Source organism: Shewanella ulleungensis, assembly GCF_014648315.1.
Taxonomy (GTDB): Bacteria; Pseudomonadota; Gammaproteobacteria; order Enterobacterales; family Shewanellaceae; genus Shewanella; species Shewanella ulleungensis.
Map to the genome: position 1 here is coordinate 1 of NZ_BMQW01000010.1, position 57,671 is coordinate 57,671.

The 57,671-nt window shown below is 41.8% G+C and carries 50 protein-coding genes, 1 tRNA gene and 1 pseudogene (1 of these 52 running past the window's edge); 36 read left to right on the top strand and 16 right to left on the bottom strand.

All coding sequences use genetic code 11. The features are described from left to right. The first annotated feature begins 450 nt into the window (after positions 1-450). A tRNA-Asp gene (locus tag IEY40_RS16215) sits at positions 451-527 on the top strand. Positions 528-1,000: 473 nt separating this feature from the next. Here the strand turns inward: IEY40_RS16215 and rbsK are convergent. Continuing rightward, the gene (rbsK, locus tag IEY40_RS16220; protein ID WP_188958011.1) at positions 1,001-1,912 is read right to left on the bottom strand and encodes a ribokinase; all 912 of its coding nucleotides are present in this window, start codon (positions 1,910-1,912) and stop codon (positions 1,001-1,003) included. 51 nt (positions 1,913-1,963) lie between these two features. Continuing rightward, positions 1,964-2,896 carry a pyrimidine-specific ribonucleoside hydrolase RihA gene (gene rihA, locus IEY40_RS16225; protein WP_188958013.1) on the bottom strand — a complete coding sequence of 311 codons (933 nt, stop codon included), beginning with the start codon at positions 2,894-2,896 and terminating at the stop codon, positions 1,964-1,966. Positions 2,897-3,139: 243 nt separating this feature from the next. Between rihA and IEY40_RS16230 the strand changes: the two genes are divergently transcribed. Both IEY40_RS16230 and IEY40_RS16235 read left to right on the top strand, forming a co-directional pair. Further along, positions 3,140-3,391, top strand: a complete 252-nt coding sequence (locus IEY40_RS16230) for a YkgJ family cysteine cluster protein (protein WP_188958015.1) — start codon at positions 3,140-3,142, stop codon at positions 3,389-3,391. A gap of 35 nt (positions 3,392-3,426) precedes the next feature. Next, the gene (locus IEY40_RS16235) at positions 3,427-3,882 is read left to right on the top strand and encodes an Rrf2 family transcriptional regulator (protein WP_188958017.1); all 456 of its coding nucleotides are present in this window, start codon (positions 3,427-3,429) and stop codon (positions 3,880-3,882) included. Here the strand turns inward: IEY40_RS16235 and IEY40_RS16240 are convergent. From IEY40_RS16240 to gpmM, 3 genes are all read right to left on the bottom strand, one after another. Further along, the gene (locus tag IEY40_RS16240; RefSeq protein ID WP_188958019.1) at positions 3,857-4,615 is read right to left on the bottom strand and encodes a divergent polysaccharide deacetylase family protein; all 759 of its coding nucleotides are present in this window, start codon (positions 4,613-4,615) and stop codon (positions 3,857-3,859) included. The two genes, IEY40_RS16235 and IEY40_RS16240, sit on opposite strands and share 26 nt — an antisense overlap. A gap of 133 nt (positions 4,616-4,748) precedes the next feature. Next, positions 4,749-5,882: a murein hydrolase activator EnvC family protein gene (locus tag IEY40_RS16245; RefSeq protein WP_188958021.1), complete on the bottom strand. Its 1,134-nt coding sequence runs from the start codon at positions 5,880-5,882 to the stop codon at positions 4,749-4,751. 10 nt (positions 5,883-5,892) lie between these two features. Then, the gene (gene gpmM / locus IEY40_RS16250) at positions 5,893-7,434 is read right to left on the bottom strand and encodes a 2,3-bisphosphoglycerate-independent phosphoglycerate mutase (RefSeq protein WP_188958023.1); all 1,542 of its coding nucleotides are present in this window, start codon (positions 7,432-7,434) and stop codon (positions 5,893-5,895) included. 240 nt (positions 7,435-7,674) lie between these two features. Here gpmM and IEY40_RS16255 point away from each other — a divergent pair, with 240 nt between their 5' ends. The 4 genes from IEY40_RS16255 (at position 7,675) to IEY40_RS16270 (ending at position 11,112) form a co-directional block, all read left to right on the top strand. Continuing rightward, entirely contained in the window at positions 7,675-8,109 is a 435-nt protein-coding gene (locus IEY40_RS16255) for a rhodanese-like domain-containing protein (RefSeq protein ID WP_188958025.1), read from the top strand. Positions 8,110-8,311: 202 nt separating this feature from the next. Next, positions 8,312-8,785 carry a protein-export chaperone SecB gene (gene secB, locus IEY40_RS16260; protein ID WP_188958027.1) on the top strand — a complete coding sequence of 158 codons (474 nt, stop codon included), beginning with the start codon at positions 8,312-8,314 and terminating at the stop codon, positions 8,783-8,785. A gap of 3 nt (positions 8,786-8,788) precedes the next feature. After that, on the top strand, positions 8,789-9,805 hold the full coding sequence (gene gpsA / locus IEY40_RS16265; protein ID WP_188958029.1) for an NAD(P)H-dependent glycerol-3-phosphate dehydrogenase: 1,017 nt from the start codon (positions 8,789-8,791) through the stop codon (positions 9,803-9,805). Between the two features lie 125 nt (positions 9,806-9,930). Beyond that, on the top strand, positions 9,931-11,112 hold the full coding sequence (locus tag IEY40_RS16270) for a BaiN/RdsA family NAD(P)/FAD-dependent oxidoreductase (protein WP_188958031.1): 1,182 nt from the start codon (positions 9,931-9,933) through the stop codon (positions 11,110-11,112). Positions 11,113-11,249: 137 nt separating this feature from the next. Here IEY40_RS16270 and IEY40_RS16275 read toward each other — a convergent pair whose 3' ends face one another. Next, positions 11,250-13,067, bottom strand: coding sequence for a hypothetical protein (locus IEY40_RS16275; protein ID WP_188958033.1), 1,818 nt, complete (start codon positions 13,065-13,067; stop codon positions 11,250-11,252). 692 nt (positions 13,068-13,759) lie between these two features. On the opposite strand from IEY40_RS16275, the gene IEY40_RS16280 reads away from it, so the two are divergent. From IEY40_RS16280 to IEY40_RS16335, 12 genes and pseudogenes are all read left to right on the top strand, one after another. Next, on the top strand, positions 13,760-15,796 hold the full coding sequence (locus tag IEY40_RS16280) for a TonB-dependent receptor plug domain-containing protein (RefSeq protein ID WP_188958035.1): 2,037 nt from the start codon (positions 13,760-13,762) through the stop codon (positions 15,794-15,796). Positions 15,797-15,805: 9 nt separating this feature from the next. After that, positions 15,806-16,342, top strand: a complete 537-nt coding sequence (locus tag IEY40_RS16285; RefSeq protein WP_188958037.1) for a YfiR family protein — start codon at positions 15,806-15,808, stop codon at positions 16,340-16,342. A gap of 50 nt (positions 16,343-16,392) precedes the next feature. After that, positions 16,393-16,623, top strand: a complete 231-nt coding sequence (locus IEY40_RS16290; RefSeq protein ID WP_229777139.1) for a YfiR family protein — start codon at positions 16,393-16,395, stop codon at positions 16,621-16,623. Between the two features lie 148 nt (positions 16,624-16,771). Beyond that, a complete protein-coding gene (locus IEY40_RS16295) occupies positions 16,772-18,862 on the top strand; it encodes a two-component system response regulator (protein WP_188958039.1) in 2,091 nt (696 codons plus the stop codon). 494 nt (positions 18,863-19,356) lie between these two features. Beyond that, positions 19,357-20,137: pseudogene (locus tag IEY40_RS16300) on the top strand (alpha/beta hydrolase family protein). A gap of 120 nt (positions 20,138-20,257) precedes the next feature. Beyond that, positions 20,258-21,064, top strand: a complete 807-nt coding sequence (locus IEY40_RS16305) for a metalloregulator ArsR/SmtB family transcription factor (protein ID WP_188958041.1) — start codon at positions 20,258-20,260, stop codon at positions 21,062-21,064. A 58-nt stretch (positions 21,065-21,122) separates the two neighbouring features. Further along, the gene (locus tag IEY40_RS16310; protein ID WP_188958044.1) at positions 21,123-21,629 is read left to right on the top strand and encodes a phosphatase domain-containing putative toxin; all 507 of its coding nucleotides are present in this window, start codon (positions 21,123-21,125) and stop codon (positions 21,627-21,629) included. A gap of 86 nt (positions 21,630-21,715) precedes the next feature. Further along, positions 21,716-22,726 carry an ArsJ-associated glyceraldehyde-3-phosphate dehydrogenase gene (locus IEY40_RS16315; RefSeq protein ID WP_188958045.1) on the top strand — a complete coding sequence of 337 codons (1,011 nt, stop codon included), beginning with the start codon at positions 21,716-21,718 and terminating at the stop codon, positions 22,724-22,726. Positions 22,727-22,732: 6 nt separating this feature from the next. Next, positions 22,733-23,950, top strand: a complete 1,218-nt coding sequence (arsJ, locus tag IEY40_RS16320; RefSeq protein WP_188958048.1) for an organoarsenical effux MFS transporter ArsJ — start codon at positions 22,733-22,735, stop codon at positions 23,948-23,950. A 321-nt stretch (positions 23,951-24,271) separates the two neighbouring features. Then, entirely contained in the window at positions 24,272-24,445 is a 174-nt protein-coding gene (locus tag IEY40_RS16325) for a DUF1328 domain-containing protein (RefSeq protein ID WP_188958050.1), read from the top strand. Between the two features lie 110 nt (positions 24,446-24,555). Next, complete coding sequence (locus IEY40_RS16330) at positions 24,556-24,750, top strand: hypothetical protein (RefSeq protein WP_188958052.1); 195 nt, start codon at positions 24,556-24,558, stop codon at positions 24,748-24,750. A 68-nt stretch (positions 24,751-24,818) separates the two neighbouring features. Beyond that, positions 24,819-26,462, top strand: coding sequence for a diacylglycerol kinase family protein (locus IEY40_RS16335; RefSeq protein ID WP_188958054.1), 1,644 nt, complete (start codon positions 24,819-24,821; stop codon positions 26,460-26,462). 918 nt (positions 26,463-27,380) lie between these two features. Here the strand turns inward: IEY40_RS16335 and IEY40_RS16340 are convergent. Continuing rightward, positions 27,381-28,286 (bottom strand): LysR family transcriptional regulator, encoded by a 906-nt coding sequence (locus tag IEY40_RS16340; protein ID WP_188958056.1) that lies wholly within the window; start codon positions 28,284-28,286, stop codon positions 27,381-27,383. A gap of 104 nt (positions 28,287-28,390) precedes the next feature. Between IEY40_RS16340 and dkgB the strand changes: the two genes are divergently transcribed. Together dkgB and IEY40_RS16350 are read left to right on the top strand one after the other, a co-directional pair. Next, a complete protein-coding gene (gene dkgB / locus IEY40_RS16345) occupies positions 28,391-29,191 on the top strand; it encodes a 2,5-didehydrogluconate reductase DkgB (protein ID WP_102484355.1) in 801 nt (266 codons plus the stop codon). Between the two features lies 1 nt (position 29,192). Continuing rightward, positions 29,193-29,777: an NAD(P)H-dependent oxidoreductase gene (locus IEY40_RS16350; RefSeq protein WP_188958057.1), complete on the top strand. Its 585-nt coding sequence runs from the start codon at positions 29,193-29,195 to the stop codon at positions 29,775-29,777. A gap of 672 nt (positions 29,778-30,449) precedes the next feature. On the opposite strand, the gene IEY40_RS16355 is transcribed toward IEY40_RS16350, so the two are convergent. Further along, a complete protein-coding gene (locus IEY40_RS16355; RefSeq protein WP_188958058.1) occupies positions 30,450-31,811 on the bottom strand; it encodes a sigma-54 interaction domain-containing protein in 1,362 nt (453 codons plus the stop codon). A 260-nt stretch (positions 31,812-32,071) separates the two neighbouring features. Between IEY40_RS16355 and IEY40_RS16360 the strand changes: the two genes are divergently transcribed. The 6 genes from IEY40_RS16360 to IEY40_RS16385 all read left to right on the top strand — a co-directional run bounded on the left by IEY40_RS16360 (position 32,072) and on the right by IEY40_RS16385 (position 36,295). After that, positions 32,072-32,566, top strand: coding sequence for a glutamyl-tRNA reductase (locus IEY40_RS16360; protein WP_188958059.1), 495 nt, complete (start codon positions 32,072-32,074; stop codon positions 32,564-32,566). 172 nt (positions 32,567-32,738) lie between these two features. After that, positions 32,739-33,296 (top strand): BON domain-containing protein, encoded by a 558-nt coding sequence (locus tag IEY40_RS16365; protein ID WP_188958060.1) that lies wholly within the window; start codon positions 32,739-32,741, stop codon positions 33,294-33,296. Positions 33,297-33,389: 93 nt separating this feature from the next. Beyond that, entirely contained in the window at positions 33,390-33,629 is a 240-nt protein-coding gene (locus IEY40_RS16370) for a BON domain-containing protein (RefSeq protein WP_188958062.1), read from the top strand. A 223-nt stretch (positions 33,630-33,852) separates the two neighbouring features. Further along, positions 33,853-34,437, top strand: a complete 585-nt coding sequence (locus IEY40_RS16375; RefSeq protein WP_188958063.1) for a TetR/AcrR family transcriptional regulator — start codon at positions 33,853-33,855, stop codon at positions 34,435-34,437. Positions 34,438-34,545: 108 nt separating this feature from the next. Then, positions 34,546-35,109 carry an NlpC/P60 family protein gene (locus IEY40_RS16380; RefSeq protein ID WP_188958064.1) on the top strand — a complete coding sequence of 188 codons (564 nt, stop codon included), beginning with the start codon at positions 34,546-34,548 and terminating at the stop codon, positions 35,107-35,109. Between the two features lie 154 nt (positions 35,110-35,263). Further along, positions 35,264-36,295 carry a LacI family DNA-binding transcriptional regulator gene (locus tag IEY40_RS16385; RefSeq protein ID WP_188958065.1) on the top strand — a complete coding sequence of 344 codons (1,032 nt, stop codon included), beginning with the start codon at positions 35,264-35,266 and terminating at the stop codon, positions 36,293-36,295. A gap of 56 nt (positions 36,296-36,351) precedes the next feature. Here IEY40_RS16385 and gtfA read toward each other — a convergent pair whose 3' ends face one another. Next, on the bottom strand, positions 36,352-37,833 hold the full coding sequence (gtfA, locus tag IEY40_RS16390) for a sucrose phosphorylase (protein ID WP_188958066.1): 1,482 nt from the start codon (positions 37,831-37,833) through the stop codon (positions 36,352-36,354). A gap of 188 nt (positions 37,834-38,021) precedes the next feature. Between gtfA and IEY40_RS16395 the strand changes: the two genes are divergently transcribed. From IEY40_RS16395 to IEY40_RS16405, 3 genes are all read left to right on the top strand, one after another. Then, positions 38,022-39,242, top strand: a complete 1,221-nt coding sequence (locus tag IEY40_RS16395; protein WP_188958068.1) for an MFS transporter — start codon at positions 38,022-38,024, stop codon at positions 39,240-39,242. A gap of 361 nt (positions 39,243-39,603) precedes the next feature. Further along, a complete protein-coding gene (locus IEY40_RS16400; protein WP_188958070.1) occupies positions 39,604-42,000 on the top strand; it encodes a TonB-dependent receptor domain-containing protein in 2,397 nt (798 codons plus the stop codon). A gap of 81 nt (positions 42,001-42,081) precedes the next feature. Continuing rightward, positions 42,082-43,059: a carbohydrate kinase family protein gene (locus IEY40_RS16405; RefSeq protein ID WP_188958072.1), complete on the top strand. Its 978-nt coding sequence runs from the start codon at positions 42,082-42,084 to the stop codon at positions 43,057-43,059. A gap of 90 nt (positions 43,060-43,149) precedes the next feature. Here the strand turns inward: IEY40_RS16405 and IEY40_RS16410 are convergent, their stop codons facing one another. Continuing rightward, entirely contained in the window at positions 43,150-46,287 is a 3,138-nt protein-coding gene (locus tag IEY40_RS16410; protein ID WP_188958074.1) for an efflux RND transporter permease subunit, read from the bottom strand. Between the two features lie 11 nt (positions 46,288-46,298). Continuing rightward, positions 46,299-47,534 (bottom strand): efflux RND transporter periplasmic adaptor subunit, encoded by a 1,236-nt coding sequence (locus tag IEY40_RS16415; RefSeq protein WP_188958076.1) that lies wholly within the window; start codon positions 47,532-47,534, stop codon positions 46,299-46,301. Between the two features lie 400 nt (positions 47,535-47,934). On the opposite strand from IEY40_RS16415, the gene IEY40_RS16420 reads away from it, so the two are divergent. Further along, positions 47,935-48,555 carry a TetR/AcrR family transcriptional regulator gene (locus IEY40_RS16420; protein ID WP_188958078.1) on the top strand — a complete coding sequence of 207 codons (621 nt, stop codon included), beginning with the start codon at positions 47,935-47,937 and terminating at the stop codon, positions 48,553-48,555. Positions 48,556-48,687: 132 nt separating this feature from the next. Here IEY40_RS16420 and IEY40_RS16425 read toward each other — a convergent pair whose 3' ends face one another. Further along, complete coding sequence (locus tag IEY40_RS16425) at positions 48,688-49,182, bottom strand: type II secretion system protein (protein ID WP_188958080.1); 495 nt, start codon at positions 49,180-49,182, stop codon at positions 48,688-48,690. Positions 49,183-49,379: 197 nt separating this feature from the next. Between IEY40_RS16425 and mog the strand changes: the two genes are divergently transcribed. Beyond that, entirely contained in the window at positions 49,380-49,913 is a 534-nt protein-coding gene (gene mog, locus IEY40_RS16430) for a molybdopterin adenylyltransferase (protein WP_188958082.1), read from the top strand. A gap of 149 nt (positions 49,914-50,062) precedes the next feature. Here the strand turns inward: mog and IEY40_RS16435 are convergent, their stop codons facing one another. The 4 genes from IEY40_RS16435 to IEY40_RS16450 form a co-directional block, all read right to left on the bottom strand. Further along, positions 50,063-50,287 carry a hypothetical protein gene (locus IEY40_RS16435; protein WP_188958084.1) on the bottom strand — a complete coding sequence of 75 codons (225 nt, stop codon included), beginning with the start codon at positions 50,285-50,287 and terminating at the stop codon, positions 50,063-50,065. A 105-nt stretch (positions 50,288-50,392) separates the two neighbouring features. Further along, positions 50,393-51,526 carry an ABC transporter permease gene (locus tag IEY40_RS16440; protein ID WP_188958087.1) on the bottom strand — a complete coding sequence of 378 codons (1,134 nt, stop codon included), beginning with the start codon at positions 51,524-51,526 and terminating at the stop codon, positions 50,393-50,395. Continuing rightward, complete coding sequence (locus tag IEY40_RS16445; RefSeq protein ID WP_188958088.1) at positions 51,526-52,260, bottom strand: ABC transporter ATP-binding protein; 735 nt, start codon at positions 52,258-52,260, stop codon at positions 51,526-51,528. Before IEY40_RS16445 ends, IEY40_RS16440 begins: the two co-directional genes overlap by 1 nt. Before the next feature lie 2 nt (positions 52,261-52,262). Continuing rightward, a complete protein-coding gene (locus IEY40_RS16450) occupies positions 52,263-53,900 on the bottom strand; it encodes an alpha/beta hydrolase (protein WP_188958090.1) in 1,638 nt (545 codons plus the stop codon). Positions 53,901-53,994: 94 nt separating this feature from the next. On the opposite strand from IEY40_RS16450, the gene IEY40_RS16455 reads away from it, so the two are divergent. From IEY40_RS16455 to IEY40_RS16470, 4 genes are all read left to right on the top strand, one after another. Next, positions 53,995-54,372: a GntR family transcriptional regulator gene (locus IEY40_RS16455; protein WP_188958092.1), complete on the top strand. Its 378-nt coding sequence runs from the start codon at positions 53,995-53,997 to the stop codon at positions 54,370-54,372. 37 nt (positions 54,373-54,409) lie between these two features. Then, on the top strand, positions 54,410-55,279 hold the full coding sequence (locus IEY40_RS16460; RefSeq protein ID WP_188958094.1) for an ABC transporter ATP-binding protein: 870 nt from the start codon (positions 54,410-54,412) through the stop codon (positions 55,277-55,279). Continuing rightward, the gene (locus IEY40_RS16465) at positions 55,276-56,568 is read left to right on the top strand and encodes an ABC transporter permease (RefSeq protein ID WP_188958096.1); all 1,293 of its coding nucleotides are present in this window, start codon (positions 55,276-55,278) and stop codon (positions 56,566-56,568) included. The genes IEY40_RS16460 and IEY40_RS16465 overlap by 4 nt, the downstream gene beginning before the upstream one ends. Before the next feature lie 140 nt (positions 56,569-56,708). Beyond that, positions 56,709-57,671 carry the 5' portion of an AMP-dependent synthetase/ligase gene (locus tag IEY40_RS16470; protein ID WP_188958098.1) on the top strand. 831 nt of this gene lie beyond the right edge of the window, so 963 of the gene's 1,794 nt are visible here — the first part of the coding sequence; the start codon lies at positions 56,709-56,711; the stop codon falls past the right edge of the window.

Genomic DNA, 57,671 nt, shown 5'->3' on the forward strand with positions numbered 1-57,671 from the left:
CTACGTTGATAGGCAAGGTGTGTAAGCGTTGTGAGGCGTTGAGCTAACTTGTACTAATGACCCGTGAGGCTTAACCATACAACCCAGATGGGTTTTACTGACCTTAGTGGTTAGAATAGAGCACTTAGATAGTGTGAGAATACTCAATAAAATTAGCTTTCCGAATTAACTAAATCTTGGTTATGAAGACGCAGGAAATTGTTAGGCTAACAAAGCCGTAACGAGCGAAGCACGGAGTGTAGTTTACTACATGAGTATTAGAGCGAAGAAACAATGCCGTTAGACGGACAATTAACCAGTATTTAGACAAAATTTGTCTGGAAACCATAGAGCTTCATTTCCAGACGCCTAATTATCTCGTTAAGAGATGCTCGAAAGAGCAAGTCTACTAGTTATGACATACTAGCGACTTAAAAAGCATTTAGCATTCTGCGTAAGCAACGTGCTAAAGGAGCGGTAGTTCAGTTGGTTAGAATACCGGCCTGTCACGCCGGGGGTCGCGGGTTCGAGTCCCGTCCGCTCCGCCAACTAAAGACAAAGGCCTCTGCAGAAATGCAGAGGCCTTTTTCGTATTAAAAATGACAAAAAATTTAAGGTTACGATGACTTGTCTTGAGCCTCAAGGTAGTCGTCGTTCAGCTGAGTAGACCGTCAATAGATTGCGGTGATATGCCATGCATATAGACGCCGGTTCACCCCTATTACAAGCATAATATGCTCTGTTGATATCGAAGCCTCAACTCACGATGAGGCTTTTTTGTATCTGAAATTAATTATATTCCTTTTACGGCAAGACTGAAGGTAAAGCTATATTAAGTTACATCAATAATGTGGCTAATATTAATTGGTATTCATTCAATCTATAGGGATTTTTGCTTTTTTGTATGTAGCATGTGCCTTGTATTTATAATGCAGAGTGCTGTCTATTATTAGCACTTGTTCCACTAATACAAAAGATGGTCGTCATTAATACGACAACCTCTGTTGAGCTTAACATGATATCAGCGATTTAGTTGCTCACGGTAGGGAATGCTACTTTGCGCGCCATGACGAGTTACTGCGATTGAAGATGCTTTATTGGCGAAGATAACCGCATCGATAAGGTTATTTCCTTCATCTAACGCCACCATTAATGCGCCATTAAATGTATCCCCAGCAGCGACAGTATCAACAGCACTAACTATTGGTGCTGGTATGATTTGTCCTGATCCTTGTTCGCTAATATATGCGCCTTTACTGCCGAGAGTAATAATGACCTTATTGATACCTTGCCGATGTAGATATTCAGCAGCTTTCGATGCGCTGCTTTGATCTACAACTTCTACACCTGTTAACGTAAGCGCTTCTGTTTCATTGGGTGTAATGATATCAACCAAGCTCAGTATTTCTTCTGGCAGTGTTGCCGCTGGTGCTGGATTGAGTATCGTTGTGCATTGATGCTGCCTCGCCAGTAATAATGCTTCATGCACGCTGTCAATAGAGGTTTCAAGTTGGATCAGCATGTACTTTGCTTGGATAAATAATGTTTGCTGTTGTTGTATATGCTTAGGTAATAAGTATGCATTTGCACCAGGGACTACCCCAATACTATTTTCGCCTAGCTGATTAACAAAAATCATAGCCGTTCCCGTACTTTGGCCCGGAATCTCGTAACAACCAGTCAGATCTATCCCATCAATAGTCCATGTATCACGCATTTTTTTAGCATTAGAATCATCGCCTAACGCAGAGATAAAACTAACAGTTTGTTTTGAACTCCGTAAGCGTGCTGCCGCTACGGCTTGATTTGCCCCTTTACCTCCAAGTTCTAGGCGATATTCTTGACACATCAAGGTTTCACCAGCTTGAGGAAGATTATCAAATGTCAGAACATGATCGGCATTAGCGCTGCCGACAACTAATAATGTGCTCATGAATATCCTTTATTGTCATGCATATAAAATTATCTGCATGACATTGATAGATTAGTAATCGTTTAGGCGTTCAACAATAAAATCGACAAATCCTTTACGGTCTATATTAAACAATACTTTTGTATTGTGCGGTTTGCCTGTTAATTGATAGCGATCGACGACCGTCATACCTTGAGTGTGTTCACCTTTGGTTTCAACTCCAACCCAACAATCTACAGCGGTAAATAATGACGGATTCAAAAGCCAGGCTATGGTGCATGGATCATGAAGCGGTGCACCGGTAAAGCCCCATTTAGGATCTCGATGATAAATCATAAAGAAGTCGAGTAACTCTGCAACGCATTGTGCAATTGGATTATTAATGACTCTTATGCGCTCGATATCCTCATCCATAATTTGCGCTTCATGAGTCACATCTAAACCGCACATAACGATTGGAATACCTGATTTAAACACCATATCAGCAGCTTCTGGGTCGACAAAAATATTAAACTCAGCAGCCGGAGTCCAATTACCCACTCCTGCAGCACCACCCATCAGTACAATACTGTCGATATTATGATGTAGCTCTGGATGAGCGGATAAAAATAGCGCAATGTTTGTGAGTGGACCTGTAGGAACTAGTGTGACTGGTTGTTTGCTGTTTTTGACTTTTTCGGCTATCAATTCAATTGCTGTTTTGCTGACGGGTGCAAATGCCGGATCTGGTAATTTAGGGCCATCAAGACCACTTTCACCGTGCACATTGTCTGCAATAATCAACTCGCGAGCTAAAGGTTTAGGTGCTCCTGCTGCCACAGGTATATCATGTCGACCAAGTAAGGTGAGCACTCGTAAGGCATTATTTAGGGTCTTATCTGGCGTTTGGTTACCGGCGCTAGTTGTAACCGCAAGGACGTCTAATTTGTCTGAGCTTAATGCTAAAATAAGTGAGATGGCATCATCATGGCCTGGGTCGCAATCGAGAATAACTGGACGTTTCATTGGTAATTTCCTTATTTCTGAAGAGGGTCTACTGTACCACTATGATTGTTACTGGTTTAATGCTTAAAAACTGAAAATGTGATCTAATATACGTCGATATAGTGGTGGTGAAAAAGCATCACAGATAACTTGCCTTAGCTCGGTTGTTGTTTCAATTATTGTGTATACGAATAATGTAATTAAACATGTCTATATGACGTTGTTTTTAAAAATAATATGTAGTTATAATCGACAGGAATACTTATGAATTGCCGTTTGGGTTGTGGTGCTTGCTGCATTGCACCATCAATTACCAGCCCTATTCCTGGGATGCCAAATGGTAAACCTGCTGGTGTGCGATGTATTCAATTGAATGACGACAATCTATGTCTTATTTTCGGTCAACCAGAGCGACCCGATGTCTGTGGAGAGTTTTCTGCAAGTATTGATGTTTGTGGTACCACAAATGAGCAAGCTTTATGGTTGATCACTGATTTAGAATCTTCGACATGCTAACCTTTGATTATTATTTACTTTGGGTAATTTAAATCATGCAACTGACTCGATATACAGACTTTGGTATTCGGATTTTAATGTATCTCGCAGTGCAACCAGAGCGAGAAACCTTGTTTCGAATTGCAGAAGTCACCAGCGTATTTGATTTATCGTCGAACCACGTGGCTAAAATTATTCATCAGTTAGGAAAGTTGGGTTATTTACAGACTATTCGTGGTAAAAGTGGTGGGTTTAAGCTTGCTAAAACCGCTGAACAGCTACACCTGGGCCAATTGGTTCGTGATTTAGAACATTCGCTCGCGCCAATTGATTGCGAGTCACCTTATTGTCGTTTTACACCTATTTGTAAATTAAAAGGGGTATTAGGTCAGGCTGTGGCAGCATATCTTGCTGTACTCGATCAATATACCTTGGCCGATATTGTTGATAATCGGTCTGAAATTTTGGCAACGTTACCAGATTTGTCTATTTCAGTGTTGCAGTTGGAGTAGCTTGATTTGAGGTGGCAAGGTTAATGTCATCAAATAACTGGGATGTTTTTACTAGCACAATACCATTGGCTTCTAAGCGAGCAAGATTTGTACGTAAAAAGCGAATAGTTTCAGGATAAGGGTGCGCAATAGCAACGAGCTTCCCTTGTTGCTTGGTTCTTTGGATCATTATATTAAACTGCTTTTCAAGTCCACGTGGACTAACATCATTATCTAAAAATACATGTCTTCTCAACAATGGCACACCTAGTTTATTCGCCGTATCACTAGCCTTAGTGTATTTGGTCGTCACGCTGTCGACAAAAAACAGCTGTTGTTGCTTGAGGCTTTGCATAACCCATAACATAGGGTCATCCATTTGGGTTAATAAGCTACCCATATGATTATTGGCCCCTTTGGCAAAAGGGATACTATTAAATGCGGCTTGGAGCTGTTGCTTTATTTGTGCTTCATTCATGTCGTTAGTTAATCCACCCGGACCTAATGCTTTACCATTTAAGGCCTGCATAGGCAGATGCAACATGATTTCGTGACCATTATTGTGGCCATCATTAGCCAGTTTTTGGCCTAAAGGTGTGTGAGGTAATACTGATAAGGTAATATTTTGCGGTAGAGTTAATGCTGCTTCGTCAGTGAGTCTATAACCAATATCATCAATGATAATGGCCAATTTGGCAGCGCTTGCGGGCAAAATGTTGCACAAGCAAAGTAAAATAATGCATTGAATTCGCACGTTAGCTTATCTTTTTATGTGTTATGGATATTTGAGTATTCATTCAGCCGATTATAGTCGCAATTAATTACTTAAAACTGCACTAATTAGTTAGTTGTGCGATTGTTTATCAAAATAAAGCATAAGTAAAACCTTAACGGCAGTAATAAGCTGGGTCGACCGCTTTACCCTTGTTACGTATCTCAAAATATAACCCTGGCTCGCTTTGTCCGCCTGAGCTACCGACAAGGGCAATCGAATCACCGCTTTTAACCATGTCGCCGGGTTGTCTTAACAGCGTTTGTGCATGGCCATATAAGCTCATGTAACCTTTGCCGTGGTCAATCACTAACACCATACCAAATCCGCGTAACCAATCCGCGTAAATGACTTTACCTGAGGCAACAGCATAAATATTTTGCCCCTCAGGTGCGGCTAAGACGCTACCTTTCCAAACAATCTGTCCTGAGCGGCTACTGCCAAAGCGTTTGCTCATACGGCCTTTAGTTGGCCATTTTAACTTTCCGCGTTGATTGGCTAATCCGTCCATTGTTGGGTTAGCTTTGGCTGTGACCATAGCTTGCTGAACAATTCGCTTTAAACTGGCTTCTTCTATTTGTAATTGTTCTAGTTCCGCACCTTTACTTGACAAGGTTCGCTGAAGTTGGGTTAGCGTTTGTTTACGCTGCCCTTGTTCTTTCGATAATTGTTGCGCCTGTTTTTTTTGCTCTATCACTAATGCATTGAGTTTTTGTTGCGAAGTTACTTGTTGTTGCTTCACTTTATCTAAGTCAATACTGGTTTGCTTTAGCTGTTTAATCGCTTTAATTCGGGCGTTATTTAAAAATTGATAATAGGCGAGCATACGCTCAACTGTTGCCGGATTCTGCTGATTTAACATCATTTTTGTGTAGTCATGATTACCGGCAAGATATGCGCTAGATAATTGTTTTGATAAGGTTTCTTGCTGACTGCTTTTTACAGTGGCGAGCTCGATTTGTTGTTTGTCTAATTCGCGTAATTTGGTATTAACAGCGGCCAATGAGGCTTGTGATTGATTGACTTTTTGCGCAGCTTTAGCAATGGCTTGCTCATCACTTTTTAATAAAGCGATAAGCTTTTCGCGTTGCTTACTGGTATCTTTTAGTGAATTTTGCTGTTGGTTTATTTGTGCTTGAATAGACTTTAACGCCGATTGACGGGCGGTCAGGTCAGCACTATTTGCCGTAAATGAAAGGATTAGAAAGCCAGCAATAATGCTGGCTTTAACAAATAAACGAGTTATCACGAGTTAATGTTTACTCTTTAAGGTCAATGATACAGCGTCCACTCATTTCTTGCGGGATGCTTTGGCCCATCAAGGTTAACATAGTTGGCGCGATATCGCTCAAGCGTCCACCATCTTTTATTGTGGCGTCACGGCCCACATAAATAAATGGCACTAACTCACTTGTGTGAGCGGTATGAGCCTGACCAGTAGACTTGTCTGTCATTTGTTCAGCGTTACCGTGATCTGCAGTGATAAGGCATTCGCCATCAACTTTAGCTAACGCTTCAACTACACGACCAATACAAGCATCAACCGCTTCACATGCTTTAACTGCCGCATCAAATTTACCAGTATGGCCAACCATGTCACCATTTGGATAGTTACAAATAATCACATCGTATTTGCTCGACTCAATAGCCGCGACGAGTTTGTCGGTAAGTTCTGCTGAACTCATTTCTGGTTGTAAATCGTATGTTGCTACTTTAGGTGACTGAATTAAAATGCGATCTTCACCTTCAAACGGCTCTTCTTTACCACCGTTAAAGAAGAATGTGACGTGTGCATACTTTTCAGTTTCTGAAATTCGCAATTGGGTTTTACCTTGGTTTTGCAAGGTTTCACCTAGTGTGTTCACTAAGTCTTCAGACGGATAAGCAACTGCAGCTTTAATGTCTGCCGCGTATTCAGTTAACATCACAAAATCGATATTTGGGGTTTTATTACGAACAAAACCATCAAAATCAGAGTTAACAAAACTGCGAGAAATTTGACGTGCACGATCGGCGCGGAAATTCATAAAAATTAATGCGTCGTTGTCGTTTAGCTCTGCCGCTTGACCTTGAGCATCAACAATCGTTGATGCTGCAACAAACTCATCATTTTCATCACGAGCATAAGCCGCTTCTAGTGCTTCAGGTGCGCTTGTGTAGCTAAACTTACCCTTGCCTTCAGTAATTAGTTCGTATGCTTGTGAAACTCGATCCCAACGGTTATCTCGGTCCATCGCAAAGTAGCGACCAATAATCGATGCCGTGCGTCCATGGCCTAATGCCGCAAATAGCTCATCAAAATGCACTAAGCTATTTTTGGCACTGCGCGGTGGCGTGTCGCGACCATCTAAAAATGCATGTAAATATACTTTAGTTGCACCACGCTCAACGGCCATGCGACACATGGCTTCAATGTGCTCTTCGTGGCTATGTACGCCACCTGCAGACATTAACCCCATAATATGAACCGCACTATTAGCGGATATGGCTTTATCTACTGCATCACAAAGCGCCTGATTTTTTTCAAACTCATGATCTGCAATAGCTTTACTGATACGAGTCAGTTCTTGATACACAATACGGCCAGAACCGATATTGATATGGCCAACTTCAGAGTTACCCATTTGGCCGTCGGGTAAACCCACATCAATACCAGAACCTGAAATTAAGCTGTGAGGATATTGTGCATTTAGCTTATCTAAAACAGGTGTGTTCGCATGAAAAACCGCATTGTCTTGCGTGTCTTCACGGTAGCCCCAGCCATCAAGGATAAGTAGTGCTAAAGGACGTTTCTTAGTCATTTGCAAGTACCTTTTAAGTTAAAAATGGAAGTGTTATAAAATTTCAATTGTATGAATATTACTACTTATCGATAGCGTGCAAAAGGCATATAGCTTTCAAGATATAACTAAAGCAATCATTAAAGTGGTGCGGGTCACGAATAAACGCGTTATTTAGGCGTTTCACTAATGAAAACTACCTAGCAAAACGATATACTCGATGGCATCTCATCTTAGTCATCGTCAGAGAAATCAGTAATTATGCAAGAGTACATGGAATTTTTTAAAGCTAATCCAATGTTAAGTTTAGCTTGGGTCGGTTTGTTTGTGGCGCTAGTTGTGAGTGTCATTAAGTCGGGTACATCTAAAGTTAAAAACGTCAGTCATCAAGAGCTAACCATCATGGTTAACAAGCAAGATGCCAAGGTTGTTGATGTACGCGGAAAAGAAGAATTTAAGAAAGGTCACATTGTTGATGCGCTAAACGTAACCTTGTCTGAAATTAAAAATAATCAAGTATCAAGCCTTGAAAAGTATAAAACTAGCCCCATTATAATAGTATGTAACTCAGGTATGACATCGTCACAAGCAGCTCAACTCCTTATTAAACAAGGTTTTGAAAACGTGTTTAACCTTAAAGGTGGCATGGGCGAATGGCAGGGTGCAAATTTACCCGTAGTTAAAAGCAAGCGTTAATACGCCGCTTAATATATGCAGTGTTAACAAATTGGGAATGCGCTAACACTGTTTATAAACAAGGTTTTGTTGAAAGCTTTTTAGCAAAATCAACTTTACGGGATAGCACTAACGATAGATCAATAGATCCGTTATTAGTCTTAAAGCCCAACACAATTAGCTTCACAGAAAAGCTAAATAACACATATATAGGTAGGACATTATGGCTGAAGTCGCAAACAACGAAGCACAAGCACCACAATTTAACATTCAGCGTATTTATACAAAGGATTTGTCTTTTGAAACGCCAAACAGCCCAGCTGTTTTCCAAAAAGAATGGAACCCAGAAGTAAAATTAGATCTAGACACTCGTAGTAACAAATTGTCTGATGACACATTTGAAGTGATTTTGTCTCTTACTGTTACTGCTAAAAATGGCGATGAAACAGCATTCCTATGTGAGGTTCAACAAGCAGGTATCTTCTCTATATCTGGTTTAACAGAGCCACAACTTGCTCATTCTTTAGGAGCATACTGCCCTAACGTGTTGTTCCCATATGCACGTGAATTAGTGGGTAACTTAGTTGGCCGTGGTACATTCCCACAACTAAACCTAGCGCCAGTTAATTTTGACGCGCTATTTGCACAGTATGTTCAACAGCGTCAAGCTGCTGCAACTGAAGAAGCAACAGCATAATTTATGAGTAATACTGCCGAAATTACGGTACTAGGGGCGGGGTCTTATGGCACCGCCCTTGCTATTTCTTTGGCAAGCAACGGCCATAAGACTTTGCTTTGGGGTCACGATCCCAAAAGCATGCAAGTATTAGCAGACAGCCGTAGTAACGAGCGGTTTTTGCCAGGTATTCAGTTTCCTGATTGTTTAGCAATCGAACCTGACTTAGGTAAAGCGCTTGCAGCCAGCAAAAATATTTTAGTGGTTGTACCGAGCCATGTTTTTGGTGATGTGCTTAAACAAGCTAAGCCATTATTGCGCGAAGATGCACGAATTGTGTGGGCCACCAAAGGGCTAGAGCCTGAAACCGGCCGCCTACTACAAGACGTTGCACGTGAGCAGTTAGGTGAGCAATATCCATTAGCGGTATTGTCAGGCCCAACATTCGCTAAAGAACTCGCCGCAGGCTTACCTACTGCTATTTCGGTGGCAGGTACTTGTCCTCAGTTTACTCACGACTTAGTTGAATTACTCCACAGTCCAAAACGTTTACGTGTCTATGCTAACGATGACTTTACTGGTATCCAGTTAGGCGGCGCGGTTAAAAACGTTATCGCGATTGGTGCAGGTATGTCAGACGGTATTGGCTTTGGCGCTAATGCACGTACGGCATTAATTACCCGTGGATTAGTCGAGCTGACTCGTTTAGGTGAAGCGCTTGGCGCCGATGCATCTACCTTTATGGGGATGGCAGGTTTAGGTGACTTAGTATTGACTTGTACCGACAATCAGTCGCGTAATCGTCGTTTTGGCTTGGCCCTAGGTCAAGGTAAAGACGTGATGACTGCACAAGATGAAATTGGCCAAGTTGTTGAAGGTTATCGAAACACTAAAGAAGTGTTTACCTTAGCTAAACGCCTTGGAGTAGAAATGCCGATCACCGAACAAATTTATCAAGTGTTATACCAAGGTAAAGCACCTGTTGAAGCTGCAAAAGAGTTACTCAGCCGAGACAAAAAATCTGAAACACGCAAAAAATAGTGCAACATAACGGTTAAGTTAACCGTGAGTAGATATCAAAAAGGATGCTAAAATAGCATCCTTTTTTGCATTTTAAAGTGCATTACCTCATGCAAATAACCAATTTAAACAATGTGGAGTGAAACGTGAAACATCATGACGTAATCATTATCGGTGCCGGCGCGGCAGGGTTAATGTGTGCTGCAACCGCGGGCTATCGAGGTCGTGATGTGTTGGTGATCGACAACGCCAAACAAGCTGGTCGTAAAATTTTGATCAGTGGTGGTGGCCGTTGTAACTTTACTAATCAAAAGGTTGAACCGCATCAATTTATTTGTGGCAATCCGCATTTTGTTAAATCGGCACTTGCACGCTACCGCTCAAGTGATTTTATTGAGTTAGTTGAACGCCATGGCATTGAATATCACGAGCGCGATCATGGTCAGCTATTTTGCAACGACTCAGCCAAAGACATTGTTACCATGTTGATGACCGAGTGCGAATGGGCAGGCGTTAAAGTAAAACTTCGCACCGAAATTTTCTCGGTAAGTAAAACAGATAGTGGTTTCAATTTAAGCACTTCAAATGGCGACTTTAGCTGTACGTCTTTAGTGATCGCCACTGGCGGCTTATCTATGCCTAAATTAGGGGCTACGCCATACGGTTATAAACTTGCCGAACAATTTGGTTTAACCGTATTACCGACCAGTGCTGGATTAGTGCCTTTTACCTGGCATGCTGAGCAAAAAGCGCGCTTTGAAGCATTATCCGGTATCGCGGTTCCTTCAACGATCACCGCACAAGATGGCACTCAATTTAGTGAAGCATTATTGTTTACGCATCGTGGTTTGTCGGGGCCTGCTGTACTGCAAATTTCAAACTATTGGCAGGCAGGCGAAGCGATTTCCATTAATTTATTGCCGGGTGAAAATGCGTTAGAAAAAATCGAACTCGCGCTTAAAAATCATCCTAAACAGAGTCTTCGCAATACCCTTAGCCATTGGTTGCCAAAACGTTTAGTTGAAGCATTATATGAAGAAGCACAATTAGATAAAGCCTTAAACCAACTCGGCCACGGCGAGCGTGAACATCTAGCTCAAAGCTTAAATGACTGGTCAATTGTAATGAATGGTACTGAAGGTTATCGCACTGCTGAAGTCACCTTAGGTGGGGTTGATACCAACGAGTTATCGTCTAAAACCATGGAAGCAAAAAATGTATCTGGATTGTACTTTATTGGTGAAGTAATGGACGTAAGTGGTTGGTTAGGCGGGTTTAATTTTCAATGGGCCTGGTCGTCGGGTGTTGCAGCAGGGTTGGCTGTTTAGTTGTAAGCATGGAATTAAAACGAAGACAATTGGAATTAAACGAAGACAATCTTTTTGTGAAAACTGTTTAATTTGAACCTATGTGGTTGATTCTTAATATTAAAAGATTGTCTTCGCGCTATTGTATATTAAACATGTTATGGTTTATGACGTTTGAACAAAACGGCTGGGTTGTTTCTAAGTAATAGTAATATAAAGAGAAGCAATAACAAGTTAATGCCTACACTGCCACCACTTGAACCACCTTCAGAACCACTGCCATTAACTTCAACTTCGAGAGAAAACTTAAGTACGCCACCCTTACCATCGTTGGCTGTAACGCCTATGGAGTATTTTCCTGTTTTGGCTGAGATGATTTGTAACCCCCCATAATCATCCACTTTAGAGTTTGGGGGAAGATTGGTATATGTATAACTTATAGGGCTATCGTAATCGGGGTCCCATACCAAATCATTTATTAATAATTCGTATGAACCACCTTTTTTCAAATATTCTTTGCTAAGTGGGCTAATTAATTCAGGCGCATCATTGATATTGATAAAATCGATGGCGAAATTGGTGAGCAACTTTGTTCCTGAAAAGACTTGAACCCTAGACCTGTCTATTTTTTCATAGTTACCAGCACTGGATAGAACAAATATGTCTTTTTTCCCTGGCTTTCCTGTTATTTTTTCACCATCAAACGTTAATGGTGCTGGCAGCCCTTTTATTGTCAATAGACTTGGGTTGGTATAATAGTTTTTGAGGTTGATTTCACTGTACTGATCTTGTGTCCATTGAAAACTAAAACTATTTAGAGAGTCTAATTTTGTAATTGGTAATGTGTTAGCCAACTGAAAAGATTGAATTACTTTATCATTCCGACCTATGCTTAATCCATATTCTGCATCGATAAGAATACAGTCATTTATCGTAAGTAAATTTCGGGTCTGATCTGTAAAATGTAACGATAACTTTTCTTTACTGTAAATGATGGCCCTACATTGAGGCCCTAACCCGTAATCCGTATCAGCTACAAATTGCACTGGTAAATTGGCATCCTCTACACCACGCCCTGGAGTGGTACCTGAGTCTAACCACTTATCATTTTCATAAATGTAATGTTTGTCAGGGTATAAACTTGTGTTACCAGAGTAGATAAATAATTCTGATTTAGTACTGAGTGCAGTAATCCCCTTCAATCTAACATTACTTGGTAAACTAATATCATTTAGTAAAAAAATATTACCGAATTCATCGAAGCGGAATATGTATGCCTTAGCTATGCCTGTGTTGCTATCAGATATTTCAAACAGAAATTGATTAAAACCAGCTAGGAAATAAGTTCGGTAAAAAGCTGAGGTTGTGAAATTTGATAAGTCAGGTAATTCACCTTGAACATCTTGGCAAGTGATGTCTGTAACATTCACGGTGCAGTGTGTCGCGATGATGGCATTTTGAGAATATATGAAGCTAAATATAGTGTTTTCAGATGATTGAGTAACATTGATATAACCCCCTATATCAGGGAAAAGCTCTACTTCTTTGACCAGTTTAAACCCATCATTTAAATCAATACTTGAAAGATAATTACTGGAGTCGAGGTTGTCTTGATTACTGATAATTAATTTATCGTCAACCTTTGCGACAATCTTGAAGTTAATGTATTCATTATTCGCGAAATCGAGTACGACTTTTTGATTGAATTCAAGTAAATGCGATGTTGGCTCATATTGCCAAATATAAAGTGTCTGTACAGTGATATCTGAGTCGAGATTATTGCCAATTAAATAAAGAGTATTTGTTGATTTATCAAAGTGATATGTTCTTACGCTGTCAGGGTATAGCTCTTGTTGTTCTTCCCTGTAATCAAGCGTTTGCAAGATGTTAAAGGCATCCTCCGCGGTACTTGAGAAACACATAAAGCTCATGCTGGCTAGGATTAACCCGCGACAAAAAAACACAAACTTATTCATTGAAAATCCGTTATCCAATAGTTAGTGGCCGTAATCTATCCGACATCTATAAATGTTTCAAGTATGTTAATAAGCAAAAGTAGATAAATATCTTAACCATATAATAGGCTATTTTTTTGGATTGACTTTTTAAGCTGACGGTTTTTACATGTAAAAAACGTATGTACAATATTTTTACAAATTCAGTCGAAAGGTGTTTTTCAAGAAAGTTGTCGCCCATATTTGCTCTACATTTCAATTTGTAGTGCTCAAGGTATTTAAAATAGTTCCTTGCCTACAGCTGGTGTATCGAGCCATTCTTGAACTTCTGACGATATAGGAGCTGATTTATCACACTTGGCCAGTAATTTCTCTAAAGTATACTTAGGCTTTGGGTTAAGTATTAGCCGTCCTGTTGTCCCTACCTTTACACTTAGTTCTTCAAGAATTGTCGGAGGAATTGTTAGCATTATGGTGTCACCTTACTAAAAGACTCAATATTCCATACCTGGTTGTTGGTGCAATGGCTAATATGTTAGTCCGCTATAACAAGCTCTATCGCTCAAAAAATAACTTATATCTAATTTTGTAACATACTTATTTAACTTAATCGTGTAAATTTACTTTATGTAAATTAATTGTGAACTCTTGATTTTTTCGTTATTAGACTCTCACAATTTTCGTTAGCTTTAGTGAAGGCGGGGCTGTTGTAAATGTTAAAGTCGAAAATTATATCTTATTTTGTGCTATTGGCTTGTGTTGTTACATCCGCAGCCATCGCCGATGAATCAAACTCTTTCGATCTTAGCCTACAAGAGTTGCTGAATGTTGAGGTGACTTCAGTGTCGAAGCAGAAGCAGCCTTTATCGAGTTCACCAGCCGCAATCTATGTGGTGACAAGCGAACATATTCGTAATTCTGGGGCAACCTCAATTCCTCAAGTCCTTCGCGATGTGCCAGGGTTGCATGTTGCACAGATTGATTCCCAAAAATGGGCTATCAGTAGCCGCGGCTTTAATGGTCGCTACAACAATAAGCTGTTGGTGTTGATGGATGGTCGCACCCTTTATTCTCCTGTTTTTTCAGGTGTTTATTGGGAGGTGCAAGATACACTGATGGCCGATATTGAGCGCATTGAAGTGATTCGTGGACCGAGTGCCGCTATGTGGGGCGCGAATGCAGTAAACGGTGTCATTAATATCATTACTAAACACAGTGCTGATACTTCTGGTGGCTATGCTGAAATAGGGGCTGGCGATTATGAGCAAGGATTTGCAGGTTTTCGTTATGGTTCGACATTATCAGACAATGCAACATCGAGAGTGTATGTAAAAGGTCATAATAAAGACTCTCTTGAACATGATACACAAGATCTCGGTGACTACCTTGTGGGGCCTTCTGCAAGTGTTGATAAGGATAACGGCTGGACTCACCTACAAGTTGGCGGCCGCGTTGATATAGAGCTTGAGACCGGCACAAGCCTTATGTTGAGCAGTGATTGGTATCGCACTCAAATGCAGCAAACGTCCTATTATCCAACATTAGTTGGTCCGTCATATCTTGAATATAATAGTGACGAAGTAAACAGTGATGGCTTTAATCTATTATCAAAGTTAACCAAAGCGCTATCGCCAACCTCACAATATAGTCTGCAAACTTATTACGATTATGCAAAAAGAGACGATGATTGGTATGGTTTTAGTAGTGAAACCCTTGATATTGATTTTCAGCATCAGCTACTTGTAGGGCAAAGCCATAATATTATCTGGGGATTGGGTTACCGTTTTATTCAAGATGACTTCGACCAAAGCACTATTATTGTAAGTAGTGAGTCAGAATCGACTCGAACTAATTTATGGAGCGCATTTGTTCGTGATGAGATTACGTTAATAGATAATGAATTGTGGCTTACGTTAGCAACGCGTGTAGAACACTTTGACTACACAGGCTTTGAGGTCCAACCGAATGTTCGATTAATGTGGCAATTAAATAAAAAAAATAATTTGTGGGCCTCGGTTGCACGTGCAATCAGAACACCATCGCGGGTAGAAAATAATCTCTCTGTTAACGCACAAAACATACCGCCTTCGGTTGAGTCGCCATTGGTCAGTATATGGGTGGCTGGTAACGAGAATTATCAATCTGAAGAAATCATTTCCTATGAATTGGGTTACCGTGTTACTCCGGCAAAAAAATGGTCATTTGATTCAACAATATTTTATAACGACTATGATCAACTGCGCAGCGCTCTCAACAGCACAACAGATTTCAGCACGTTTCCCAATTACATTTCACAATACTTAACATTTGAGAATGATCTTGATGGATATAACTATGGATTCGAGTTCTCTTCTATGTGGGCTGCAACCGATGATCTCCAACTTAAACTGAATTATAGTTTTATTCAAAATGAGTTTGGTGAAAATCAAAGTCAAAATACTGATGCACCAGAGCATATGTTATCGACAATGATGGATTGGAGTATTACTGATGATATTAATCTTAATCTAGTGTGGCGATTTATGGGTGACGCTTATGTCATCAATACCAATGACCTTAGCACTAAGACCATTGATAGCTACCATGGTTTAGATATTGGGTTGCACTGGGCTGTAACTCCTGATGTCTTGTTATCGGCGTTCGGAAAAAATTTACTTCATCCTGCTCACCTTGAGTATGAAGGAGAGAACTACCAGCTCCCTTATCGTGTGGGACCAAGTTATTATATTAAAGCTACTTTGACCTTTTAAGGTAGCAAAATGAAAAGTTTAAATTCAAGTCGACAGTTACTGTATTCATTATTGGTCGTGGGAACAATTTTTTTTCCGCGAGCCTCTATGGCTCAGAACGCATTCGAGTTAAAGGCGGCATTAACCTATAACTTTGCTAAGTTTACTCAGTGGCCTGAAGCGCGTCTTAATCCACCATCTGCTTGGAAAATATGTTTTTTCGGAAATCAATATCATGACAGTTTTCTGGGGCTTTCTGATAAAAAGATAGGAAATCAGTCTGTTATAGCTATTGAGTTATCCGAAATAAGCCAGGTCGGCCAGTGCGATGTTGTATTTGTTGACACTAACTCTAGGGAGTTAACGCATCGATTATTATTGGCTGTCGATAATAAGGCTATTTTAACAGTTTCGGATATCACTGGTTTTGCAATGCAAGGCGGGATGATTGAAATTGTCGAGCAAGATAAACGGTTATTTTTCAAGGTTAATATGCAAGTTTTAGAAAAATCAGGATTAACTATCAGCTCACAGGTATTGAAATTAGCACTTGATGTTAAACGTTAAAACTCCCAATAAATAAGGTCACTGTTTAACATACTGTATCGTAGTGTGATGTGGTAATTATCGATGCAAACTCTAGGGATTTAACCTGTCGTTTGTTTTTGGCTGTTGATAATAAACCTATTTTAACGGTTTCAGATATCTCGGGATTTGCAGTTCAAGGAGGCATGATTCAAATCGTGGAGCAAGATAAGCGATTGTTCTTTAATATTAATACTTTAGAGGCTTCTGGGTTGGATATCAGCTCACAAGTGTTGAAATTGGCACTAGAGGTTAAACGATGAAAATAATGAATATTGCATCAATTCGAACAAAATTAATTTTTCAATACTAGCTATCGCTATTATCTCTGCATCATCTATCAGACACATTATTGCCAGTGTTTTAACAAACTAAAGAGGCAATATTGCTAAAGTTAGAGAGGTTTGTCTAATGTCGTTAAATACGCTTCAAGATGTAGTATTAATCGTTGATGATGATCCCGTCATCCGAGTTTTGATGCGTCGAGCAATAAACCATTCTGTTGGCAATATTATTGAGGCCAGCAGTGGTGAAGAGGCTATACAGCTTTTTTCCGAACACTCACCAGATTTAATATTGCTCGATGTGTCGATGGACAAAATGAATGGCTTTGAATGTTGTTCAGTGATTCGTTCATTACCCGAAGGGGATAATGTCGCTATTATTATGGTGACAGCATTAGATCAACCTCAAGACATTCAAAAAGCCTTCGATGTGGGTGCGACAGACTTTATGACTAAGCCGGTAAAGTGGCCGTTGCTGAGTCACCGCATCCATTATGTATTAAAAGCCAATAAAACAATTAAAGAGTTAACTAAGAGTAAAAATAAACTTGCCAGAGCACAGAGCATCGCCCACTTGGGTTCATGGGAGTGGGACTTTATATCCAACAAGCTAGATTGCTCTGATGAAGTTTATCGTATGTTGGGGATGCAACCTCAAGAGGTAGACATTACATTTTCTAAAATGCTAGAAATCATCCACCCAGATGATCGTGAATTTTTAAAATTAACGGTTAAAACAGCATTAAAGCATCGGAAAGCCTACGATATTGAATATCGTGTGTTACATGACAGTGGTGAGGTTATTACCCTACATGACCGAACTGATATCACTTATGATTTTGGTGAGCCGCGAATTAATGGCACTTTGCATGATATTTCAAGCCGCAAAAAATCAGAGCAAGAAATCGCTTATTATGCCTTTTACGATACGTTAACGGATCTACCTAACAGACGTAAGTTTCTGTTGCAATTAGACTCAGCAATTGCTTTGGCTAAGCGCCATTCAACAAAATTAGCATTACTATTCATTGATTTAGATCATTTCAAAAGAATAAACGATACCTTGGGACACAAAACCGGTGATGAATTGCTATGCGAAACGGCGACACGTATAAAAAGTTCTGTACGTATTTCAGATGAGCTTAGTGTCGGCAGCCGAGTTGAATATGAAAATGAACATCTTGCCCGTTTGGGCGGCGATGAATTCACTTTGCTTTTATGTGAGTTAGAAGCATTTGATAATGTGGCGATTATTGCTCAGCGAGTGCTTGATGCGCTTTCGAAACCTTTTGTTATTCAGGGGCAACAAACATTTATTTCTGCCAGCATCGGTATTTCTTTTTATCCCGATGACGGCGAAACCGGTGATATTTTGCTGCAGCATGCAGATACTGCCATGTATGAGGTGAAACACAACGGCAAAAACAGTTATCAACTTTTTTCTCATGAAATGCATAAATCGTTAATGGATAGGCTCAAAATTGAAGCCGACCTTCGAGAGGCTATAAGATTAGGAGATCAGTTTGTACTTTATTACCAACCACAAATTGACTCAGAAAATGACCACATTGTTGGATACGAAGCATTATTGCGCTGGAACCATCCAACAAGAGGCTTGTTAGCACCGATAGATTTTCTCGCGATTGCCGAAAGCAGCGGCTTGATTATCCCTATTGGAGAATGGGCTTTATATGAAGCTTGTAGCAAAGCGAAACAGATACATATTGCAGATGCCAATTTTCAGCGCATGGCGGTCAATCTATCTGCATTGCAATTCAACCATGCCAATATTTTAGACCACGTTAAAAGCGCTCTGACTGAAACAGGTTTACCACCAAATCTACTTGAGCTTGAAATTACAGAATCGGCCATCATCAGCAACGTTGATGAGGCGATTGCTTTGCTTTTTAAGCTCAAAGAGTTAGGTGTGAAGTTAGCTATTGATGATTTTGGAACTGGCTACTCTTCATTAAACTACTTAAAGAGTTTCCCTATTGATACATTAAAAATTGATAAGTCGTTTATAGACGAAATAGTGAATAATCAAAAAGATGCCGCTATCGCTCGCACAATCGTGCAGTTAGCACTTAATTTAGAGCTCAGTACCATTGCAGAAGGTGTCGAGTACATAGAGCAGCATGATTTACTTAAGGCTATGGGATGTACTAATTTGCAAGGTTATTTGTATAGTAAACCCTTACCTCCGGAAATGGTTTAATTGTGACGTGACTGGATACACTTTAATGCTTTACCCTTCAACTTTATTAGTGAGTTGGTTGATGGGAACTGATGATCCATTTCGCTAATGTGACACTCGTATTGGCGTTAAATAGCCGCTTGAAAAAGCGGTCACTTTCAAAGCCCACATATTATGAAATGGTTTTGATGCTTATGTTGGTAGATATCAGTAATGTATTTGCCATGTCGATCCTTACTTCTTTTGGGATATGCTTGCTGCCAACACTGAGCAACGATTCAAGTTTCGTTCACTAAAGCAAAATTTTTTAGCCACAGAGCTAATGTTCATTGTCATATTAATTTTATGTTAGTTTGGTCTAGATGAACCACTCTATTGCCTGAATTTAGCATGTGAATCACATTTATTTAAATCTAATAGGCTTGGCTGAAACTATGAATCTGCAAAATGTAAAGCAAATAACAATAACGTGCAGCGATGGTGAATCTCTTGCTGCCACAGCTTATTAGCCCACCATTACTGCGAAAGGTGCGGTGATGATTGCGCCTGCTACAGGAATTAAAAGACAGTTTTATGCTAATTTTGCCAACTACCTTGCCAACAATGGTTATGGCGTTATTACGTTTGATAACCGAGGTATTGGTGGCTCATCAATCGGGCCAGTTACCCAAAATTCTGCATCGTTACAGCGTTGGGGCGAAAAAGACATGCCAGCGGTGCTGGATTGTTTACAACAGGAATTTCCGCAAACGAAATACCATTTGGTGGGGCACAGTGCTGGTGGCCAACTAATAGGATTAATGCATAATGCAATGGCCATTAGTTCAATGTTCAATTTTGCATGTTCTTCAGGTCAGTTAACAAATATGAAGTTGTCATATTTGATTCAAGCGCATTTTTTTATGAACTTTTTTATCCCGTTAAGTAATGCGATGTTTGGGCATACTAAGTCTCAGTGGCTGGGTATGGGAGAGCCACTGCCAAAGAGTGTTGCCAAACAATGGCAGCAATGGTGTAACGGCCAAGGTTATGTTAAAACAGCTTTTGGTAAAACTGTGCATCAACATTGTTATAACGAACTGACTTTACCGTCATTGTGGGTGTGCGGTGGATGATGATATAGCCAATAATGCCAACGTAGTCGACATGATGTCGGTGTTCCCTATGCTTAATGGTCAAACCTTAACCATAACGCCAAGTGAACATGGATTATCAGAAATCGGTCATATGAAATTTTTTAGCAGTAAATCACAAATCTTATGGCCTTTAGCTTTAAATTGGTTAGATAAACACTAACGTTAAATACTGGCATAAGCCTATTCAATACCCTGAATAGGCTTTTTTATTACCTTAGTCTTGTATATGTAAATAATCATATATACAATGTTTTTAAGAATTCAGCTGAGCCGATTATCTATGAAAAAGAAAAGTGTATTGTTTTTGTGTACCGGTAACTCTGCCCGTTCACAAATGGCTGAGGCGTTATTGAGAAGTAAAGCCGCCGAGCAATTTGATGTATTTAGTGCGGGTACCCAGCCAGAGGACATAGACGCCAGAGCGATTGACGCAATCCAAAAGTTTGGTGTCGACGCGAGTCATTTAAAGTCTAAAAACGTACAAACTTTTGCAGGGAAAGAGTTCGACTACGTGATTACGCTTTGCGATAAAGCTAATAGCGAATGCCGCAGTTTCCCCGGTGCCGGCAAACAGCTTGCCTGGGATTTCCCCGATCCTAAAACCCGTTCGGGCAACCATCCTTTCTCCAGCACTCTGACAGAGCTTAACAATCGCTTATCGATGTTTTTGCTGGTGGAACTTAAGGCGTTTGCAGCAGCTGTTGAAGCTACAGCCGAAGACGAACAAGCACTCATCAATGTAGACCCCATCGCGTTTTATAAATGCTTAACAGACGATATCCGCTTAAAAACCTTAATGTTGACCCATTATCATGGTGAGCTGTGTGTTTGTGAGTTAATGCAAGCGCTGGATGAAGATAGCCAACCTAAAGTGTCGCGCAATTTAGCCTTACTGAAAAAAGCCAACATACTTAGCGACCGAAAACATGGCCAATGGGTGTTTTACCGCATTAACCCAGCATTACCGTTATGGGTAAAGTCGGTTATTGCGCAAACAACTGAAAATAACATTGCACTCATTTTGCCGTACCTTCAGCGCCTAGACAATATGAAGAATCGCCCTGATAAAGTCAGTTTCTGCCGTTAGGTTTTTACGGATTTTTACCTATATCTGTTAGCCAATTAGCCGATTTTTGGAGTTAATAATGCCACCACATCCGTTTGATATTTTGCCAATAGACCCATTCAATGACAATGGCGCTAAATTGATTTTTACCCCGTGCCCAGGCACGAAAGAGCAAGCATTGGCTGAGTCGCTCAGTACGTTAAAAGTCGCTGGTACTCAAATGTTACTGACCCTGATGTTTGACGAAGAAATGGCCCGTAATAATGCCAGTGATTTAGCCGCGCAATGTGCAGCTCAGCAAATTACCTGGGTGCAATTACCCATTTTGGATGACGCCGCACCGGGCGCCGAATTTGAAGCAAGCTGGCTGAAACATAAAGCGCAAATCTTAAATTTGATGAATAACCAGGGCACGATTGCCGTGCACTGCAAAGGCGGATCAGGGCGCACTGGGTTAGTAATTGGATTAATTCTTGCCAGCTTAGGTTGGCCAAAAGACAAGGTAGTGAGTGCGGTACAAGCACTAAGGCCAAAAGCATTAGCGCACCCTGTACAGCGCGAATATTTTGATGGGTTTACTCTTTGAGCTTGTTAATTAAAGACTACAGATAAAAGACGACTAATTAAAGGCTGCTGGTTAATAAGCCAAATAACACAATTTAGGGCAATATTATGACGATTAAAATAGGTATTAACGGCTTTGGCCGTATGGGACGTTTATCAATGCGCGCAGCGTACGATTGGGAGGACGTGGAAATCGTCCACATTAACGATCCCGCTGGTGATGCGGCAACGTTAGCCCACTTAATGACCTTTGACTCTGTGCATGGGCGCTGGCATCACGAGGCGACCCATCAAGGCGATGCAATTATCATTAACGGCAAAGCCATTCCATGTACGCAAAACAAAGCCACTCAAGATACTGATTGGTCTAAGTGCGATGTGGTGATTGAAGCGTCGGGCAAAATTAAAACCAAGGCTTTGTTGCAAGCTTATTTAGATCAAGGCGTTAAACGCGTAGTGGTCACCGCACCGGTTAAAGAAGAGGGCGTGCTCAATATTGTGATGGGCGTGAACGATGGCCTGTATGATAAAGCGATCCACCCGATTGTGACCGCGGCATCATGTACCACCAACTGTTTAGCGCCAGTGGTAAAAGTGATCCACGAAAAAATCGGCATTAAACATGGTTCGATGACCACAATCCACGACATCACTAACACTCAAACTATTTTAGATGCACCGCACAAAGACTTACGTCGTGCACGTGCTTGTGGCATTAGTTTAATCCCCACCACAACGGGCTCAGCTACCGCCATTACCCATATTTTCCCTGAGCTCAAAGGCAAGTTAAATGGCCATGCGATACGTGTACCGTTAGCCAATGCTTCAATTACCGACTGCGTGTTTGAAGTGGCGCGAGGCACCACAGTAGAAGAGGTGAATCAACTGCTTAAACAAGCCGCAGACACTGAGCTAAAAGGCATTATGGGCTATGAAGAACGTCCGCTTGTGTCAGTGGATTATAAAACTGATCCGCGCTCAAGCATTATTGATGCCTTGTCGACCATGGTGGTTAACGACACTCAAGTGAAGCTATATGTGTGGTACGACAATGAGTGGGGATACGCTAACCGCACCGCTGAGCTTGCCCGCAAAGTTGGCCTAGCAGATAAGGAATAACCCAGCATGGGGCTGTTATCACTGAGCGCATTGCCGCCACAAATTAAACAATACCTGATCATTACCGGTAATTATTGGGCGTTTACCTTAACCGACGGCGCATTGCGGATGCTGGTGGTGTTGTACTTTCATCAGCTTGGTTACAGCCCGCTTAACATTGCCATGTTGTTTTTGTTTTATGAAATCTTTGGCGTGGTAACAAATCTAGTTGGCGGTTGGTTAGGCGCAAGGCTAGGGTTAAATAACACCATGAACATCGGCCTTGGGTTGCAAATTGTTGCCCTTGCCATGCTTACCGTATCCACCGATATGTTGAGCGTGGTTTATGTGATGGCGGCACAGGCCTTGTCGGGTATCGCTAAAGACTTAAATAAAATGAGCGCTAAAAGTGCCATTAAAACTCTAGTGCCAGCAGATGCTGAAGGCAAACTTTATCAATGGGTTGCGTTGTTAACGGGCTCTAAAAATGCCTTAAAAGGGATTGGTTTCTTTTTAGGTGGCGTATTGCTTACAAGCTTAGGATTTAGAGGCGCCATTATATTAATGGCTTCACTATTAGGCATTGTATGGCTATTTAGTTTATTGACCTTAAAAGATGACTTAGGCAAAGCGAAAAATAAACCTAAATTCAAAGATATTTTTTCTAAAAGTCAGGCGATTAATCTACTGTCGGCGGCGCGGATGTTTTTATTTGGTGCCCGCGACGTGTGGTTTGTGGTGGCATTACCGGTCTTTTTAGCCACCACTTTTGGTTGGGATCATTGGTGGGTCGGCGGCTTTATGGCGAGCTGGGTGATTGGCTACGGTATTGTACAATCTTTTGCGCCGTATTTTACCGGCAAAAAACAAGGTAAGGTGCCAACAGGGCGCTCGGCCTTTTTATGGGCAACTTACTTACTACTGACTCCCGCCGCGATAGCTGTGGCATTGCATGCTGATTTCTATGTGTTAGAAAGTGTTGTAGTCGGTTTACTCGTATTTGGTGCGGTATTTGCGATTAACTCATCATTACATAGCTATTTAATTGTTAGTTATGCTGGTCGTGATGGCGTGTCCCTCGATGTGGGCTTTTACTATATGGCCAATGCCATGGGGAGGTTAATCGGTACGGTACTGTCTGGTTGGGTTTATCAGGCTTATGGTTTAGAAGCCTGCTTATGGATATCGTGTTTTTTTATTACCTTAGCAGCATTCATTTCGTTTAAATTGCCCGATAAACAGTAAATGCGAGTGTTCTGTTAGATGCATTATTGTTCACTTATCGATATTTGGCGATCTAATCATGATAGCCTGAAACTCTTACCGAATCGTCGGTAAAAATTGCCTGCTTGTTTGTGGCTTTCTCATCATTAGCTTTCTCACCTTTAATTTAAAAAACTTATAAATCATTGTCTTATTGTACTTTTGAAAAGTTGGCACAATGCTGGCTTTAACTAATACATAGTCGTGATGCGGCAAATTAATGTAAAGGAGCAACATATTGTCATCCTTATCATCATTAATTTAACCGACATCATAAAGTGAAACATGTACCAAGGAGGTTTTATGTTGGGCTGGACATTAATGTTTTTAGTAATAGCCGTTATTGCAGGTCTATTAGGTTTTAGTGGTATTGCTGGTGCAGCAGCAGGTATCGCAAAAATTATTTTCTTTATCTTTGTTGTGTTGTTACTGATTTCGCTAGTGTCGAATGCACTGCGTGGTAAATCGCCTCGATAAAGTTTTCTAAATAATAAACATAGCTAATTTGTTAATTCAGCTTATCTTAATATAGCTGGTTGAAAAATTTATCAGCAATTAAATCTTTACCATCATCAAGGAGATGAATTATGAAATTATTAAAATTAATCACAATGGCGAGTTTTATGGTGTTGTTAACAGCTGGTTTGTCAGCATGTTCAGACAATAAAGCCGAAAATGCTGGTGAGAAGGTCGATGAGATGATTCAAGATGCTGGTAATGCAGTTGAGGATGCTTGTGAAGATGTAAAAGAAGGCATGAAAGCTGAAGATCCAGACTGCTAATAATATAACGGTACTCATGCATTAGGCATGAGTACCGCTTTTGTTATTTCATTTTAGGAGGACAGATTATGCCGACCCAAATCCACATTAAATATTATTACACTTTTGGTACTTTTATCGCGTTGTGCTTATGCATCGCATTACCTTATGTAGTGCTGCAAGTGGTGTTTGGCTGGGTGGCATTGTCATTAGCTTTAGTCAGTTCTGCCTATTGGTTTAATAGCGCAGGGATTTTTCGTAAAAGCCAAGACGGCAGTATTCCTTGGTATATCAGCTGGAGTTTTGTGCCTTTTTTAATGGGCAGTCAGGCGTACAACTCATGGGCTCGAAAGCACGACAAAGTGCCTGCTATCCAACAAATAGACAAGCAACTGTATTTAGCGTGTCGCTTGTTTCCAAGCGATGTTGAGCAACTAAAACGTGAAAAAATAGGTGCTATCTTAGATGTTACCGCTGAGTTTGATGCACTTGAATGGACCTTAGTCGATGAGAATATCGAGTATTTAAATATTCCGGTGTTAGACCATAACGTGCCAACGATTGCCCAAGTAAATCAAGCAGTAAACTGGTTACATAATCAGGTGCGTAAAGGCAACAATGTGGTAGTGCATTGTGCCTTAGGTCGAGGCCGCTCAGTGCTTATGTTGGCCGCGTATTTAGTGTGCCGCGATAAAAACCGTCAGTTTAGCGATGTGCTTAAAAGCATTAACGATATTCGCCAAACTGCTAGGTTAAATAAATGGCAGTTAGCTGGCGTTGAAAAAATGCATCAACAACAGCAAATTAATATCCATAAGCAAGCCTGGTTAATTGTTAATCCGGTATCGGGCGGTGGTAAGTGGCACAACGAAGCTGATCATATTAAACAAACCCTATCGCGTTATTTTCAGCTTAAGGTGTTGTACACCGCCAAAGATAAATCGGCAGTGCAATTGGCCGAACAAGCTAAAGCGCAAGGTGCCGATATCATCATTGCTTGCGGCGGCGACGGCACAGTTAACGAGGTCGCCTCGGTGTTAGTCGACAGCGATATTTATTTAGGCATTATCCCTATGGGCACCACCAATGCATTAAGCCACACCTTATTTGGGGTTAACAGTAAATTGATACCCGTGTCGCAGGCGTTAGATATTTTAATTCAAGGTCATCATCAACGTATTGATACCGCGGTGTGTAACGACAGCATTATGTTACTGCTGATGGGCTTAGGCTTTGAGCATAAAATGATTCAAAAAGCCGACCGTGAAACCAAAAATGACATGGGTCAGTTAGCGTATTTAAATGGTTTATGGGAAGCCATTGATGAAAATCAGTCGTTATCAATACGCTTACAACTTGATGATGGTGAAACCCACACTATCGATACCACCAGTTTGGTTGTTGCTAATGCCGCGCCATTTTCCAGCGTGTTAGCACAGGGTAATGGTGAGCCTATTATTAATGATGGTCTGCTAGACATCACCTGGATTGAGGCAAGTGACACTTCGCCGCAGCAATTACTCAGTATGACCGAGTTATTGTTTGCTGGGTTAACAGGCCGTCGCGATCAACAAGCGGAAACGAGTGCGATTCATCATCAGCAGGCCAAAAAAATCTATTTAACAACGGATACTCAGTTTAAGTACGTGATTGATGGTGAGCTGTTTGAGGCTGATGATATGCGTATTGAGGTTAAACCTAAGTCGTTGTCTGTGATGATTCCACAGGGGTGATTCTTTTTTAAGGGCTCGAATAGTCTGGCCTAATTAGTATTGAGTCAGCTTAATCTATACCAATGATTCATCGGTATTAATTGCCTGCCGCAGGCTCCGTGCAGATGATTAAGCGAGACGCCGCAAGCACATCCATGTGGGCTTAACCAAAACATCCATGTTTTAGATACTCGCTGACTCATCTGCACCTGTCATTATCTCTCTTCGATTTAGCCTCTTTGTTGTCTGAAGGTAAGCTAAAAGCATAGATTAAAAGTCTTTGGTGTCATGGTTTAAATTGTTGAATTTGTTTTAAATGTTAAACTAGTTTGTGTGGTGGTTCTGCTGGGGTAATTTAATTCTGGCCTGCGGCCATTAAGGTCGTGATGCTTCGCCCACGACAGGGTGAATAAACGTTACTTTGATTCAAGTATATCTATATGGGGCGGTTAGTTTAAATTTGTCTTCCCGGCAATGCTTTTGAGCCGGGATCCAGGTGTTTGTTTTTATTTTGCTTATGGCCTGCGGCCACTAACGTCGTGGCGCTTCGCCTACACCAGACCAAGAGGAAACCAACGGCTGTTCCCTCTTGGAACTCCCAGCCGCCACATCAAAATTATCTGAAAAGCGATAATTTCGCGACGTGGTCAGATCCAGCTTTTAACTTCGTTTCGGTGTTCTTCGGCCTTATTCGAAAATGCTAACGCTTCAGATGGGACGTCCCTTCCCCTCTAAAGCTAGCTGGCCGTCCATGGTCAGCTCACGTCATTTTCTTCAACGGCCTCAAGTTCAGAGTTGAATTTAGGTTTTTCAATCGAGGAATCTAACTCATTTATGGACATTTCTGAGTCAGTGATTTTGCTAAATTAGCAATTCATGAATAACTACAAATATGAAAAATAACGTAATCTAATGTGTAGTTTTGGTGCTAAAGAACAGCTATATGAACTCATTATTCTCAATGCTAAGATGCCTTTTGAGAAACTCGATAAATGATGAAATTCGAAGAGATGTTACTGAGTTTTTGTAATAAATAGCATGAATAGGTTGATCAATTCTGAGAGATGCCCCCTTGAACAGTTCTACCAAACTGCCATTTTTTCTATCTCTATATGTCATAAAGTCAGATAAGCATGCTATACCTGCTCCACTTAACGCTAAATGCCGAATTACTTCACCATTATCTGCCAGTAAGCTACTCGTTGCTTTATAGATCTTATCGCTTTCATCTATGAGAGGCCAATTTTTCAGAATTTCAGGCTTACTAAATCCCAATAGTCTATGGCTGGATAGGTCATCGATACGACTTGGTGTGCCAAATTCTTTCAGATACTCAGGACTGGCAAGAATGCGTATTCTGCTGCTACCGATAAATACCGCTCTCAATGATGAATCTTTGAGTTGACCAATGCGGATAGCGATATCCGTATGTTTCCCGACTAAATCGATATTTTCTTCGCTTGTATTGAGTTCGATTTCAACTTCAGGGTAAAGCGCTTGGTAATGGGAAATACAAGAAGTAAGTCCATGAATTGCGAAGGGCGTTGCTGCATTAATTCGTAAAAGACCAGAAGGCTTATCTTTTTGGACTCTCAATTGATCCTCAGCCAAATCAACTTCTTCGAGTATTCTTCGAACTCTTTTTAGGTAAACCCTTCCTTCCGACGTAACACTCATTCTACGTGTAGTTCGGCTCAATAACGTAGTTTCTAGTTTTGTTTCTAGCCTTGAAATAGTTCTGCTCACTGCTGCTGGTGTAATGGAAAGAACTTCTGACGCTCCTCGCACAGTTCCAGTATCTACGACAGCGACTAGCGCCTTCATCTCATCCAACGTCGATTTCATCCGTTACCTTTTGTAAATTCAAAATTGATTAATGTTAACTTTAAAGAATTAGTTATACCAAGTAAAGTTAACAGCAACAGCAACATAAATATTTTGGAGACGTTATGACAGTACCTTCGTTTGGTGTAGGCACTTTTCGCTTAGAGGGCGAAGTGGTAAAAAATTCAGTCTTAAACGCATTAGAAGTTGGCTATCGCGTAATTGATACTGCTCAAATCTATGGTAATGAAGCGAGCATTGGAGAAGCATTAGTGGAGTCAGGCATACCCAGAGAAGAGTTGTACATCACAACCAAAATCTGGGTAGACAATATGTCTAACGCTGAACTCATCCCAAGCCTCAAGGAAAGTCTAGAGAAGCTGAAAACGGACTATGTGGATTTAACACTCATTCACTGGCCCGGTGAGAATGAAAATATAGACGAGTACATGCAGGCTCTGCTAGAGGCAAAATCCCTTGGATTAACTAAAGACATTGGGGTGTCAAATTTCAATATTGAGTTGTTACACAAAGCCTTCGATGCAGTAGGCAAAGAAAATATTGCTACAAACCAAATTGAGCTAAGCCCGTACTTACAAAACCCAAAATTAGTCTCATATATGCAAGAAAACGGTATACAAGTAACCTCTTACATGACATTAGCCTATGGTGAAGTTTTAAAGGAACCTTTGATTATTGATATTGCAGGTAAGTACAAAGCGACACCAGCGCAAGTCGTGTTGGCGTGGGCACTTGCCAAGGAATTTGCCGTGATCCCTTCGTCAACCAAACGCGAAAACCTCATCAGCAACCTGCAAGCACAGCAACTCCGACTAACGCTTGAAGACATGGATTTGATCGATGGCCTTGAACGCAATGGGCGTCAAGTGAACCCTGATGGTCTTGCACCAAAGTGGGACGACTAAAATGAGCAATGTATTGATCGTCAACGGTGGCAAAAAATTTGCTCACTCCGCAGGAGCACTCAACAATAGCTTAGTAGAAGTCGCTGAAAGCTATTTGACCGAGTTGAACCATAACGTCAAAGTTACTGAGATAGACAATGGTTACGACATAGAAACTGAAATCGAGAAATGGTTATGGTCAGATGTCGTTATCCATCAAAATCCAGCATGGTGGATGGGAACACCATGGATTGTTAAAAAGTATATTGATGGTGTTTTTACCCTTGGTCACGGTCGTTTGTATCAAAGTGATGGGAGAACAAGAGGTGATAGAAACAAACATTATGGTTCAGGAGGGTTGATTCAAGGCAAAAAGTATATGCTTTCGGTCACATGGAATGCTCCACAAGATGCGTTTACTGATCCTTCTCAGTTTTTTGAAGGAGTCGGCGTTGATGGTGTGTACTTACCATTACACAAAGCCCATCAATTTTTGGGAATGTCTCCTTTGAGTACCTTTATGTGTAATGATGTCATGAAAAACCCTCAGATCGAAAGCGACTTTGAAAGGTATAAAGCACACTTGAAGGAAGTATTTTCTGGTTAATTTAGCCCGATACTGTCATCTATTGGCTATGCAGGTTTAGCATGGGTTTATAAGCCACCCATCCTCTTATATGTAGAGGGGATGGGTGTGTTGGTAAATCAGCAAATTTGGTCAAATCACTAGATGTATTTTTGATAATAAAAAGTAAGTCAAACTTTAAACAATACTCTGTGACAAATAGCGGTCGAAACACACTTCGGGGCATAAATGAGTTACGTATATTGCTTGCAACAGCCAAAATTCAACTCTGAACTTGAGGCCGTTGAAGAAAATGACGTGAGCTGGCCATGGACGGCCAGCTAGCTTTAGAGGGGAAGGGACGCCCCATCTGAAGCGTTAGCATTTTCGAATAAGGCCGAAGCAGGCTACAAACGCGGTCAAAAGCTGGATAATTTTCCGTCGCAATTTTTTCGCTGCTGTTGTTTGGTTAAAAAAGCGAAAATGTTGCCGGAACGGCAGGGGTGATCCAAGAGGGGATTGCTGTTGATCCCCTCTTGGCCCGTGCAGGGTGGAACCTTGCGATCTTAATCTGGTGTGGGGTGAAGCGCCACGACGTTAGTGGCCGCAGGCAATAAGTACAAAGCTAACACCTGGATCCCGGCTCAAAAGCATTGCCGGGATGGCTAGATTAGTGGATTCCAACTCAGAATCACTTCTGGGATGATGAGTTTCTTAATCTTCTGAGCTGGTTTGATCTTCGTATTTGCTCAGTTTGTTGTACAAGGTTTTGACACTAATACCGAGCTGCTTCGCGGTGTCATTTTTATTGCCGGCGGTTTGGTCTAACGCTTGATAGATTGCCACTTTTTCAAGTTCATCTAAACGCATGCCAGCGGGGATTTGTACATCGTCTTCAACTGACTCGGCCGACTGCTCTAACGGGGTAATATTGATATGGTTTACATCAATAATATTGTCGGCAAGAATGTAAGCGCGCTCGATTGCATGCTTTAACTCTCGCACATTACCAGGCCACTTTTGTTGTTGAATAAGGGCTAAAGCATCATCAGTAAAGGCTTTACTGAGTTTTTCTGCAGCATTGCGGTAGGCCAAAAAGTGTTGTGCGAGTCCGCTGATGTCGTTGCCTCTGTCTCGCAACGGCGGTACGTAAATAGGAAAGTGGGCTAAGCGGAAATACAAATCTTCACGAAAATGACCGTGTTCAATGGCCTTGGCTGGGGCGCGGTTGGTGGCCGCCACAATACGCACATTGGCTTTTTTAACATTAGGACTGCCGACTTGTCGATACTCATTATTTTCGAGTACCCGCAACAATTTAACCTGATGCTCAAGTGGCATTTCAGTGACTTCGTCTAAAAATAGTGTGCCACCTTCAGCTTGTTCAAACACGCCAGAATGATCTCGGTGAGCGCCAGTAAAGGCACCTTTAACGTGGCCAAATAATTCACTGTCAACTAACTCTGGGCTTAATGCGCCGCAGTTAATGGCAATAAAAGGCTCGTTAACTCGGTTACTCGCTAAGTGAATTGTATTTGCGACTAACTCTTTGCCAGCTCCGCTTTCTCCAATAATCAATACGTTACTGTCGGTTACCGCAACCTTACGCGTAGTTCTATACAACTTATGCATAGCTCGCGATGAACCCACTAATAAACCATATTGATCAAGCTCGCTTGAGAAGGGCTGGTGTTTTTTAGCCGACTTAGTCACTAAGTCTTGGGCAAAATCTTCTAAGGTATCGTCAATCAACGTCATATCGTAAGGCTGACGAAAATGATAACCCGCTCCTGTCGCCATTAGCTTGTCTAGGTTGGGGTTTGGTTTGCCTTCACTTAAAAAGATGAATTCGATATCTGCCATTAATTCACTATTGGCAATATCGACATAGTCTTGCTGGCTTAGGTTAGCGAGTTCGATAATGGCCACATCCACGGCATTATCTTCAAGTTGTGCCAACCAAGATTGCTCTATGCTGCTGGCTATCTTATTGAAATGTTTACAACCCGGAACTTGTAAGAGCTGAGTTTGTGTTTGCGGCTGGCGCATATGGTAAAAAAGTACTGGACGACCCATGCCGATATTACTCCCTGTCTATTAATACTCAATGTCAGTCAATGGTGTAAGTTTGACAATCAAAGGTGGTAATTTTTTCCTATTCGGCGTTTGCTCCGAGACTTGTTTATTAGCATAACAATTTAAAATCAGTAGGTTAATTAAACTTTGTCAATGTGCATGAATTATGCAAGACATCATAATGACTCAATTTTACATTTATTAGCAAGTCATCATGCATGTTAACGATAATCATTAACAGTTGATAAGGAGATATGACGTTGAATAGAAAGCGATCTAATGAGGGGATGTATGACGGTGCAGATTTGTGGTTACTCAATGAAGCAATCGATTTATGCCAAGCTGGGCAGCAATTTTATGCTCAGGCCACGAAAGGGGCAGATGATTATAATATCAAGCGTATTTTTGGCCATATGGCAGAGATCAGAAAAGGTATCTTAAACCGACTAACAGCATTGTTTAAGTTAGTTGAGCCGCGATATCCACAAACGATTGAGAGTATCGATACCTTAAGGCCGTCGTTGAGCCCTTTTTATGCAGAAGCAGAAAAAGCCATTGAGCAAAAGCGTTTGGCGAAAGCCATTAATGTACTAGTTACTGCAGAGCAATATGTGTTAAATCGACTGAAACTTGCTGCCAAGCGTGCCAATAGTCAACAAGTGACCCGACAATTAGCTGAGGGTATCGCATCTTTGCAAATAAGCTGTGACAGTATGAAAAATTTGCAGTTTAACGAGTCTAATCAATCGCCCTGAAAATATTACATAAGGTCGGTAAAAAAGTCCGATATGGCTTCACTATTATCAACAGTATTTTAGCAGATAAAATAACAAGTAGTTTTAAAACAGTGGTTTATGATAGTTGGCACAGTTTGCGCATTACCTAATATGTAAAACAGCATTAACACTAACAATGGAGAATATCTTTATGAAAAAGACTACATTATCAGTATTAACAAGCATCGTTCTTGGTTCAATGGCATTCACTGCAAATGCAGCTCAAGATTGGCAGGATGATGCAAAAGACGCATGGATTGATGGTAAGGCTGAAACCACGTTACTGTTAAACACTAACCTTAACTCTTTTGATATTAATACCGACGTAATAGACGGTAATGTAACCTTAACCGGTAAAGTAAACAGCAGTGTTGATAAAGCGCTGGCTGCAGAATTAGTAAAAAGTGTCGATGGTGTTAACGAGGTTAATAATGAATTAACCGTGATGAAGCAGCATCATGATAAAGATCATGACAGCGAAACGTTAGCCGATACCTTAACCGACTCAAAAGTGGCTACCGTGGTGAAAACTCGCTTATTATTTTCAACTGACATATCGGGTACCGAGATTGATGTTGACGTTGAAAATGGCGTAGTGACATTAGAAGGCACGGTATCGAGTGATGCAGAACGCGATTTAGCCTTAACTATTGCTAAAAATACCGACGACGTGAAAAAGGTTGTCGATGAGTTACGCATTACTGGGTAATCGTGATTGATTAGCATATTATTAACCAGCCTTCGGGCTGGTTTTTTCTGAGTGAGCAACAATATTAATGATGAGAAAATAAGGTGGCCGTATTTGGCAACATCACAGATAAATTACCTTGTATTGGTTGTGGCCGTGAGTATGCTGTTAAGCGGTTGCAGTAGCATGCTATGCCAGGCACAAACAGATAAAGCGACTGATCCTTTAAGCCAGCATGACCAACAAAAGCAGTGTGAACGATTAATTAATCAGCATATCGATGATGAACGTCGCCAACAGCGCGTAGACAACCAACAGTTGCTAGACGAATCTATTAAGCAAAATACCCGCTAATTCTTTGCGACTCGTTATTCGCTATGTTGCTAAATACTCGTTGTTTATCTCTACTCAATTCATTAGTTAGCACTCTTAGGTTAATCCTTCTTACGCCATCCCCGCATAGCGCTGCATTTTTAGTGCTATTTATCTGCAGCGAGCTCCAATGTTATCAATAAACTGGAAACAAATAGACGACTGGTCTATTTTTGTTTATTGTAGCGTCAAAATTGGAGAACTTATGAACAAAAATACCACTAGTAAGCAATCAATTTGTGCTGTCGGTGAAAAGCTATTTGCTTTACATGGATATAGCGCCGTGGGGATTAAACTCATTCTGGATGAAGTGGGTATTCCCAAAGGCTCGTTTTATCACTATTTTGCCAGTAAAGAAGCGTTTGCCGCTGAAGTTGCACAATACTATTTTGACCAACGTATTGCGCCGATTGCGATAGACCCTAATGCTAACTTTAAAACTAATGTGACAGCCGTATTAGGCGGCTACCATCAATTAATCGACTTTTTGTTTAGCGACAATCAGCCTCGTGGCTGTTTAATGGGTAACTTATTGGTTGAAGTTAATCCGCAAATGACACTACTGTATCAAACACTTAATCAACTATTTGACCAGTGGTTGAGTATGTTTAACGCACTTATAGAGCAAGGCCAGCTGCAAGGGTTTATTAAAGCAGACATGACAGCTAACGTAATATCGAACATTTTTTGGTCAAATTGGCAGGGGACTATGCTACGCTGTCAAATTAAAGCGGATAAAACAGCAGCAAAACGTTCAATTGTGCAATGTATGCAGCTGATTACCCGTTAGATTAAGTAACTAAATACCGTTATAACATTTGTTATGGCGTATTTTTATTGTGTAATTGTTTAAAGATCTTTATATTTCGGTGATTTTTCGGATCTGGAGTGGGTCGAGTTGGCTAAAAGAATATTATTTGCTTGTTTAGTGGTGTTGTTGTCTGCGTGCGCATCTAACCCTCCTGTGGTGAAAGCCCCTAAACCTGTGGTGGTTCCACCGATGCTTAAGCCTGAGCCGCCTAAGTGGAGTGAGTCAAACTTACTTAGTTTTCATGATCAATGGAAAGGTACACCGTATCGGTTAGGTGGCTTAAGTCGTAACGGTATTGATTGCTCAGGTTTTGTGTATTTAGCTTACCTAGACATTGTGGGGAGTAAATTACCGCGTTCGGTTAACGCACAACGTATTTTGGGAAAAGAAGTCCCAAGAAGTCAGCTTATTATTGGTGACCTCGTATTTTTTAAAACCGGCAGAACCGCACGTCATGTGGGGATTTATATGGGCCAGGATAAGTTTTTACACGCTTCTACTAAAAAAGGCGTGAAAATTTCTAGCTTAAATAATGTGTATTGGAAACCTCGTTATTGGTTTGCTAAGCGCTTAAACAAGCCGATAGAACAGCAAAATATGTCGATAGCCAGCCTGGTTAACTACGCTCAACAATACAATCTACAAGATTAACCCTTAATCTTTGCCTATTTCGTGCCCTGAGTTTTATTTGGGCACGTCTTATCCTCATTGTTACTTTGCTTTGATTGTTTTCGGTGTCTGTCATCGGTATATTCATAGTACTTATTGCTCATAGAGAGCGTCGTAACGACTTGAGTGGACCCGCATGTCAGAGTCTAAGCATTGGACCTTAAAAAGTATTGCTAAACAATTAGGCGTGTCGAATGCGACAGTGTCTAATGCGTTTAATCGCCCAGACCAACTCTCAGAAAAACGTCGCAAAGAGATTTTAGCGGCTTGTAAAGAACTAGGGTATTTTGGCCCAAACAAAGCAGCACAGTCTTTAAGGCGTGGCAAGTTTGATACAGTGGCACTGGTGTTGTCGGACAGTATTGAGTACATTGTGTCTGATCCTGTTGCAAGCCGATTTATGAAAGGCGTTGCCGCTGTTTTTGAGCAACATAAAATTAATCTATTATTGTTTTCAGGCAGTGCCGACAGTGTAAATAGCATTAATGATTTTGTTGATGGTTTTATTTGTTATGGCCGCCCACGCAATCGTTTACTGGCCGAGCAACTTAAGAAAATTCGTAAAAAAGTGGTCACCGTTGACTTTAATATTCACCGCAGCGCATCTGTTAGTATCGACAATAAAGCGGGTGCTTATGATGTGGCAAAGTTGGCGATTAAATCATCACAGGACCATGTTGCAATTCTTGGTCTACGCTTGCTAGACACCCATTTAACCTGTCGTGTTTATGATATTCATTCGATGGAGATAGACACATCTGTTGCGCATCAACGCCTGCAAGGTTATTTGGATGCAATTAGTGATACAGGCGTTAAATTAGGTGATGATCGTATTTGGAATATTCCTGAAAGCAACTCTGATTTTGCCAGTATTGCAGCCAAAGAGGCATTAAATAGTGTTCCTCGGCCTAACGTATTTTTGTGTATGAGTGACTTAATCGCCTTGAGCTTAATGCGCGAAGCGATACAACAAGGAATACGGATCCCTGAAGATATTCGCGTGGTGGGTTTTGATGGCATTGATGAGGCTGCACGAATGTTGCCGGCGCTAACGACGGTTTATCAACATTCTGAACAAAAAGGGCGTAAAGCCGCAGAAATGTTTATTGCCGATGCCCATCATGCAGAATTATTGGGGTATGAGTTGTCGATAGGTGGCAGTTGTTGATGTAATGCGTTGTAAACATAAAAATCAGGCGCTATTGGCGCCTGATTTTTTACAATTTAAGCACTGTGTTTTTTCAGTAAATCAGCAATCACAATGTCGGTTGTTTGTTGTGCTTCCACAATATTGATTCTTGCTTTTTTGGTTGCAAAATCGACAGTAAGCGTGGCTTTGCTGTCGTTTAAACTCCATGTTAGCTCAAGCTGGTTATCATGATTGTGCATACTAAACTCGCCATTAAATGCCTTAATGGTATTGCGAAGCGTAATCAGTTCACACAGGGCTTTTACAACAGGCTTTTGCATAGACTGCTGAATATCGCTCACTTGCAAATAAGGACGATTAATATCGCGACCTACCTTGGTATTGTTGAGTAATTCCATGGCATTGGGTTCTGCAAGTAAGCCTGTGTAGTAAACCTGTGGAATACCCGGGGCAAAAAACTGTACACTGCGTGCAATCAGGTAGTCTATGTCATTTTGTCCTAAAGCATCATAATAAGTGCAGTTGACTTGGTATAAGTCAACGTTGCTTGCTGCCGCCCCTGTTGCCTGCAAGCTTTCGCCGTTGCTGTTGCGGTGGATGCTATTGACTAAATTATCTATTTCAGCTGGCGTTAATAAACCTGCTTTATTGCCAACAGGACCCGCATCGATAATACCAATGCCATCGTGAGTGTCTAATACCGTCACGCAGTTACGCGGGGCAATGGATAGCCAATGGCTTAACGCGCTTGAGTCATGGCTAAACAAGCTGTGTAAAAGTAGCGGTGGTAATGCAAAGTCGTACACCATGTCTACACGTTTAGCGATGTCGATTTGCGTCATATAATGAGAATGAATTTCTGCCAATGTGGTCATGCCAAGGCTATTGGCTTTTTTGGCTAATTCATCTACAAATGCAAAAGATTCATCAATCATAAAGCAACTGGTACCCGGTTTTTTAATCGCGTAGCCTGCGGCATCAAGTCTAATTAGGTTCACTTTACTTTCGTGAAAGCGCATTAATACATTATTGAGGTGGGCTTTTCCTGCCTCGGTGTGAACATTAATGTCTATTTGGTTTGATGTAAATGTTGTCCAAAATTCTGCTTCAGTGCCATCAGCAAGTTGGTATGTTGTGAAGCAACTCCCTGGACGTGGACGATAAATTTTTGCCTGGTCTTCAGCACTTAACCCATTGGGGAATACGCTTTCTTTGGTTAAGAACAAATCCCAATATGGTGATTGCTTACCCTTGGCTAACACGTCTTTAAACTCTGTCGATTCGGCAGACATATGGTTAACAATTAAGTCGGCCATAATATCGTATTGCTCACCAATTGCTTTTACGTCGTTCCAATCCCCTAGACGCGCATCGACTTTGCTGTGGTCAATGGGATCAAATCCGGCATCGCTTCCGTCTATTGGGTAATAAAATGGCAATAAATGCACGCCACCAAAAAGATCGTGTAGTTCTGTGTTCAGAACCTGTTTGAGTCCTTTTAAGTCTGAGTGCGCGATACGGTCTACGTATGTAATCAGCTGAACATTATTTTTCATTTTGGTGACTCTTAAAGTAAATTTATAAAAAAAACTTAATCGATTAAGTTGTATATTTAACCAAGATGAAACATTATTCAAGGGCTTTGTTTAAAATTGAGTTCGTTTTCTGTGGGAGAAGACGGATGAGAATGAGGTTATTGACTCAAAAAACCACAAATAAAGTTTATAACAATAAGGTGGATAGTATGGCTAGTACGTTGAATACACATGAAAATAGAGACGACTCTAGGATCAGAATGCTGACATATTTGATGTTTTTTATGTTTGCAATGACCTCAGATGCTGTTGGGGTGATTATTCCGGAATTAATTACAACATTCGATTTATCGATGTCACAGGCAAGTGCATTTCATTATATGCCGATGCTTTTTATTGCATTAAGCGGTCTCTTTTTGGGCTTTTTAGCCGACAAACTAGGGCGTAAGGCTACGATTTTAATTGGCTTACTCTTGTTTGCTCTAGCGAGTTTTATGTTTGCTCTGGGCGAATCGTTTTATTATTTTTTGTTTTTATTGGCGTTAGTCGGGATTGCCATTGGTGTATTTAAAACAGGAGCGCTTGGGCTGATTGGCGATATTTCGACGAGTTCAAAACAGCACTCAAGTACCATGAATACCGTTGAAGGCTTTTTTGGTGTGGGTGCAATGGTGGGGCCTGCCATTGTGAGTTATTTACTCATTACAGGCGTGTCATGGAAATATCTTTATTTTGGTGCGGGGGTGTTTTGCTTGGTATTGTGTTGGTTAGCTTATCGAGCGCCATACCCACAACTTAAGCGCACATCGACTCAAGAAATTAACCTTGCCAGTACCTTTAAAATGATGAAAAACCCTTATGCATTAGGGTATTCGCTTGCAATTGGGTTGTATGTTGCAACTGAGGTGGCCATTTATGTGTGGATGCCGACACTGCTGCTTAATTATGAAGGTGATTTAGTGTTAATTGCCACCTATGCACTTACCATCTTTTTTACCTTACGGGCAATTGGTCGCTTTTTGGGGGGCTGGATACTTAATCGGTTTAGTTGGCAGCAAGTGATGTTTTGGTTTAGCTTTGCGATCAGCTTATGTTATTTGGGCGCCATGATTTATGGTATTGCTGCTGCGGTTATTTTGCTGCCATTGTCAGGATTATTTATGTCAATGATTTACCCAACGTTAAACTCTAAGGGGATCAGCTGTTTCCCTGTTGAACAGCATGGTTCCGTGGCGGGTGTTATTTTGTTTTTTACCGCACTATCTGCTGCGTTAGGTCCATTGCTAATGGGGTTTGTGGGCGATATTTTTGGTCACGTTAAATATGGTTTCTATCTTGCCACTGGTTTTGCATTTTTGTTGTGCTTAATGGCTATTTATAACCTGTTTAAAGACCCTTCTGGTCATCTCTTATCTACTAATGTTGAATAATTACCTCGAATGTTAAATTTATATTTAATTTAATAAACATTAACTTAAGTAAAAAAATAGTATTTAGCTGTTAATTGAACATAAATTGTACTTGCAATTTACAGTTTAGTTGCTAAATTGTATCTTAATCGATTAAGTTGGTTTTTGGGTAACGTGTAAACGGGTTGGTTTGGGGTTAATTAATAGGTTGATCTCAAACACGAGAGTAGCGTTTTTGCATTTGATGAAGTGAGCTAGGTTTGCTAGTAAGCTAGTCTCACGAAATAACCAAACAGACTTAATAGATTGATATAAAAGATAAAGACGATGTTGTTATGGGGAGATTAGGCAACATCAATATACTCTATGTGGGGACATAAAAATGATAAATAGCACATCGACAAAGTTTGTATTAAGTACGCTTGCTGTGATGGTTAGCTCAAGCCTTTGGGCCGCTGACGCTGAAACGGCTGACACACAAAAAGATGCCATTGGTTTGGAACGTATCACTGTAACGGGGGTTGCTCGTGGTACCCGAGTTATGGACTCGAGCGTGTCAGTGAGTAGTGTATCTCCAGACGATTTGGCCATCAGCTCTCCGCGCTCGTCGGCTGAAGCGTTTCGTATTATTCCGGGCCTGAAAGTTGAGTCTACTGGTGGTGAGGGCAATGCAAACATCGCGGTTCGCGGTTTACCTGTTGCTTCTGGTGGTGCTAAATTTTTACAAATCCAAGAAGATGGTTTACCTATTTTGCAGTTTGGCGATATAGCCTTTGGTAACGCTGATATATTTTTACGTATTGATTCAACAACACAAACTATCGAATCAATCCGTGGTGGTTCAGCGTCAACCGCTGCCAGTAACGCGCCTGGTGGCATTATTAACGTAATCAGCAAAACGGGTACCAGCGACGCAGGTAGTGTTTCATCTACTGTAGGGTTAGATTACGATACGTTACGCACTGATTTTGAATATGGCGCAAGCATTAACGATTCAATGCGTTTCCATATTGGTGGTTTTGTGCGTACTGGTGATGGCCCGCGTGATCCAGGCTACACGGCTAACAAAGGCGGCCAGATTAAAGCTAATATTACAAAAGAGTTTGACAGTGGTTATGTCCGTTTATACTTCAAACATTTAGATGATAAGAGCATTGGTTATTTACCTATGCCAATGTACTCAGATGGAAGTTCAATTAGCGGCTTTGATTCTAAATCAGATACAGTTCACTCAGCTAATTTGTTATCAACGCTTCGGTTAGATGCCGATGGCAATATCAGTCGTGGCGACATGCGTGATGGCATGAATCCTATTGTCAACTCTGTGGGTTTAGAGGCGTCATTTGATTTAGGCGATGATTGGTTGGTTGAAAACCGTTTCCGTGTGTCTGATGTTAGCGGCAACTTTATGTCGTTGATCCCTGCCGAAGTCGGAAGCAGCTCTAGTATTGCTGACAGTATCGGTGGTGCAGGTTCACAGTTACTTTACGCTAATGGTGCTAATGCTGGTGAGGTTTTTCAAAGCGACTTAGCGATGCGAGTTCACTCATTCGACGTGACCATGAATGATTTTGGTTCGATTGTGAATGATATGAAGCTAACCAAAAGTTTTGATGATTCTGACGTGACATTTGGTTTTTATACCGCCACGCAAAATATCAATATGACCTGGATGTGGAACTCATACTTAATGGAAGTAAAAGGTGATAATGCCGCACTTCTTGATGTGGTTGCTGCAGACGGCACGTCATATTCTGACAACGGTTTATACGCTTATGGCGTGCCATATTGGGGTAACTGCTGCCAACGTAATTACGATTCTGACTACACCATTAAAGCACCGTACATTGCAGCATCAACTAAGTTTGGTGACTTATCATTAGATGGTAGCTTGCGTTATGACTCTGGTGATGCAAGTGGCTATTACGCTGGTAGCGTTCAGTCTCAGGTTGACATGAACCGTGACGGTACTATTTCTCAGCCAGAACTGAGCGTATCGTCAATCGATAATGCGGACCCGCAATTGGTAAATTACGATTGGGGCTACATGTCTTACTCATTAGGTGCTAACTATCAAATCTCTGAAGATTTAGCCGCATTTGGTCGTATCAGTCATGGTGGTCGTGCTAATGCTGACCGTTTGCTATTTGGTAAAGTGCGTGCCGATGGCTCTGTTGCAGATGAAGACTCTGTCGACGAAGTTGACCAGTATGAAATGGGTGTTAAATATCGCTATGACAGTTTGTCAGTGTTTGCGACTGCGTTTTATTCTGAAACCGAAGAGCAAAACTTTGAAGCGACTAGCCAAAACTTTTTTGACCGTAAATATGAGGCAAAAGGGCTTGAGTTAGAAGGGGCTTACTACGTTGGCGATTTTGATTTTCGCGGTAACGTAACCTGGACAGATGCTGAAATTGTGGCGGATGCATTAAATCCTGATGTTGTGGGCAATACGCCACGTCGTCAAGCAGACTTTATTTACTCGCTAATGGGTCGCTATAACTTTGATAAAGGTTCTGTTGGCGTCAACTTGATTGGTACAACTGACACCTATGCACAAGATAATAACGACCTTGAATTTGACGGTTACACTCAGGTAAATGCCTTTGCATCTTATCAGTTAACTGATGCGCTTTCGCTAGCATTAAACGTTAACAACTTGTTCGATACTGTGGGTATTACTGAAGCTGAAGAGGGTTCAATTCCTGATAACAATATTATCAGAGCACGAACCATCAATGGCCGTACAACTACCGCTACAGTTAAGTATGAGTTTTAACTGCTGACATAGTCTGCAACATTGATAATTAATCCCCTGTTAACAAGCCCATGAAAATGGGCTTTTTTTTTGGAAACAAATATGACGACATTATTGAGTTTTGGTGAAGTGCTGGTTGATTTACTGCCTGTTGATGATCAGCCATTAATGCACCAGCCTATCGCGGGTGGCGCGCCAGCAAACGTGGCAGTAGGGTACGCTAAATTAGGTGGTTGCAGCTATTTTGCAGGTGGCATCAGTGACGATGAGTATGGGCACATGTTAACGCGAGAATTGGCTGGGCATGGGGTCGATGTCAGTCATTTAGCATTAGTGCTCAATGCAGCAACGGCCACAGTGCTGGTAAATTTGGATGCTAATGGCGAGCGTTCATTTAGCTTTAATCGTCAAGATACGGCAGATATGCTTTATAGCGCGGCTCATTTTGATTCCTTAAATTGGTCTGTGGTTGATATATTCCATTTGTGCTCAAACACCTTTACAGAGGCAGCTATTTTTAACAGTAGCATGCATGGAGTAAAAACAGCTTATGCCCAGAAAAAGCTAATCAGTTTTGATGTTAACTTACGCTTGTCTTTATGGGCAGATGTTAACTTATTGGCCGGCCGCGTTGAGCAGTGCTTACCGTATACACATGTTCTTAAAATGAGCCATGAGGAAGCCGTATTTTTGGCTGGAGCTCGTGGTGTTGATGTTGAAGAGTACTTACAGCATTGCTTACACCAGGGTGTAGCCCTAATTTTAATCACAAATGGCCCAGAGCCAGTGCGCTGTTTCAGTCAGGCGTTTTCTTTTGACGTGGCCGTTCCGTGCATTCAACCGGTAGATACCACCGCGGCAGGCGACAGTTTTGTAGCTGGACTATTGTGGCAGCTAGGTGAATCTTTTGAGCATGCGAGTGCGGGTGATTATGATAATGTGACTGAGGTATTATCTAGCCGGGCAGTAGTGGAGCATGCTGTTAAATTTGCGATAAAATGCGGTGCAATGACCTGCAGTGTTAAGGGGGCGTTTCCTGCGTTACCTAGCCTAGTTGAACTGATTAAGTCTGAAAAGTAATTGCTTCGCAATTGATAAAAAAGAGGTAATCCTTGCGGCTTACCTCTTTGCTGTTTAAATAACCTGAAGTATGAATAACTCAGTTGTAGGCTAGTCTGCTTCTACTGTTTTAGCGCGTTTTGCTAAGGCGTAGTAAAACAGTGGTGTGAGCAGTAGACCAAATATGGTCACTCCAATCATACCGGCAAACACGGCCACACCAATCGCTTGACGCATTTCTGCACCAGGTCCACTTGAGAACACCATAGGCACTACACCCATAATGAAGGCGATAGATGTCATTAGAATTGGGCGTAAACGTAAGCGGCCCGCTTCGAGAATGGCATCAAATGGTGATAATCCCTTGTCTTGCAGTTCTTTAGCAAATTCAACAATCAAGATAGCATTTTTGGTCGCCAGTCCCACCAGAACAATTAGTCCAATTTGGGTAAAGATGTTGTTATCGCCACCGTAAATTAATACGCCACTGATTGCCGACAGAATCGTCATCGGAATAATCAAGATAATTGCCAGCGGTAAGCTTAAGCTTTCATACTGTGCGGCTAATACCATAAACACTAATAAAATGATTAATGGGAAGATATACACGCCTGCATTACCGGCCAATATTTGTTGGTAAGTAATTTCAGTCCACTCGTAAGTCATGCCGTTTGGTAGTGTTTCAGCCAAGATTTTTTCAATCGCAGCCTGTGCTTCACCACTACTAAACCCAGGTGCTGCACCGCCGTTAAGCTCTGCGGTAGTAAAACCGTTATAGTGCATAACGCGATCTGGACCCGCGACATTGGTAACGTTAATAAACGAGCCAATCGGTACCATTTCACCCTGGTTATTACGTACCTTGAGCTGAGAAATCTGCTCTGGTGTTTGTCTAAACTGTTCGTCAGCTTGGACATTCACCTGATATGTACGACCAAATTGATTAAAGTCGTTAGCATAAACTGAACCCATGTAGCCTTGTAGCGTGGCAAACAATTCGTCTAGCGATACCGCTTGCTGCTTGGCTTTAGTACGGTCTACTTCAACTTCAAGTTGTGGCACGCTTACCTGATAACTTGAGAACACACCGGCTAACTCAGGTGTAGCCCATGCTTTTTGCATCACTTGCATGGTGACTTTATACAATTCTTCGTAACCGTAATCACCACGATCTTGAATTTGTAATCTAAAGCCGCCTATTGTCCCTAAGCCTTGTACTGGTGGCGGTGGAAAAATGGCAATAAATGCACCATCAATCGCGGCAAACTTTTGGTTTAATGCAGCGGCAATAGCACCTGCTGATAACGATGGATCTTTACGATCTGCAAAGTCATCGAGTGGTGTAAACAAAATTGCGCTATTGGTACTGTTAGTAAAACCGTTAATGCTTAAGCCTGGGAACGCCACAGCATGTGCAACACCGGGTTGATCTAACGCAATTGATGACATTTGTTTAACGATAGCTTCGGTGCGATCAAGTGATGCTGCATCAGGTAGCTGTGCAAAGGCAATCAAGTATTGCTTGTCTTGGCCTGGTACATACCCGGTTGGTGTGCTGGCAAATTGTAAGCCTGTTACGCCGACTAGGCCGATATACAGCACGCCCACAACAACACCAAAGCGAATCACTTTTTTCACTATCCAGCCGTAACCGTCTGATAATTTTGCAAAGAAGCGGTTAAACGGTGCAAATAACCAACCTCCGAGTAGTTTGTCCATTCCACGAGTGAGAAAATCTTTTTTATCGTGGTGACTCTTAAGTAGCAATGCTGCCAATGCTGGGCTTAGTGTTAGTGAGTTAATGGCTGAAATAAAGGTTGAGATAGTAATGGTTAAGGCAAACTGTTTATAGAACTGACCGGTTAAACCTGACATAAACGCTGTTGGAATAAATACTGCCGCCAATACTAATGTGGTGGCGATAATTGGTCCGGTTACTTCTTTCATGGCTTTTTGCGTTGCTGCCAAGGGAGCTAAACCTTCTTCGATATTACGTTCAACGTTTTCCACTACAACAATGGCGTCGTCGACAACAATACCAATGGCCAATACTAAACCAAATAGTGATAACGCATTAAGCGAGAAGCCCATTAAGTGCATAAAGGCAAACGTGCCAACTAGCGAAACAGGTACTGCCACTAATGGAATAATAGATGCTCGCCACGTTTGTAAAAACAGCACAACAACCAACACCACCAGTAAAATTGCTTCTAGTAGGGTTTTAACAACAGCTTCAATTGAACCACGTACGAATACCGTAGGGTCATAAACGATGTCGTAAGTTAATCCTTCAGGGAAGGTTGCCGATAGCTCTTTCATTTTGGCGCGAACGTCATCAGAAATCTGAATCGCGTTTGAGCCAGAAGCTTGGAATACAGGTAATGCCGCAGCATCTTTGTTGTCTAGCATTGAACGCAATGCGTAAGTTGATGCGCCTAATTCAACACGGGCAACATCTTTTAATCGAGTGATTTGAGCTTGGTCGCCTACTTTAACAATAATGTCTTCAAATTCTTCTACGTTGGCTAAACGGCCTTTTACGTTAATCAGTAGTTGAAAATCACTTTCGCCACTGGGTTGAGCTCCTAAGCTACCCGCGGCTGCTTGTTGGTTTTGTTCACGAATAGCTGCAACGACATCATTTGGCGACAAACTAATAGCAGCCATTTTATTCGGGTCTAACCATACACGCATGCTGTAGTCGCCAGCGCCAAATACACGCACGGCACCTACACCGGTAATACGGGCGAGTTCGTCTTTAACTTTTAATACCGCATAGTTAGACAGGTACAACATGTCATAACGGTCATCCGGTGAAGTTAAATGCACCACCATGGTTAAGTCTGGTGATGATTTTTCGGTCACAATCCCTAAACGTTGTACTTCTTCAGGCAAGCGCGGCTTAGCGCGTTCTACACGGCTTTGCACTTGGGTTTGCGCTAAATCAACATCTGTACCAATCGCAAACGTGACGGTTAATGTCATGCGGCCATCTGACGTTGCTTGAGATGACATGTAAAGCATGTTCTCGACGCCGTTAATTTCTTGCTCTAACGGTGATGCGACTGTCTGGGCGATCACTTTTGGGTTTGCGCCAGGGTAGTTAGCGGTTACCACGACCGTTGGCGGAACCACTTCTGGGTATTCGGTGATCGGTAATTGCCAAACCGCTATCGCGCCAGAGATAAAAAACAATAGCGATAAAACAGCGGCAAAAATCGGTCTTTTAATAAAGAATTGCGACAACATGAAAGTATTCCTTAGCCTTGATTTGCTTCATCAGCAATTTGTGCTGTAAGCGGCTCGATATCAAATAATAACTGCGCCTGGTGTAGTGCTTCTATTTGGCTGCTTTCGGCCATTTCGGTTAACTTGGGGGTGATAGTGGCGCTAGGACGAACTTTTTGTAAGCTGTTAACTACAATTGTCTCATCGGGTTGCAAGCCGTTGGTCACAATACGTAAACCGTGGATCTTTTCACCTAAAGTAATGCTTCGGTATTCAAGGGTGTTTTCATCGTTAACCACTAAGACGTACTTGTTACTTAAGTCTGTAAAGATGGCTTTGTCGTCGATTAATATACCTTGATATGATGCACTACCTGCGATGTTTATACGGGCAAATAAGCCAGGCATTAACATATTGTCAGTGTTCGCAAACGTAGCACGAACACGGATTGTGCCGGTTTGTTGATTAACTGAGTTGTCAACAAAATCGATAACACCTTGATAAGTAAATTCGGTTTCATTGGCCAATGCCATTAATACCGTATTGTTACCAGAACGTGGATCTTGACGTTTGTTTTCACCAGATAGCGATGCATATTTTAGGTAAGTTTGCTCGTCGATATCAAAGTACGCATACATGTTTTCGATGGATACTAGACTAGTCAGCTGAGTTTGACCCGCTGTGACAAAATTGCCTGCGGTCTCGTTGGCATAAGATACGCGACCAGTAATTGGCGCGGTAACTTGCGTGTATTCAAGGTTTAGCTTTGCGCTGGTTAACGCTGCTTTCACCGAAGCTACTGCCGCAGCGGTTTGGTGCATGTTGCTTCGACGAGTATCGATTAACTCTTCAGAAACCGCTTGTTGACTAAATAATTTGTTTGCACGCTCAAAGTCATTTTGCGCTAATTGATTAGCTGATTGTGCGCTGGTTAACTCAGCTTGAAGTCGTTCTACTTCAGCTTTAAACACGTTTGAGTCAATGGTAAATAACACGTCGCCTTTGCTTACCAACGCACCTTCTTTAAAGTTTACTGATTCGATATAACCTGACACGCGTGGCACCAGTGTGACTTTTTCTGGTGCTTGTAAACGTCCAGTAAACTGATCCCACTCGGTAATGCGCTCATGAATGACATTAGCAACACTGACTTCAGGAGCTGCAGGTGCACCAGCTTGTTGCTGTGCAGGAGCCTGCCCACAAGCCACAAGTAGCAATGCCGTTAGGCTAACTAACAAAGAAGATTGAATTGATTTAAATATAGTCATGTTGCTTTCCTCTAATCAATAGCTTTTACGTTGTTTAACGGGCTACTGTTTGCGTTACTTTTTGTCTGTGGCTACAGTTTTATACCGAAAGGTATGAAATTGTTCTGTACCGAACGGTAATATATAGATTAAAATAACCCTGTCAATGTATTTTGTACCGTTGGGTATCAAATTATTTTGACCAGATGTTCATTTATTGTGAAGATGAAATAAGCGCATACGATAAAGTGTTTTTTGTGGCACACATCAAAGGGTAATTAATCCTCATTTTGTGATAAACCTGCACACAATTAACACTATTTGTGGTTTAATAATGCGCTAAGATATGCCCATCCTTGATTGAGTGTTTTAATTTAACACCATGATAATAAAGGGTTCGTTAATATATGAGGTACGACTTATGACAATAACAAAAGCAGCTTGTGTTGGTCGCCCGCGTGGGTTCGATATCGACATTGCATTGGAGCAAGCGCTTAATGTGTTTTGGCGTAATGGTTATGAAGGGACTTCTTTAAACGAATTAACAGAAGCTATGGGTATTAAAAAACCTAGTTTATATGCGGCATTTGGCAACAAAGAACAGCTGTTTTTTAAAGCTATTGACCTATATGAAAATCGACCAGACTCACTGTTTAATATTGCTTTTCAGCACGAGCATATTGCCGATGTTATCCGCGGATTATTACTCGGTGCCGCCGCCCAGTTTACAGATTGCAGCCATCCACAAGGTTGTGCATTAATAAACAGTACTCTGTCGTGTAGTGAAGCGAGTGACTCTATTAAAAAAACCGTGTTAGAGCGTAAATTAAAACATAAGCAGCAGCTTGCGGATCGATTTGAGCAAGCTAAGTGCAAAGGCGAATTACAAGACGACTGTGAACCGGTCGTATTGGCTAGCCTAATGACCACTTTGTTTCAGGGATTGTCGATGCAGGCGTCTGAAGGGGCAAGCGTTGAGGAGCTACAACAAGTTGCGGCAATGGCTGCAGAAGGTATTTTAACGGTTTGTGTTAAGCGTTAAACTCTTTTAAATGCCAGTAAAGATTTAAGCGTAAATATTAGAGTAGTATTACTAATTCGTAATACTACTCAAGTCATTTCAGGCAATATCAAATTTGTCAGCTTTTTTTGTAGTTCAATAGGGCTGGAAATATTAACAGCCGCTGGTGGTCAGGCTGTAAAAGACAGGCTCCGCCTGAGATGAGTCAACATTATAAAGCAAATTGCAGCTGTCAAAGGTGGCAAATCCTTTCGGTACAATGTACATAGATTTTCCGCCAGGTACGTTGAATAATCCCCAATCTGCGGTAATCGCGTCATTTGCACCTGTCATTACCTCAAATGAACTATCAAGTGCTAATGCAACATTCGCCCCAAGAGGTGTTAAATATCCCAGTGTTGTACTAACAGCACTATTATCTAATGTTACTGAACCAGGCTCGAGCTTTTCCTGTCCAGTCAATACTGCTTTTGAATACACTAAAGTGTTAGCTGATTTTAATGCACCTTGTAAACCATTTAAATTGGCTATTAGCGCATCACTTTTTAAGTTAATAAACTTAGGCGCAGCAACTACCGCCAAAATCCCTAAAATAATAATCACTACCACTAATTCTATGAGGGTAAAGCCGCGTTGTTGTTTTTGCATAGTAAAATCCAATGTTTGACCGTCAATGTCAGTATAAAGAACGGCTCAGCTGATGTCATTTTTTGAGGCGGTTTGCATTTATGGTTCTGTAATTTTGTGATGCAGATGTTTTTTGGTAGATTAGCTGCCTATAACTAAATTCTTGATTTAACCTCAACGTAAACCGAGGTTAAGACCTACATTAGGGAAAGATCACCATGAGCAAAGCTAAAATCGGCATCGTGACCGTAAGTGACCGTGCCAGTGCAGGTATCTATGAAGACTTGTCTGGTAAAGCCATTATTGATGTATTAAGTGAGTATTTAACATCAGAGTGGGAACCTGTTTATAAGGTGATCCCAGACGAGCAAGATGTGATTGAAGCTACTTTAATTGACCTTGCTGACAACCAAGATTGCTGCTTAATTGTCACCACTGGTGGTACTGGCCCTGCAAAACGCGATGTCACCCCAGAAGCAACTGAAGCGGTGTGCGACCGAATGATGCCTGGCTTTGGTGAACTGATGCGCGCAGAGTCATTAAAGTTTGTGCCAACGGCTATTTTGTCGCGTCAAACAGCAGGGCTGCGTGCCGATTCGTTAATTGTGAATTTACCGGGTAAACCTAAATCTATCCGTGAATGTTTAGACGCGGTATTCCCTGCCATTCCGTATTGCATCGACCTAATGGATGGCCCATTTTTAGAGTGTGATGAAGCGGTAATTAAGCCGTTTAGACCGAAAGCGAAGTAAGTGTTAACTGATATTGCATAAATACAGTTCAATGAAAAGGTTGTTAATAACCAATGCTTTATATCAAAAAATGCCGTCAAATATGACGGCATTTTTGTTTCTAGAGATGCTTATTTGCAAGGACTGGTGTGAGCCACTGACTTACAAGATTACAAATTTTTAAATTGCTGCTTTAAATCAAAGTCACTTTCGGTCACTAGCTTTTCAAGCACTTGAATACGTTCTATCAATGCTTGGTTTTGCGCTTTAATATCTGCTAATCCATCGGCTTCAGCTTTTTGTTTATGCCTTAAATATTGTTTAAACATTTCTGATGCCGTGGTGCCCACAACGATGATAAATACCAGTGCGATAATCGCCATATCTTCGTTCATAATCACTCCTTAATTATTCAACCTTGTATATATCCAGCCTTAACGGATTGCCGCGAAGGCTGGGTTGCGTTTGCATATTTTTATCAGTCACTCGTTGTAAAAAGCTTATAAACCAAATACCACTTTTTCACTTTTAAGCGACTTCTCTAATCCTGCGGCCAGTGCAACAGCGATGATTAAGGTGGCTACAGATGACACAATTAACTGCATCATTGGGATCTCGCGGCCTTTAATAAAGTCCATTAATGCTTGCTGCTGACCCGATACCGGTAACCATTGCAGTACATCAGGGGCAATGTTGTAGCTGGCTGCCATTGACAGTGCCAGCGGCACAAAGAGCACCATGGTTAAGTATGATTGCGCTTCCTTAAAGGTTTTAGCCATAAACGACACATACAATTGCAAGGTAGCTGCCATGAGTGCGACGGGAATACCGACCAGGAACATAAGCCCCATAAAATCTTGGCTGATGTTGACGGTAAAGCCGATTTCTTGCCAAGGCACAAAGGGATAAGCCACCTTAGACACTAGCAAAATTAAGATTAATCCTAATAATGCAAAACAGGTCACGGCGATAATCTTACCTAGTACCAACTGACGAGTACTCATTGGGTGACTGAGTAACAAAGCCAGAGAGTTACGTTCACGTTCGCCAGCACTGGTGTCGATAGCGAGGTTCATGCCAGAAATAAACACTGAATACATCATGGTGAAAATAGCGAGACCTAAAATCATTCCGCCTTTTGAATCTGCCGTGGCCTTGTCTTCAACATTGATTTTGATTGGCTGAGTAATGCGCGGATTAATCCCGCGTGCGATTAAGCGAATACTGCCCATTTCTGCACTGTAAGCCTGTATTTGACGCTCAAGACGGCGGATAGATTTTTGCAGCTTTTCATCTGAATTATCAGCAACCAATAACACCTCGGCCTGTTTGGCTTTTGCCATATTAGCGGCGTAATCGTCACTGATGGTTAAGGTGATTTTCTTTGCCTCGTCATCGTCGCCATGATTAATGCCGTTATTGCTTAAGTAACGCACTAAATCAGGGGCATGATTAGCATTATTAATCTTGATATTAAGATCTTCTGGGCTAGAGAGTTGACCAATTAACACCATAAATAAGCCACACATAATTAGTGGAGTACCCATGGCATAATATAGTCCAGCCATCACTGAGCGTTTGTCTCGTGCGGCATCGATAAGCTCTTTGCGCACCATTGCGAGTATCATTTTCATTATGCTGCAATCCCTTCGTCAGTACCGATAAGTTCGATAAATGCATCTTCTAGTGAGTCTTTGCCGGTTTGCTGACATAGTTCGTCAGGGCTACCTATTGCAACCACCTTGCCGTTTGCCATGACAATGACACGGTCACATAACGCGGCGACTTCTTGCATTACATGGCTTGAAAACAACACACAGTGACCTTTGGCTTTAAGTTGCAATAAAATGTCGCGTAGTAAGCGGGTGCTCATAACATCAAGCCCGCGGGTGGGCTCATCTAAAATGATGTTACTTGGTTGATGTACTATGGCTTGCGCCAGTGCGGTTTTCATCCGCTGACCTTGCGAGAACCCTTTGCAGCGACGGTCGCTAATATCTTCGAGTTTTAATTGGGCAATCACATTAGCAGTGGCTTCTTTGGCTTGCTTGCGTGACATACCACTTAGCTCAGCAAAGAAACTAATGTATTCACGCGGAGTAAGGCGCTCATATAATCCAAATGGGTCAGGGAATAAGCCTAATTGCTTTTTAGCGCCTATTGGATCAACCGCAACATCAATATCGTCTACTGTGGCAGTGCCAGAGTCTGGTTTGAGTAGGCCGAACAAGGTGCGTAAACAGGTGGTTTTACCGGCACCATTTGGCCCAAGTAAACCGGTGATTTGACCATTTTCAGCGCTAAAGCTTAAATCGTCTAACGCCTGCACATCGCCAATTTTTTTGGTTAAGTTTGCAACAGTAATCATGACTATTCCTTATCTGCAGCAGTGTTTGCTGGCGCTGTTGTGTCGGTTTGAGTGTCCGAGTTTTCCGGGGCTATGTCTGTCGATTTTGTTTCAGAATTTACGGCTACCGGTAGTGTTTCCACTGTGTTGGCATTGAGGTAAAAGCTGCGGCGCACATCTTTTTGTAAACATTCACCGTCAATGTCTTTCACTGAACCTTGTTCAACCAGTTGAGCCACTAAATCATTACCACAACTTTGATATGCCACACCGTGAGTCGCGTAAGGCGCAATAAAATGCTTCGACTTGGAGAGTTTTTCTTGTGCCAATGCCCCCCAGTTTGGTGGTGTCGCGGGGTCAAGCTCACCAGACAATAATAGGGTGGGGATGTCGCTGTCGACTGGCTCGCTAAAGCTGTCATCTTCGGCTGTCATTGGCCATGCTTGGCAAGTTTTTTCTAGTCCATCTAGCATGCTGCCACTGATATAAGACTCTTTAGCATCTTTACGCATTTGTTCAGTAATGCGGTGGATATCTTCGCCACAGACAACCGAAGCGTGCATGCCAATGGCAATGCCTGTGCTGTCGGCTGTTAAGGCGTAAATACCTAATATTGGCTGGTAGTTGCCTTGTGCTGCTTGATGTATAGCGTGAGGAATAAGCGCACGGATATTGGGCATATACATTGCCATACGGATAGCACCTGAGTATTTACTGCGAGTCAGCAAAAAGTCGCTAGGTTCATCGGTTTGTGGGTCGCGCACTTTTTGGCTAATCGGTGCATCTGCAAGTTGTTGATCGACTTGATTGTATTCGTCGACTAAATCAGGAAACTGCTGCTGACATTCTGGGGTGCTTTTACAATCGCGCCACAGTACATTCAAGCCACGCTCAATTGAGCTGCCAATGGCGATGACACTCTGTTGCATTGGCACAACACCGTCTAAGGTGACTGTTGCTAATGCTTCAGGGTAATGGCGCATATAAAGCTGTGCCATGCGTGTACCATAAGAAATACCGTAAACATGCAGCTTTTTGTAACCTAAATATTCGCGCACCGCTTCAAAGTCTTTTAATGCGGTGTTACTGCCGTACTGGGTGACGTCAGCATCGATTTCCGCTAAACATTTTTCGGTTATCGCAAGCATGTCGAGATTGTCTTCATTGACGCTGAGCGCATTTAAGTCACCTTCATCGCAGCTCAAAATATTAGACTGGCCTGTGCCACGCTGGTCGATGAGTAAAATATCACGTTGCTGACGCACCTTGGTCAACATGCTATTAAACCCTGCGGCGTTTTCGATAGCCGATTGGCCAGGGCCGCCGGCGATAGCTAATAGCGCTTCATCTGGGTGGGTATTTTTAATAGCAGGTAAAATCGCAAAGTGAATGTCGATTTGCTTACCGTCAGGTTGCTTTGGATTTTCTGGTACGTTAATTTTTCCGCACTGAAACTGTTCGTCTAAGCCATCTAAATAGCATGTGGTTGTTTTAGCTGGCGTAGTCATTTCAGTGTCTGCGGTATTTGCAGCGCTGTGGTTAGCGAGCAAAATTGCCACAGCAACAGCTACCCAGCGGCTAGCACGAGTGGCCGATTGGCATAAACCTAAAGCGCGTAATCGCGATATTGAGGTTGTGTTGATAAACTTCCTGTTGATCATCGGAACGTTTCCTTTTTGCATTTCATGACGATTATGATACCTTAACACCTAGTGTATGAGTGTATCAATGTATTAATACAGTTGCTAAAGGCTAATGTTAGAATTACTAAATGTCAACCCCAGCAGTGGAGAACCCATTTATCGACAATTGCACGATCAAATCGTGCGCTTAATTGTCGGCGGACAATTGCACCCTGAAGATGTACTTCCTTCAGTGCGCCAATTGGCCGAACATTTGGCGGTAAATCCAATGACTGTGTCGCGTGCGATGCAACAACTTGTCGACCAAGGTTGGGTTGAGCGTCGTCGTGGCCAACCGTCACGCGTAGCTGCCAGAACATCGGCAAATAATGCCTCGGGCAGCAGTTTATTAGCGCCGCAGTTAAGTGAATTAGTTGAGCAGGCACAACAGTTAGGTGTTGAATACGACGAGTTGCAACAATTATTAAAACAGTTTTGGGACAAAAATTAGTCATCGTTTAAGCTAAATATTGATAGGAAAGTCGAACATGGAAGCCGAAGATAAGCCCGTTTTACAGTTTAATCTAGTCAATAAAATCTATGGCACGACAGACAAGTCTGCTGCAGGGCACAAGGTGTTGAGCGATTTGTCGATGACACTTTACCCTGGCATGGTGGTGGGATTGCTAGGTCAAAACGGCGCGGGTAAATCGACATTAATGCGCTGTGCGTTAGGTATAGTTGATATTGATAGCGGTAACATTAACACTCTTGGTGAATCACCTGAAAGCCTATCAATTGAGGCAAAACAGCGCATTGGCTATGTACCACAACAGCCTTTTGGTTATGAAGGCTTCACCATCGATAAGGCCTTAGAATTACACCGCAGTTTTTACTCCAATTGGGACATAGCCTTAGAGCAAGATTGGTTAAAACGTTTTGATTTAGATGTCACTCAAGCTGTGCAAAAACTGTCTGTTGGTCAGCGTCAATCTTTAGCTTTAATCATGGCAATGGCGTATCGACCAAGCTTGTTATTGCTAGACGAACCCGTCGCAAGCCTCGATCCTATCGCCCGTCGCCAATTTATGGGTGACTTATTCGATCTCGCTCTGGACTCTGGCTCGGCGGTATTATTTTCATCGCACATTACCTCAGATTTAGAGCGTGTAGCCAGTCATGTCGCGCTAATTAAAAAAGGTGAGTTAGTGCTGTTTAAAGAAATTGATGCCCTACGTGAAGAGGTTAAATTACTCAGTATTAGTGACGACACTCAGTTACCTTCAAACTATAAAATCTTGAGCCAAACCGGCCAAACCGTGCTGGTGGACACTCAAGGTAACCCAGAGGTTATTGTGGGTGTGCAAAATGAAAAATCACTGAATTTAGAACAGTTATTTATGGAGCTGCACCGATGAGTGCGTTGCAAACTCAAAACCCACAAGTTACATGGCGTAAACCATATCAAGGTATGTTTCGCTTATGGTTATATGACTTAGGTAGTGTTAGCTTTTTAGGTACAAGCTTGCTTGGGTTGGTCTTGGGGGTTGTAATGTTAATCAGCGGAAAAACCGACGTGGTGAGTTTGGTTTTTGCAATGTCGACAGTCTCCGCTTCTGCCAGTATTGCCTGGCAGTTAAATCGTTTAGTTGCGACTGAGACCTGCCAATTAATTCCGAATTATCAAGCCAATGTATTGCAACAGTCGCTAACCATCGCAGTAGCGGTCATTGGGTTTCAGGTGTTGGCTTGTGTGATTTTTTCGGCATATGAAGTAATAGCGCAATTGTGGTTAGCCGTTGCGGTTGGGCTTGGATTTGTATGGCTATGTTTGTGGCGTAGCCACTATTTTCATTTATCGTTTGCGCTGTTTATTGCGGTGCCATTTTTAGATGAACTCGCCTCTCGTTTGTCGCAGTGGGCCAGCTTAATCATTGTCGCCATGCTGTTTTATCGCGTAATTGGCTTATGTCGGCAATTACGCTGGAATAGCGATGCACGGGTGGTGTATCTCAATGCCGTGCAAATGGGATGGATGTGGTTACCGAGCATTAAAGGTGTTGCGTGGATTGGCAAGTTCGAGCGCTTATTTCATCCGATGAATTTCTTTATTGGCCCAGTGTTAACCATGATGATGTTAGCCCTGCCTGTTATCGCTATCGGGTTAATGTTGTTTTCGTGGTTATTTGACTTCGATCTACCTACGGTGTTTTTAATCGCCCAATTTTCGGTGATCAGCTGCGCCATTATTCATTGGAGCCGTATTCAGCGTTGGCGAGCTACCGAAAGCTTATTCTTATTACCATGTTACAGCGGCTTAATGGGGATGAAAGACGCTTTTTATCTTAGCCAATATCGCTTTATTGCGGCGATGGTGTTAATTGTCACTGGGATTGGTTTATTGAAATCCCTGTTTGAGCCACAATTTAGCATACTGTTTTTAGCCCACTTAGGGTTAAGCACCTTCTGGGGCTGCGCGATTATGCTCGGAGTGGGGTCGGCAAGCCGTAATAGCCAACAAGCAACAGCGGCAATGTTAGTGGTGTTTGCGCATTCGATAATGGTGTCTATGAGTTTTGCTGCGCTAAGAGACGGCGACAGTGTTACCCCGTGGCTATTGTTGGATATTCCGTTAGCCATAGTGGGTGTGTTGGCATTAATGTGGGGTAAACGTCAGCTTTGGAAGCATGGTATCACCGCGCCTTAAACAGTTGTTTGTTGTTTATCAGTTTTGCTTGTGAACGTGATGTTAATCGCACAAATAGAGCAAAAGCTCTTATGGTTTTAATTGGCTTCAGGTAGAATGCAAAAAGCGGAACACTTGTAAGCTAAAAAGGCCACTGTTAAATGTCATTAAATCAATACCACGTAGTACGACTTCTACAGCAACAAAGTCAGTCGCTAGGCAATAATATTGCGCTAGAAGGCTTTGAAATGCCTGCACCTTGGCATACTGTTACTTGGAATAAATTCAATACATTAACAGACACTGTTGCCCAGCTGCTTATTGAGTTTGGCTTACAAGTGCAAGACAAAGTAGTGATATTGTCGCAAAACTGTCCACAGTGGACTTGTGCTGATATTGGCGCGCTTAAAGCGCGTAATGTTGTGGTACCGGTTTACCCGACTAGTACACTTGAACAGGCTGTTTTTATTGTTAATGACGCCCAAGCTAAATTAATTTTTGCCGGTAATCAGCAACAATATGACATGGCGTGTGACATTGCTACGCAAGCCGACTGCGTACAACATATTGTGGTATTTGATGCCAATGTTAGTTTACGAGCCGACAATCACCTGTACTTTGACTCGCTATTAACTGCACAATTTAATCCAAGCGTGACCCAGGAATTAACTAGTCGACTAGCCAATACAGATCTTAATGACTTGCTCACACTGATTTACACCTCAGGCACTACAGGCAACCCAAAAGGGGTGATGATCGATTACCGCAATTTTGCTTCGATGATCAATCAACATGACCAAAAATTACCGTTTACCGCCGGCGATGTGTCTTTAGCCTTTTTGCCGTTAAGCCATGTATTTGAACGCGGCTGGAGCATGTATGTATTGTGCCGTGGCGGACATAACGTGTATTTAAACGACACTCATAAAATTAAAGAAGCTCTCGTCGCCGTTAAGCCGCACACCTTATGTGCAGTACCACGATTTTTAGAAAAAATTTACAGTGCGGTGCACGACAAAGTGGGTAAAGCCCCTAAAGCACGCCAAACATTGTTCGCTTGGGCGATGAGAGTTGGCAAGCGCCAATTTGAAGTGACCCAAGGCCGTGCCAAGAATAGTTTATGG

Bases quoted from the DNA above. Each gene is read 5' to 3' on its own strand.
- secB (WP_188958027.1), top strand. From the start codon at position 8,312: ATGGCTGAAGTCGCAAACAACGAAGCACAAGCACCACAATTTAACATT.
- arsJ (WP_188958048.1), top strand. From the start codon at position 22,733: ATGGGGCTGTTATCACTGAGCGCATTGCCGCCACAAATTAAACAATAC.
- IEY40_RS16460 (WP_188958094.1), top strand. From the start codon at position 54,410: ATGGAAGCCGAAGATAAGCCCGTTTTACAGTTTAATCTAGTCAATAAA.
- IEY40_RS16355 (WP_188958058.1), bottom strand. From the start codon at position 31,811: ATGGGTCGTCCAGTACTTTTTTACCATATGCGCCAGCCGCAAACACAA.
- IEY40_RS16375 (WP_188958063.1), top strand. From the start codon at position 33,853: ATGAACAAAAATACCACTAGTAAGCAATCAATTTGTGCTGTCGGTGAA.
- IEY40_RS16405 (WP_188958072.1), top strand. From the start codon at position 42,082: ATGACGACATTATTGAGTTTTGGTGAAGTGCTGGTTGATTTACTGCCT.
- gtfA (WP_188958066.1), bottom strand. From the start codon at position 37,833: ATGAAAAATAATGTTCAGCTGATTACATACGTAGACCGTATCGCGCAC.
- IEY40_RS16255 (WP_188958025.1), top strand. From the start codon at position 7,675: ATGCAAGAGTACATGGAATTTTTTAAAGCTAATCCAATGTTAAGTTTA.
- IEY40_RS16465 (WP_188958096.1), top strand. From the start codon at position 55,276: ATGAGTGCGTTGCAAACTCAAAACCCACAAGTTACATGGCGTAAACCA.
- rbsK (WP_188958011.1), bottom strand. From the start codon at position 1,912: ATGAGCACATTATTAGTTGTCGGCAGCGCTAATGCCGATCATGTTCTG.
- mog (WP_188958082.1), top strand. From the start codon at position 49,380: ATGAGCAAAGCTAAAATCGGCATCGTGACCGTAAGTGACCGTGCCAGT.
- IEY40_RS16340 (WP_188958056.1), bottom strand. From the start codon at position 28,286: ATGAAATCGACGTTGGATGAGATGAAGGCGCTAGTCGCTGTCGTAGAT.
- IEY40_RS16425 (WP_188958080.1), bottom strand. From the start codon at position 49,182: ATGCAAAAACAACAACGCGGCTTTACCCTCATAGAATTAGTGGTAGTG.
- IEY40_RS16395 (WP_188958068.1), top strand. From the start codon at position 38,022: ATGGCTAGTACGTTGAATACACATGAAAATAGAGACGACTCTAGGATC.
- IEY40_RS16315 (WP_188958045.1), top strand. From the start codon at position 21,716: ATGACGATTAAAATAGGTATTAACGGCTTTGGCCGTATGGGACGTTTA.
- gpmM (WP_188958023.1), bottom strand. From the start codon at position 7,434: ATGACTAAGAAACGTCCTTTAGCACTACTTATCCTTGATGGCTGGGGC.
- IEY40_RS16330 (WP_188958052.1), top strand. From the start codon at position 24,556: ATGAAATTATTAAAATTAATCACAATGGCGAGTTTTATGGTGTTGTTA.
- IEY40_RS16275 (WP_188958033.1), bottom strand. From the start codon at position 13,067: ATGAATAAGTTTGTGTTTTTTTGTCGCGGGTTAATCCTAGCCAGCATG.
- IEY40_RS16440 (WP_188958087.1), bottom strand. From the start codon at position 51,526: ATGAAAATGATACTCGCAATGGTGCGCAAAGAGCTTATCGATGCCGCA.
- IEY40_RS16455 (WP_188958092.1), top strand. From the start codon at position 53,995: ATGTTAGAATTACTAAATGTCAACCCCAGCAGTGGAGAACCCATTTAT.
- IEY40_RS16310 (WP_188958044.1), top strand. From the start codon at position 21,123: ATGCCACCACATCCGTTTGATATTTTGCCAATAGACCCATTCAATGAC.
- IEY40_RS16435 (WP_188958084.1), bottom strand. From the start codon at position 50,287: ATGAACGAAGATATGGCGATTATCGCACTGGTATTTATCATCGTTGTG.
- IEY40_RS16285 (WP_188958037.1), top strand. From the start codon at position 15,806: ATGAAAAGTTTAAATTCAAGTCGACAGTTACTGTATTCATTATTGGTC.
- gpsA (WP_188958029.1), top strand. From the start codon at position 8,789: ATGAGTAATACTGCCGAAATTACGGTACTAGGGGCGGGGTCTTATGGC.
- dkgB (WP_102484355.1), top strand. From the start codon at position 28,391: ATGACAGTACCTTCGTTTGGTGTAGGCACTTTTCGCTTAGAGGGCGAA.
- IEY40_RS16445 (WP_188958088.1), bottom strand. From the start codon at position 52,260: ATGATTACTGTTGCAAACTTAACCAAAAAAATTGGCGATGTGCAGGCG.
- IEY40_RS16230 (WP_188958015.1), top strand. From the start codon at position 3,140: ATGAATTGCCGTTTGGGTTGTGGTGCTTGCTGCATTGCACCATCAATT.
- IEY40_RS16400 (WP_188958070.1), top strand. From the start codon at position 39,604: ATGATAAATAGCACATCGACAAAGTTTGTATTAAGTACGCTTGCTGTG.
- IEY40_RS16450 (WP_188958090.1), bottom strand. From the start codon at position 53,900: ATGATCAACAGGAAGTTTATCAACACAACCTCAATATCGCGATTACGC.
- IEY40_RS16420 (WP_188958078.1), top strand. From the start codon at position 47,935: ATGACAATAACAAAAGCAGCTTGTGTTGGTCGCCCGCGTGGGTTCGAT.
- rihA (WP_188958013.1), bottom strand. From the start codon at position 2,896: ATGAAACGTCCAGTTATTCTCGATTGCGACCCAGGCCATGATGATGCC.
- IEY40_RS16305 (WP_188958041.1), top strand. From the start codon at position 20,258: ATGAAAAAGAAAAGTGTATTGTTTTTGTGTACCGGTAACTCTGCCCGT.
- IEY40_RS16235 (WP_188958017.1), top strand. From the start codon at position 3,427: ATGCAACTGACTCGATATACAGACTTTGGTATTCGGATTTTAATGTAT.
- IEY40_RS16415 (WP_188958076.1), bottom strand. From the start codon at position 47,534: ATGACTATATTTAAATCAATTCAATCTTCTTTGTTAGTTAGCCTAACG.
- IEY40_RS16335 (WP_188958054.1), top strand. From the start codon at position 24,819: ATGCCGACCCAAATCCACATTAAATATTATTACACTTTTGGTACTTTT.
- IEY40_RS16365 (WP_188958060.1), top strand. From the start codon at position 32,739: ATGAAAAAGACTACATTATCAGTATTAACAAGCATCGTTCTTGGTTCA.
- IEY40_RS16295 (WP_188958039.1), top strand. From the start codon at position 16,772: ATGTCGTTAAATACGCTTCAAGATGTAGTATTAATCGTTGATGATGAT.
- IEY40_RS16385 (WP_188958065.1), top strand. From the start codon at position 35,264: ATGTCAGAGTCTAAGCATTGGACCTTAAAAAGTATTGCTAAACAATTA.
- IEY40_RS16350 (WP_188958057.1), top strand. From the start codon at position 29,193: ATGAGCAATGTATTGATCGTCAACGGTGGCAAAAAATTTGCTCACTCC.
- IEY40_RS16280 (WP_188958035.1), top strand. From the start codon at position 13,760: ATGTTAAAGTCGAAAATTATATCTTATTTTGTGCTATTGGCTTGTGTT.
- IEY40_RS16325 (WP_188958050.1), top strand. From the start codon at position 24,272: ATGTTGGGCTGGACATTAATGTTTTTAGTAATAGCCGTTATTGCAGGT.
- IEY40_RS16410 (WP_188958074.1), bottom strand. From the start codon at position 46,287: ATGTTGTCGCAATTCTTTATTAAAAGACCGATTTTTGCCGCTGTTTTA.